Annotated in this window: 59 protein-coding genes and 1 pseudogene (1 of these 60 cut by a window edge); 41 read left to right on the top strand and 19 right to left on the bottom strand. The window is 68.4% G+C overall.

Annotation, left to right across the window (positions count from 1 at the left end; translation table 11 throughout):
* The first annotated feature begins 359 nt into the window (after window positions 1–359).
* The 15 genes from rpsL (at window position 360) to rpsQ (ending at window position 10003) form a co-directional block, all read left to right on the top strand.
* Entirely contained in the window at window positions 360–731 is a 372-nt protein-coding gene (gene rpsL / locus FVA80_RS04420) for a 30S ribosomal protein S12 (RefSeq protein ID WP_007557568.1), read from the top strand.
* A 133-nt stretch (window positions 732–864) separates the two neighbouring features.
* Window positions 865–1335, top strand: a complete 471-nt coding sequence (gene rpsG / locus FVA80_RS04415) for a 30S ribosomal protein S7 (RefSeq protein WP_007557567.1) — start codon at window positions 865–867, stop codon at window positions 1333–1335.
* 30 nt (window positions 1336–1365) lie between these two features.
* Window positions 1366–3441 carry an elongation factor G gene (gene fusA / locus FVA80_RS04410; protein WP_147909525.1) on the top strand — a complete coding sequence of 692 codons (2076 nt, stop codon included), beginning with the start codon at window positions 1366–1368 and terminating at the stop codon, window positions 3439–3441.
* Window positions 3442–3498: 57 nt separating this feature from the next.
* Complete coding sequence (gene tuf / locus FVA80_RS04405) at window positions 3499–4689, top strand: elongation factor Tu (RefSeq protein ID WP_147853161.1); 1191 nt, start codon at window positions 3499–3501, stop codon at window positions 4687–4689.
* 79 nt (window positions 4690–4768) lie between these two features.
* A complete protein-coding gene (gene rpsJ / locus FVA80_RS04400) occupies window positions 4769–5077 on the top strand; it encodes a 30S ribosomal protein S10 (protein ID WP_007569268.1) in 309 nt (102 codons plus the stop codon).
* A 50-nt stretch (window positions 5078–5127) separates the two neighbouring features.
* On the top strand, window positions 5128–5865 hold the full coding sequence (gene rplC, locus FVA80_RS04395) for a 50S ribosomal protein L3 (protein WP_058194332.1): 738 nt from the start codon (window positions 5128–5130) through the stop codon (window positions 5863–5865).
* On the top strand, window positions 5865–6485 hold the full coding sequence (rplD, locus tag FVA80_RS04390) for a 50S ribosomal protein L4 (RefSeq protein ID WP_147853162.1): 621 nt from the start codon (window positions 5865–5867) through the stop codon (window positions 6483–6485). Before rplC ends, rplD begins: the two co-directional genes overlap by 1 nt.
* Entirely contained in the window at window positions 6482–6778 is a 297-nt protein-coding gene (locus FVA80_RS04385; protein ID WP_007569272.1) for a 50S ribosomal protein L23, read from the top strand. The genes rplD and FVA80_RS04385 overlap by 4 nt, the downstream gene beginning before the upstream one ends.
* Window positions 6779–6803: 25 nt before the next feature.
* A complete protein-coding gene (rplB, locus tag FVA80_RS04380) occupies window positions 6804–7640 on the top strand; it encodes a 50S ribosomal protein L2 (RefSeq protein ID WP_147853163.1) in 837 nt (278 codons plus the stop codon).
* Window positions 7641–7645: 5 nt separating this feature from the next.
* Complete coding sequence (gene rpsS, locus FVA80_RS04375; RefSeq protein ID WP_007569276.1) at window positions 7646–7924, top strand: 30S ribosomal protein S19; 279 nt, start codon at window positions 7646–7648, stop codon at window positions 7922–7924.
* 1 nt (window position 7925) lies between these two features.
* Complete coding sequence (gene rplV / locus FVA80_RS04370) at window positions 7926–8312, top strand: 50S ribosomal protein L22 (RefSeq protein WP_147853164.1); 387 nt, start codon at window positions 7926–7928, stop codon at window positions 8310–8312.
* Between the two features lie 10 nt (window positions 8313–8322).
* Window positions 8323–9063, top strand: a complete 741-nt coding sequence (gene rpsC / locus FVA80_RS04365) for a 30S ribosomal protein S3 (protein ID WP_147853165.1) — start codon at window positions 8323–8325, stop codon at window positions 9061–9063.
* 11 nt (window positions 9064–9074) lie between these two features.
* Window positions 9075–9488 carry a 50S ribosomal protein L16 gene (rplP, locus tag FVA80_RS04360; protein WP_007569280.1) on the top strand — a complete coding sequence of 138 codons (414 nt, stop codon included), beginning with the start codon at window positions 9075–9077 and terminating at the stop codon, window positions 9486–9488.
* Between the two features lie 12 nt (window positions 9489–9500).
* Window positions 9501–9716 (top strand): 50S ribosomal protein L29, encoded by a 216-nt coding sequence (rpmC, locus tag FVA80_RS04355; protein WP_058194328.1) that lies wholly within the window; start codon window positions 9501–9503, stop codon window positions 9714–9716.
* A 20-nt stretch (window positions 9717–9736) separates the two neighbouring features.
* Entirely contained in the window at window positions 9737–10003 is a 267-nt protein-coding gene (gene rpsQ / locus FVA80_RS04350) for a 30S ribosomal protein S17 (RefSeq protein ID WP_147907559.1), read from the top strand.
* Window positions 10004–10363: 360 nt separating this feature from the next.
* Here the strand turns inward: rpsQ and recA are convergent, their stop codons facing one another.
* From recA to flgB, 8 genes are all read right to left on the bottom strand, one after another.
* Window positions 10364–11455, bottom strand: coding sequence for a recombinase RecA (recA, locus tag FVA80_RS04345; RefSeq protein WP_147907560.1), 1092 nt, complete (start codon window positions 11453–11455; stop codon window positions 10364–10366).
* A 165-nt stretch (window positions 11456–11620) separates the two neighbouring features.
* Window positions 11621–14326, bottom strand: coding sequence for a PAS domain-containing sensor histidine kinase (locus FVA80_RS04340; RefSeq protein ID WP_147907561.1), 2706 nt, complete (start codon window positions 14324–14326; stop codon window positions 11621–11623).
* 198 nt (window positions 14327–14524) lie between these two features.
* Window positions 14525–15592 carry a flagellar biosynthesis protein FlhB gene (flhB, locus tag FVA80_RS04335; RefSeq protein WP_147907562.1) on the bottom strand — a complete coding sequence of 356 codons (1068 nt, stop codon included), beginning with the start codon at window positions 15590–15592 and terminating at the stop codon, window positions 14525–14527.
* Between the two features lie 32 nt (window positions 15593–15624).
* The gene (gene fliR, locus FVA80_RS04330; RefSeq protein ID WP_147907563.1) at window positions 15625–16386 is read right to left on the bottom strand and encodes a flagellar biosynthetic protein FliR; all 762 of its coding nucleotides are present in this window, start codon (window positions 16384–16386) and stop codon (window positions 15625–15627) included.
* 51 nt (window positions 16387–16437) lie between these two features.
* Window positions 16438–16704 (bottom strand): flagellar biosynthesis protein FliQ, encoded by a 267-nt coding sequence (fliQ, locus tag FVA80_RS04325; protein WP_147907564.1) that lies wholly within the window; start codon window positions 16702–16704, stop codon window positions 16438–16440.
* Window positions 16705–16759: 55 nt separating this feature from the next.
* Complete coding sequence (gene fliE / locus FVA80_RS04320) at window positions 16760–17074, bottom strand: flagellar hook-basal body complex protein FliE (RefSeq protein ID WP_147907565.1); 315 nt, start codon at window positions 17072–17074, stop codon at window positions 16760–16762.
* Between the two features lie 35 nt (window positions 17075–17109).
* Entirely contained in the window at window positions 17110–17517 is a 408-nt protein-coding gene (gene flgC, locus FVA80_RS04315; protein ID WP_147907566.1) for a flagellar basal body rod protein FlgC, read from the bottom strand.
* A 65-nt stretch (window positions 17518–17582) separates the two neighbouring features.
* Window positions 17583–17987, bottom strand: coding sequence for a flagellar basal body rod protein FlgB (gene flgB, locus FVA80_RS04310; RefSeq protein WP_147907567.1), 405 nt, complete (start codon window positions 17985–17987; stop codon window positions 17583–17585).
* 343 nt (window positions 17988–18330) lie between these two features.
* Here flgB and FVA80_RS04305 point away from each other — a divergent pair, with 343 nt between their 5' ends.
* Together FVA80_RS04305 and FVA80_RS04300 are read left to right on the top strand one after the other, a co-directional pair.
* Window positions 18331–19674: a hypothetical protein gene (locus tag FVA80_RS04305; protein ID WP_246692256.1), complete on the top strand. Its 1344-nt coding sequence runs from the start codon at window positions 18331–18333 to the stop codon at window positions 19672–19674.
* A 61-nt stretch (window positions 19675–19735) separates the two neighbouring features.
* Window positions 19736–19957 carry a hypothetical protein gene (locus FVA80_RS04300; RefSeq protein WP_147907569.1) on the top strand — a complete coding sequence of 74 codons (222 nt, stop codon included), beginning with the start codon at window positions 19736–19738 and terminating at the stop codon, window positions 19955–19957.
* A gap of 15 nt (window positions 19958–19972) precedes the next feature.
* Here FVA80_RS04300 and FVA80_RS04295 read toward each other — a convergent pair whose 3' ends face one another.
* Window positions 19973–21283: an MFS transporter gene (locus tag FVA80_RS04295; protein WP_147907570.1), complete on the bottom strand. Its 1311-nt coding sequence runs from the start codon at window positions 21281–21283 to the stop codon at window positions 19973–19975.
* A gap of 221 nt (window positions 21284–21504) precedes the next feature.
* Here FVA80_RS04295 and dnaN point away from each other — a divergent pair, with 221 nt between their 5' ends.
* From dnaN to recF, 3 genes are all read left to right on the top strand, one after another.
* Window positions 21505–22626: a DNA polymerase III subunit beta gene (dnaN, locus tag FVA80_RS04290; protein WP_147907571.1), complete on the top strand. Its 1122-nt coding sequence runs from the start codon at window positions 21505–21507 to the stop codon at window positions 22624–22626.
* Window positions 22627–22638: 12 nt separating this feature from the next.
* Entirely contained in the window at window positions 22639–22890 is a 252-nt protein-coding gene (locus FVA80_RS04285; RefSeq protein ID WP_147907572.1) for a type II toxin-antitoxin system ParD family antitoxin, read from the top strand.
* A 290-nt stretch (window positions 22891–23180) separates the two neighbouring features.
* Entirely contained in the window at window positions 23181–24317 is a 1137-nt protein-coding gene (gene recF, locus FVA80_RS04280) for a DNA replication/repair protein RecF (RefSeq protein ID WP_147907573.1), read from the top strand.
* A 51-nt stretch (window positions 24318–24368) separates the two neighbouring features.
* On the opposite strand, the gene FVA80_RS04275 is transcribed toward recF, so the two are convergent.
* Window positions 24369–25043 carry a Crp/Fnr family transcriptional regulator gene (locus FVA80_RS04275; RefSeq protein ID WP_147907574.1) on the bottom strand — a complete coding sequence of 225 codons (675 nt, stop codon included), beginning with the start codon at window positions 25041–25043 and terminating at the stop codon, window positions 24369–24371.
* A gap of 183 nt (window positions 25044–25226) precedes the next feature.
* On the opposite strand from FVA80_RS04275, the gene FVA80_RS04270 reads away from it, so the two are divergent.
* Entirely contained in the window at window positions 25227–26030 is an 804-nt protein-coding gene (locus tag FVA80_RS04270) for a pentapeptide repeat-containing protein (RefSeq protein ID WP_147907575.1), read from the top strand.
* 601 nt (window positions 26031–26631) lie between these two features.
* On the top strand, window positions 26632–26985 hold the full coding sequence (locus FVA80_RS04265) for a hypothetical protein (protein WP_147907576.1): 354 nt from the start codon (window positions 26632–26634) through the stop codon (window positions 26983–26985).
* A gap of 323 nt (window positions 26986–27308) precedes the next feature.
* Here the strand turns inward: FVA80_RS04265 and FVA80_RS04260 are convergent, their stop codons facing one another.
* Entirely contained in the window at window positions 27309–29000 is a 1692-nt protein-coding gene (locus FVA80_RS04260) for a methyl-accepting chemotaxis protein (RefSeq protein WP_147907577.1), read from the bottom strand.
* Between the two features lie 410 nt (window positions 29001–29410).
* On the opposite strand from FVA80_RS04260, the gene FVA80_RS04255 reads away from it, so the two are divergent.
* A complete protein-coding gene (locus FVA80_RS04255) occupies window positions 29411–29806 on the top strand; it encodes a VOC family protein (RefSeq protein WP_147907578.1) in 396 nt (131 codons plus the stop codon).
* Window positions 29807–29946: 140 nt separating this feature from the next.
* Window positions 29947–30534 carry a histidine phosphatase family protein gene (locus tag FVA80_RS04250; protein ID WP_147907579.1) on the top strand — a complete coding sequence of 196 codons (588 nt, stop codon included), beginning with the start codon at window positions 29947–29949 and terminating at the stop codon, window positions 30532–30534.
* Here the strand turns inward: FVA80_RS04250 and FVA80_RS04245 are convergent, their stop codons facing one another.
* From FVA80_RS04245 to FVA80_RS04225, 5 genes are all read right to left on the bottom strand, one after another.
* Complete coding sequence (locus FVA80_RS04245; protein ID WP_147907580.1) at window positions 30535–31251, bottom strand: hypothetical protein; 717 nt, start codon at window positions 31249–31251, stop codon at window positions 30535–30537.
* A 146-nt stretch (window positions 31252–31397) separates the two neighbouring features.
* On the bottom strand, window positions 31398–32390 hold the full coding sequence (locus FVA80_RS04240; protein WP_147907581.1) for a nickel transporter: 993 nt from the start codon (window positions 32388–32390) through the stop codon (window positions 31398–31400).
* A complete protein-coding gene (locus FVA80_RS04235) occupies window positions 32381–33091 on the bottom strand; it encodes a DUF1007 family protein (RefSeq protein WP_147907582.1) in 711 nt (236 codons plus the stop codon). Before FVA80_RS04235 ends, FVA80_RS04240 begins: the two co-directional genes overlap by 10 nt.
* Window positions 33092–33194: 103 nt before the next feature.
* Window positions 33195–34112: an amino acid ABC transporter substrate-binding protein gene (locus FVA80_RS04230; protein WP_187193591.1), complete on the bottom strand. Its 918-nt coding sequence runs from the start codon at window positions 34110–34112 to the stop codon at window positions 33195–33197.
* Between the two features lie 39 nt (window positions 34113–34151).
* Complete coding sequence (locus FVA80_RS04225; protein ID WP_147907583.1) at window positions 34152–35432, bottom strand: dicarboxylate/amino acid:cation symporter; 1281 nt, start codon at window positions 35430–35432, stop codon at window positions 34152–34154.
* Between the two features lie 244 nt (window positions 35433–35676).
* Between FVA80_RS04225 and FVA80_RS04220 the strand changes: the two genes are divergently transcribed.
* From FVA80_RS04220 to FVA80_RS04175, 10 genes are all read left to right on the top strand, one after another.
* A complete protein-coding gene (locus FVA80_RS04220) occupies window positions 35677–36594 on the top strand; it encodes a branched-chain amino acid ABC transporter permease LivH (RefSeq protein ID WP_147907584.1) in 918 nt (305 codons plus the stop codon).
* Complete coding sequence (gene livM / locus FVA80_RS04215) at window positions 36594–38003, top strand: high-affinity branched-chain amino acid ABC transporter permease LivM (RefSeq protein ID WP_147907585.1); 1410 nt, start codon at window positions 36594–36596, stop codon at window positions 38001–38003. The genes FVA80_RS04220 and livM overlap by 1 nt, the downstream gene beginning before the upstream one ends.
* On the top strand, window positions 38003–38932 hold the full coding sequence (locus tag FVA80_RS04210; RefSeq protein ID WP_147907586.1) for an ABC transporter ATP-binding protein: 930 nt from the start codon (window positions 38003–38005) through the stop codon (window positions 38930–38932). The genes livM and FVA80_RS04210 overlap by 1 nt, the downstream gene beginning before the upstream one ends.
* Window positions 38929–39726 (top strand): ABC transporter ATP-binding protein, encoded by a 798-nt coding sequence (locus FVA80_RS04205; RefSeq protein ID WP_147907587.1) that lies wholly within the window; start codon window positions 38929–38931, stop codon window positions 39724–39726. The genes FVA80_RS04210 and FVA80_RS04205 overlap by 4 nt, the downstream gene beginning before the upstream one ends.
* A 5-nt stretch (window positions 39727–39731) precedes the next feature.
* On the top strand, window positions 39732–40100 hold the full coding sequence (locus FVA80_RS04200) for a DUF6867 family protein (protein WP_147907625.1): 369 nt from the start codon (window positions 39732–39734) through the stop codon (window positions 40098–40100).
* 49 nt (window positions 40101–40149) lie between these two features.
* The gene (locus FVA80_RS04195; RefSeq protein WP_147907588.1) at window positions 40150–41271 is read left to right on the top strand and encodes a branched-chain amino acid ABC transporter substrate-binding protein; all 1122 of its coding nucleotides are present in this window, start codon (window positions 40150–40152) and stop codon (window positions 41269–41271) included.
* 384 nt (window positions 41272–41655) lie between these two features.
* Window positions 41656–42579 carry an amino acid ABC transporter substrate-binding protein gene (locus FVA80_RS04190; RefSeq protein ID WP_147907589.1) on the top strand — a complete coding sequence of 308 codons (924 nt, stop codon included), beginning with the start codon at window positions 41656–41658 and terminating at the stop codon, window positions 42577–42579.
* Between the two features lie 77 nt (window positions 42580–42656).
* Window positions 42657–43379 (top strand): amino acid ABC transporter permease, encoded by a 723-nt coding sequence (locus FVA80_RS04185; RefSeq protein ID WP_147907590.1) that lies wholly within the window; start codon window positions 42657–42659, stop codon window positions 43377–43379.
* Window positions 43380–43442: 63 nt separating this feature from the next.
* The gene (locus tag FVA80_RS04180; protein WP_147907591.1) at window positions 43443–44135 is read left to right on the top strand and encodes an ABC transporter permease subunit; all 693 of its coding nucleotides are present in this window, start codon (window positions 43443–43445) and stop codon (window positions 44133–44135) included.
* A gap of 152 nt (window positions 44136–44287) precedes the next feature.
* Window positions 44288–45016 (top strand): amino acid ABC transporter ATP-binding protein, encoded by a 729-nt coding sequence (locus FVA80_RS04175; RefSeq protein ID WP_147907626.1) that lies wholly within the window; start codon window positions 44288–44290, stop codon window positions 45014–45016.
* A gap of 27 nt (window positions 45017–45043) precedes the next feature.
* Here the strand turns inward: FVA80_RS04175 and FVA80_RS04170 are convergent, their stop codons facing one another.
* Entirely contained in the window at window positions 45044–46063 is a 1020-nt protein-coding gene (locus tag FVA80_RS04170) for a gamma carbonic anhydrase family protein (RefSeq protein WP_147907592.1), read from the bottom strand.
* Window positions 46064–46206: 143 nt separating this feature from the next.
* On the opposite strand from FVA80_RS04170, the gene FVA80_RS04165 reads away from it, so the two are divergent.
* Complete coding sequence (locus tag FVA80_RS04165) at window positions 46207–46677, top strand: molybdenum cofactor biosynthesis protein MoaE (RefSeq protein ID WP_147907593.1); 471 nt, start codon at window positions 46207–46209, stop codon at window positions 46675–46677.
* 124 nt (window positions 46678–46801) lie between these two features.
* On the opposite strand, the gene FVA80_RS30310 is transcribed toward FVA80_RS04165, so the two are convergent.
* Window positions 46802–46942 carry a hypothetical protein gene (locus FVA80_RS30310; RefSeq protein WP_187193590.1) on the bottom strand — a complete coding sequence of 47 codons (141 nt, stop codon included), beginning with the start codon at window positions 46940–46942 and terminating at the stop codon, window positions 46802–46804.
* A 165-nt stretch (window positions 46943–47107) separates the two neighbouring features.
* On the opposite strand from FVA80_RS30310, the gene FVA80_RS04160 reads away from it, so the two are divergent.
* Together FVA80_RS04160 and FVA80_RS04155 are read left to right on the top strand one after the other, a co-directional pair.
* Window positions 47108–48241 (top strand): AI-2E family transporter, encoded by a 1134-nt coding sequence (locus FVA80_RS04160; RefSeq protein WP_187193589.1) that lies wholly within the window; start codon window positions 47108–47110, stop codon window positions 48239–48241.
* Window positions 48242–48514: 273 nt separating this feature from the next.
* A complete protein-coding gene (locus tag FVA80_RS04155) occupies window positions 48515–49270 on the top strand; it encodes an SDR family oxidoreductase (RefSeq protein WP_147907594.1) in 756 nt (251 codons plus the stop codon).
* Between the two features lie 244 nt (window positions 49271–49514).
* Here the strand turns inward: FVA80_RS04155 and FVA80_RS04150 are convergent, their stop codons facing one another.
* Complete coding sequence (locus FVA80_RS04150; protein WP_147907595.1) at window positions 49515–50747, bottom strand: amidase; 1233 nt, start codon at window positions 50745–50747, stop codon at window positions 49515–49517.
* Between the two features lie 213 nt (window positions 50748–50960).
* Here FVA80_RS04150 and FVA80_RS04145 point away from each other — a divergent pair.
* From FVA80_RS04145 to rlmJ, 4 genes and pseudogenes are all read left to right on the top strand, one after another.
* Window positions 50961–51963, top strand: a pseudogene (locus FVA80_RS04145) (extensin family protein).
* Window positions 51964–52124: 161 nt separating this feature from the next.
* Window positions 52125–52586: a hypothetical protein gene (locus tag FVA80_RS04140; RefSeq protein WP_007562510.1), complete on the top strand. Its 462-nt coding sequence runs from the start codon at window positions 52125–52127 to the stop codon at window positions 52584–52586.
* A gap of 2 nt (window positions 52587–52588) precedes the next feature.
* Window positions 52589–53251 (top strand): ribonuclease T2, encoded by a 663-nt coding sequence (locus tag FVA80_RS04135; protein WP_147907596.1) that lies wholly within the window; start codon window positions 52589–52591, stop codon window positions 53249–53251.
* A gap of 66 nt (window positions 53252–53317) precedes the next feature.
* On the top strand, window positions 53318–53827 hold the 5' portion of the coding sequence (rlmJ, locus tag FVA80_RS04130) for a 23S rRNA (adenine(2030)-N(6))-methyltransferase RlmJ (RefSeq protein ID WP_147907597.1). Its footprint extends 339 nt past the window's final position; 510 of the gene's 849 nt are visible here — the first part of the coding sequence; its start codon is at window positions 53318–53320; its stop codon lies beyond the right edge, outside the window.

The raw sequence follows: 53827 nt of genomic DNA, 5'->3' as shown, positions 1-53827 counted from the left end.
TGCGGGAGCACATGCGTTTGTCGGCCGGGCTGATCACTCGATCGGCGCGGTGCCCAGAATATCGCGATCGACGCATTGACCTGCGGGTTAACCGAGGCTAAAAGCGCGCCACTTCGGACGGCCATTGGCTGCCGACGGCCCTAGGGTTTGACCCTTGGGCGCCGCGATCGCCTCGAGCGATCCGAAGGCTCAAATCGCCTGACGCTCTAAGTCAGATCCGTAGGTACGAGCGCGTTCGTTATGAGCGTGCTCCTCTGCCCACACCGCGCCGAGGGTCTGTGACAGGACCTCCGGCGCATATTCGTTTTGCGGACTGCCCTAGGCGGTCCGGCCAAGGTGACCGAGGAAGAGGGCACAGGATGCCGACGATCAACCAGCTGATCGCCCAGCCGCGGAAGATCCAGCGGAGCCGCAACAAGGTTCCGGCGCTTGACGCTTGCCCGCAGAAGCGCGGCGTCTGCACCCGGGTCTACACGACGACCCCGAAGAAGCCGAACTCGGCCCTTCGTAAGGTCGCCAAGGTCCGTTTGACCAACGGCTTCGAGGTGATTGGTTATATTCCTGGCGAGGGCCACAACCTCCAGGAGCACTCGGTCGTCATGATCCGCGGCGGCCGCGTGAAGGATCTTCCGGGTGTGCGCTACCACATCCTGCGCGGCGTGCTCGACACGCAGGGCGTGAAGAACCGGAAGCAGCGCCGTTCCAAGTACGGCGCTAAGCGTCCGAAGTAAGACCGGCGACCGGAGTTTATCCGGTCGCAGAGATGCGTTTCCACGGCCTCGTAAGGATGTCGCCGGCTTCATCAAGAAAGCCCAGGCGGCCTGCGCGAGGTGCTTAAGTCAGACTCGTTTGAGAGTTTAAGAGATGTCCCGTCGTCACTCTGCCGAGAAGCGTGAGATCATCCCGGACCCGAAGTACGGGGATGTGGTGCTGACGAAGTTCATGAACTCGATCATGTACGAGGGCAAGAAGTCGACCGCCGAGCGGATCGTCTACGGTGCCTTCGACATCGTCGAGAACCGCGCCCGCGCCAACCCGATCGAGGTGTTCCGCGCTGCGCTCGACAATGTCGCCCCGATGATCGAAGTGCGCTCCCGGCGCGTCGGCGGCGCGACCTACCAGGTCCCCGTCGAGGTCCGGACCGAGCGCCGCCAGGCCCTCGCCATCCGTTGGCTGATCCAGGCCGCCCGGTCGCGCAACGACCGCACCATGATCGAGCGGCTCTCCGCCGAGCTGCTCGACGCCGCGAACAACCGCGGCAACGCCGTCAAGAAGCGGGAAGATACGCACCGGATGGCTGAAGCCAACCGCGCCTTCTCGCACTACCGCTGGTAAGCGGTTCCGCCGTCTCTCAGGAGCAATCCAATGCCCCGCACGCACGCGATCGAGGACTACCGCAACTTCGGCATCATGGCCCACATTGATGCCGGGAAGACCACGACCACGGAGCGGATCCTCTACTACACCGGAAAGTCGCATAAGATCGGCGAAGTCCATGACGGCGCCGCCACCATGGACTGGATGGAGCAGGAGCAGGAGCGCGGCATCACGATCACGTCCGCCGCGACGACGTGCTTCTGGCGCGAGAAGCGCCTGAACATCATCGACACCCCTGGGCACGTCGACTTCACCATCGAGGTCGAGCGTTCCTTGCGCGTGCTCGACGGCGCCGTCTGCGTGCTCGACGGCAACCAGGGCGTGGAGCCCCAGACCGAGACCGTCTGGCGCCAGGCCGACAAGTACGACGTCCCGCGCGTCGTGTTCGTCAACAAGATGGACAAGATCGGCGCCGACTTCTTCAAGTGCGTCGCCGACATCATCGATCGCGTCGCCGGCAAGCCGGTCTGCCTGCAGCTGCCGATCGGCGCCGAGTCCAGCTTCAAGGGCGTCATCGACCTGATCAAGATGAAGGCGATCGTCTGGTCCGGTGAGACCCTGGGCGCCGACTTCTCCGAGGTCGAGATCCCCGAGGAGCTCAAGGACCAGGCCGTCGAGTACCGCAGCAAGCTGGTCGAAGCCTGCGTCGAACTCGATGACGAAGCCATGGTGGCTTATCTCGACGGTACCGAGCCGGATGCCGCGACGATGCACAAGCTCGTGCGTCGCGCCGTGCAGCTGCGCGCCTTCCATCCGGTGCTGTGCGGCTCGGCCTTCAAGAACAAGGGCGTGCAGCCCCTGCTCGACGCCGTGGTGGATTATCTCCCCTCCCCGGCCGATCGTGGCGACGTCGACGGCCTCGACTTCAAGACCGAGGAGCCGGTCGTCCGTCACCCGACGGATGCCGATCCCTTCTCCATGCTCGCCTTCAAGATCATGGACGATCCCCACGTCGGCACCATCACGTTCTGCCGCGTGTACTCGGGCAAGATCGAGTCGGGCGCCAACGTCATCAACTCGACGCGCGACAAGAAGGAGCGCGTCGGCCGCATGCTCCTGATGCACGCCAACAACCGTGAGGACGTCAAGGAAGCCTTCGCGGGCGATATCGTCGCCCTCGCCGGCCTCAAGGACACCCGCACCGGTGACACCCTGTGCGATCCGCAGAAGGCCGTGATCCTGGAGCGCATGGAGTTCCCGGAGCCGGTAATCGAAATCGCCGTCGAGCCCAAGTCGAAGGCCGATCAGGAGAAGCTCGGCATCGCGCTCGCCAAGCTCGCCGCCGAGGATCCGTCCTTCCGGGTCTCGACGGACCAGGAATCCGGCCAGACCATCCTCAAGGGGATGGGCGAACTTCACCTGGACATCAAGGTCGATATCCTGCGCCGGACCTACAAGGTCGACGCGAATATCGGCCAGCCGCAGGTGGCCTACCGCGAGAAGCTGACCCGACGTCAGGAGATCGACTACACCCACAAGAAGCAGACCGGCGGTACGGGCCAGTTCGCCCGCGTCAAGTTCGTCGTGGAGCCGAACGAGCCGGGTGCTGGCTTCCAGTTCGAGTCGAAGATCGTCGGCGGCGCGGTGCCCAAGGAGTACATCCCGGGCGTCGAGAAGGGCCTCAACTCGGTCCTGGGCGCCGGCGTGCTGGCGGGCTTCCCGGTGGTCGACGTCAAGGTCGAGCTGATCGACGGTGCCTACCACGACGTCGATTCATCGGCGTTGGCCTTCGAGATCGCGTCCCGGGCCGCACTGCGCGAGGCGCTTCAGAAGGGCGGCTCGGTCCTGCTCGAGCCGGTGATGAAGGTCGAGGTCGTCTCGCCGGAAGAGTATACCGGCTCGGTCATCGGCGACTTGAACTCCCGCCGCGGCCAGATCCAGGGCCAGGACATGCGTGGCAACGCCAACGTCATCAACGCGATGGTGCCGCTGGCCAACATGTTCGGTTACGTGAACAACCTGCGCTCCATGTCGCAGGGCCGGGCGAACTTCACCATGCAGTTCGACCACTACGAAGAGGTGCCGCGCGGCGAGGCCGACAAGGTCATCGCCAAGTACGCCTGAGGCTACGCCGGTACCACCTCTTCATCCGCAACACGATTTCGAATCTAGGAGGCTCTGATGGGCAAGGAAAAGTTCGCTCGCACCAAGCCGCACTGCAACATCGGCACGATCGGTCACGTCGATCACGGCAAGACGTCGCTGACGGCGGCGATCACGAAGGTGCTGGCTGAGACGGGCGGTGCGACGTTCACGGCCTACGACCAGATCGACAAGGCCCCGGAGGAGAAGGCGCGCGGGATCACGATCTCGACCGCGCACGTGGAGTACGAGACGGCCAACCGGCACTACGCGCACGTCGACTGCCCCGGCCACGCCGACTACGTGAAGAACATGATCACGGGCGCCGCCCAGATGGACGGCGCGATCCTGGTGGTGTCGGCGGCCGACGGCCCGATGCCGCAGACCCGCGAGCACATCCTGCTCGCCCGCCAGGTCGGCGTGCCGGCGCTGGTGGTGTTCCTGAACAAGGTCGACATGGTCGACGACGAGGAGCTCCTGGAGCTGGTCGAGCTGGAGGTGCGCGAGCTTCTGTCGAAGTACGACTTCCCGGGCGACGACATCCCGATCACCAAGGGCTCGGCGCTGATGGCGCTGGAGGACAAGGAGCCCAAGATCGGCAAGGAGGCGGTGCTGGCGCTGATGGCGACGGTGGATGCCTACATCCCGCAGCCGGAGCGTCCGATCGACCTGCCGTTCCTGATGCCGATCGAGGACGTGTTCTCGATCTCGGGCCGCGGCACGGTGGTGACGGGTCGCGTCGAGCGCGGGATCGTCAAGGTCGGCGAGACGGTGGAGATCGTCGGCATCCGGGCGACCACGACCACGACGGTGACCGGCGTGGAGATGTTCCGCAAGCTGCTCGACCAGGGCCAGGCGGGCGACAACGTCGGCGTGCTGCTGCGCGGCACCAAGCGCGAGGACGTGGAGCGCGGCCAGGTCGTGTGCAAGCCGGGTTCGGTGAAGCCGCACACCAAGTTCAAGGCCGAGGCGTACATCCTGACCAAGGAGGAGGGCGGCCGCCACACGCCGTTCTTCACCAACTACCGGCCGCAATTCTACTTCCGGACCACGGACGTGACCGGGGTGTGCGAGCTGCCGGAGGGCACCGAGATGGTGATGCCGGGCGACAACGTGACCATGGACGTCACGCTGATCGTGCCGGTGGCCATGGAGGAGAAGCTTCGCTTCGCCATCCGCGAGGGCGGCCGCACCGTCGGTGCCGGCGTCGTCGCCGCCATCAACGACTAAGCCAGGATAGCATCCTTAGCAGGGCGCGGCGGGGACACGCCCTCGCACCCCCCGCCGTCCCTCTCAAGGTTTCAGGATTATGAACGGTCAGAACATCCGCATCCGCCTCAAGGCGTTCGATCACCGCATCCTCGATGCGTCGACCAAGGAGATCGTCTCCACGGCCAAACGCACCGGCGCGACCATCCGGGGTCCGATCCCGCTTCCGACGCATATCGCGAAGTTCACCGTGAACCGCTCGCCGCACATCGACAAGAAGTCGCGCGAGCAGTTCGAGATGCGCACGCATAAGCGAGTGCTCGATATCGTCGATCCGACGCCGCAGACCGTGGACGCGCTGATGAAGCTCGACCTCGCCGCCGGCGTGGACGTGGAGATCAAGCTCTAAGTCCCGCCGGGATTTAGAGCTTACCGTTTCATCGCGCGAGGGAGAGACCTATGCGCTCAGGCGTCATCGCACAGAAGGTCGGCATGACCCGCGTCTTTACGGACGCGGGGGAGCATGTCCCCGTCACAGTGCTTAAGATCGATCAGTGCCAGGTGGTGGCCCACCGCACCGTCGAAAAGAACGGCTACGTCGCCCTCCAGGTCGGCGTGGGCAAGGCCAAGGTTAAGAACGTGTCGGCGGCCGAGCGCGGTCGCTTCGCGGTCGCCAAGGTCGAGCCGAAGAAGAAGCTCGCCGAGTTCCGCGTGTCCGAGGACGCGCTGATCCCGGTCGGCGCGGAGATCACCGCGGACCACTTCATTCCGGGTCAGTTCGTCGACGTGACGGGCACGACCACGGGTAAGGGCTTCGCCGGCGGTATCAAGCGCTGGAACTTCGGCGGCCTGCGCGCCACCCATGGCGTGTCCATCTCGCACCGTTCGATCGGTTCGACCGGCGGCCGTCAGGACCCGGGCAAGACCTTCAAGAACAAGAAGATGCCGGGTCACCTCGGTGTCGAGCGGGTCACCACCCAGAACCTGCGCGTCGTGCGCACCGATCCCGAGCGCGGCCTGATCCTGGTCGAGGGCGCGGTTCCCGGTGTCGCCGGTGGCTGGATCCAGATCCGCGACGCGGTGAAGCGCAAGCTCCCCGCCGACGTTCCGCTGCCGGGCAAGTTCCGTGAGAACGGCGCGTCTACCGAGTCCGCCCAGACCGCCCCCGAGGCCCCTGCGGCTGAGGAGACCGCCTGATGAAGCTCGATATCACCACTCTCGACGGCGCCGGCGCCGGCTCAGTCGATCTGAACGAGGAAATCTTCGGCCTTGAGCCGCGGGCCGACCTCCTCCAGCGCATGGTTCGCTGGCAGCTCGCCAAGCGGCGCGCTGGAACCCACGCGGTGAAGAACCGTTCGGACGTGAACCGCACCCGCAAGAAGCTGTACAAGCAGAAGGGCACCGGCAACGCCCGTCACGGCGCTGCCTCGGCGCCGCAGTTCCGCGGTGGCGGACGCGCCTTCGGGCCGGTCGTTCGCGACCACAGCCACGATCTTCCCAAGAAGGTCCGTGCCCTGGCGCTGCGCCACGCACTGTCGGCCAAGGCCAAGTCCTCGACCCTGATCGTCGTCGACGACATCAAGATCGAGGATCACAAGACCAAGGGTCTCATCGAGCGTTTCGGCAAGATGGGCCTTTCGAACGCGCTGATCATCGGCGGTGCCGAGGTCGACGTGAATTTCGGCCGCGCCGCGCGTGCCATCCCGCAGATCGACGTCCTTCCCGTGCAGGGGATCAACGTCTACGACATCCTGCGCCGCAACACGCTCGTCCTGACGAAGGCCGCTGTCGACGCGCTGGAGGAGCGTTTCAAATGAGTGCCGATCCGCGCCACTACGATATCATCGTCTCCCCGGTCATCACCGAGAAGGCGACGAACCTGACCGAACAGAACAAGGTCGTCTTCCGGGTCGGCCCGAAGGCGACCAAGCCTCAGATCAAGGAGGCGGTCGAGAAGCTGTTCGACGTCAAGGTCACGGCGGTGAACACCCTCGTGACCAAGGGCAAGAAGAAGATTTTCCGCGGTCTCCGCGGGCAGCGCTCCGACGTGAAAAAGGCGATCGTCACCCTGGCCGAGGGCCACACGATCGACGTCACGACCGGGCTCTGAGGACGGGTTTTAGGGATCCAAGCCGATGGCCTTGAAGACATTCAAACCGGTCACGCCGAGCCTGCGCCAGCTCGTGCTCGTCGACCGCCGTGAGCTCTACAAGGGCAAGCCGGTGAAGGCGCTGACGGAGGGCAAGAGCTCCTCCGGCGGCCGTAACAACCTCGGCCGCATCACCGTCCGCTTCCGCGGCGGTGGCCACAAGCGTGTGCTGCGCAACGTCGATTTCAAGCGTCGCGAGCAGCTCGGCGTGACGGCGACGGTCGAGCGGATCGAGTACGATCCGAACCGCACCGCGTTCATCGCCCTGATCAACTTCCCCGACGGGAAGCAGAGCTACATCCTGGCTCCGCAGCGCCTGCAGCCGGGCGACAAGGTGGTGACGGGCGAGAACGTCGACATCAAGCCGGGCAATGCCGGTCCGGTCGGCTCGATGCCGGTGGGTACGATCATCCACAACGTCGAGCTGAAGATCGGCAAGGGCGGCGCGATCGCCCGCTCGGCCGGGAACTACGCCCAGATCGTCGGACGCGACCAGGGCTACGTGACGCTGCGGCTTAACTCGGGCGAGCAGCGCCTCGTCCATGGCCAGTGCTTCGCGACCGTCGGTGCGGTCTCGAACCCGGACCACATGAACATCTCGCTCGGCAAGGCCGGGCGCAACCGGTGGCTCGGCAAGCGCCCGCATAACCGCGGCGTCTCCATGAACCCGGTGGATCACCCGCACGGCGGCGGCGAGGGCCGTACCTCGGGCGGCCGCAACCCGGTCACGCCGTGGGGCGTGCCGACCAAGGGGAAGAAGACCCGGTCCAACAAGCGGACCGACGTGTTCATCCTGTCCAGCCGCCACAACCGCAAGAAGTAATCGCTATGGCACGCTCTCTCTGGAAGGGGCCGTTCGTCGACGGCTACCTCTTCAAGAAGGCCGAAGCGGCGCGGGGCTCCTCGCGCTCAGAGGTCATCAAGATCTGGAGCCGCCGCTCCACGATCCTCCCGCAGTTCGTCGGGCTCACCTTCGGTGTGCACAACGGACAGAAGCATATCCCGGTCTACGTCTCCGAGGAGATGGTGGGGCATAAGTTCGGCGAGTTCTCGCCGACCCGCACCTTCCACGGGCACGCGGCCGACAAGAAGGCGAAGAGGCGCTGAGATGGGCAAGCAAGCCACCCCCCGCGCGCTCCCCGAGAACGAGGCGAAGGCAGTTGCGCGCATGCTGCGTGTCAGCCCGCAGAAGCTGAACCTCGTGGCGCAGATGATCCGCGGCAAGAAGGTCGACACTGCGTTGGCCGAGCTGCAGTTCTCGCGCAAGCGCATCTCGACCGAGGTCAAGAAGTGCCTCGAGAGCGCGATCGCGAATGCCGAGAACAACCACGATCTGGATGTCGATGATCTCGTCGTCACCCAGGCCTTCGTGGGCAAGGCCCTCGTGCTCAAGCGCTTCCACGCTCGTGCCCGCGGCCGCGGTGCGCGTATCCTGAAGCCCTTCTCGAACCTCACCATCGTGGTTCGCGAAGTCCGCCAGGCCGAAGCGGCTTAAGGAGGATCTCATGGGCCAGAAAGTCAATCCGATCGGTCTCCGTCTCGGTATCAACCGGACCTGGGACTCCCGCTGGTTCGCCGGCAAGGGCGAGTACGCCAAGCTGATGCACGAGGACGTCGCCATTCGCGCCGCCCTGATGAAGCAGCTGAAGCAGGCCGCCGTCTCGAAGATCGTCATCGAGCGTCCGCACCGGAAGTGCCGCGTCACCATCCACTCGGGTCGTCCGGGCGTGGTGATCGGCAAGAAGGGCGCGGATATTGAGAAGCTGCGCAAGCTGGTCGGCACGATGACCAAGGCTGACGTGACGATCAACATCGTCGAGGTGCGCAAGCCCGAGATCGACGCTACCCTGGTGGCCGACTCGATTGCTCAGCAGCTCGAGCGCCGCGTCGCCTTCCGTCGCGCCATGAAGCGCGCCGTGCAGTCGGCGATGCGTCTCGGTGCTGAGGGCATCCGGATCAACTGCTCGGGCCGTCTCGGCGGCGCCGAGATCGCCCGCCAGGAATGGTACCGCGAGGGCCGGGTCCCGCTGCACACGCTGCGCGCGGACGTGGATTACGGCACCGCTACGGCGTTCACGACCTACGGCACCTGCGGCATCAAGGTCTGGGTGTTCAAGGGCGAGATCCTTGAGCACGACCCGATGGCCCAGGACAAGAAGGCCCAGGAAGAGGGTGGCCGCTCCGGCGGACGCCGTGAGCGCGATGGCGAGGGCGGCCGCGAGCGCGGACGCCGCGAGCACGCGTAAGGTAGGAAGCCATGCTGCAACCCAAAAAGACTCGCTTCCGTAAGCAGTTCAAGGGCCGCATCCACGGTGCGGCCAAGGGCGGCTTCGAGCTGAACTTCGGTCAGTTCGGCCTGAAGGCTGTCGAGCCCGAGCGTGTTACCGCACGGCAGATCGAGGCGGCCCGCCGCGCGATCACCCGTGAGATGAAGCGCCAGGGCCGCGTCTGGATCCGGGTGTTCCCGGACGTCCCGGTCTCCTCGAAGCCGACCGAAGTCCGCATGGGCTCGGGCAAGGGCGCTCCGGATTACTGGGCCGCCCGTGTCCATCCGGGCCGGATCATGTTCGAGGTCGACGGTGTCGCCGAGGACATTGCCAAGGAGGCCCTGCGCCTCGGTGCCGCCAAGCTCCCGATCCGTACGCGGGTCGTCCAACGCATCGCCGACTGAACGGAGGATATCGTGAAGTCGACCCAGAGAGTGTCTGATCTGAAGGCGTTGTCGCCGGATCAGCTGAACGACGAGTTGCTGAACCTCAAGAAGGAGCAGTTCAACCTGCGCTTCCAGGGGGCTACCGGCCAGCTCGAGAACGTCGCCCGCGTCCGTGAGGTCCGCCGCGACATCGCCCGCGTCCGCACCCTGCAGCGTTCGAAGACGCTGCAGGCGTCCAAGAGCTGACAGGGGCTTAGGAGAACACCATGCCGAAGCGCGTCCTGCAGGGCACCGTCGTCAGCGACAAGGGCGAGAAGACCATCGTGGTGAAGGTGGAGCGTCGCTTCACTCACCCGGTGATGAAGAAGACCGTGCGCCGCTCGAAGAACTACCATGCCCACGACGAGGCGAATGTCGCCAAGGTCGGGCAGACGGTGTTCATCGAGGAGTGCCGCCCCTTCTCGAAGACCAAGACCTGGAAGCTGGTCGAGGACCAGGCCTCCGCGGTCGCCGAGGCCGGCGAAGCCGCCTGATCAAGGGAAGCGGCGGCTGCGGGTTTCCGCGTCCGCCTCGACGTAGCTGGAAGTTGGACGGTCGGGACGTTGCACCGGATGCGGTGCTTTCTTCCCTACCCGGCGTTCAGTACGACAAACGCCCGGACGAAGCTCGACCCTCATAGGGCCGGATTCGCGCCGGGCGTTGTCGTTTCTGGGGCGTGGCCTGGATCGGGCGAGAGCGGTCGATCCAGGCCTGGGACGATCAAGGCTTTAGGGGGTCATCGACCTTTCTCGGGTGCAAGGCGGAGCCCTGCGAGGCTCGCGAGACTGGCTCGAACCCCGCTGAACCCTGCCAAAGGGCTCCAGCCCTTTGGCATTCCGCTTGTCTGCCGTTCGTCAGGCCTCGCCTTCGTCGAGGTCGTCCTCGGTCGGCTTAACATTTTCCAGGATCTTCTCGGCGACGAGGCCGGAATTCTGGCGGATCGAGGCTTCGATCTTGCCGGCGATCTCAGGGTTGTCGCGCAGGAACCCCTTCGAGTTCTCGCGGCCCTGGCCGAGGCGCTGGCTGTTGTACGAGAACCAGGCGCCGGACTTCTCGACGATGCCGGCCTTCACGCCGAGGTCGATGAGCTCGCCGACCTTCGACACGCCCTCGCCGAACATGATGTCGAACTCGACCTGCTTGAACGGCGGCGCGACCTTGTTCTTGACGACCTTGACGCGAACCTGGTTGCCGATCGCCTCGTCGCGGTCCTTGAGGGTCGAGATCCGGCGGATGTCGAGGCGCACCGAGGCGTAGAACTTCAGCGCGTTGCCGCCCGTGGTGGTCTCCGGGCTGCCGTACATCACGCCGATCTTCATCCGGATCTGGTTGATGAAGATCACCATGCAGTTCGAGCGCGAGATCGAACCGGTGAGCTTGCGCAGGGCCTGGCTCATCAGGCGGGCCTGGAGGCCGGGCTGGCTCTCGCCCATCTCGCCCTCGATCTCGGCCCGCGGGGTCAGCGCGGCGACCGAATCGACCACCAGCACGTCGATGGCGCCGGAGCGCACCAACGTGTCGGTGATCTCGAGCGCCTGCTCCCCGGTGTCCGGCTGCGAGATCAGCAGGTCGTCGAGATTGACGCCGAGCTTACGGGCGTAGATCGGGTCGAGGGCATGCTCGGCGTCCACGAAGGCGCAGACGCCGCCCTTCTTCTGGGCCTCGGCGATGGTGTGCAAGGCCAGCGTCGTCTTGCCGGACGATTCGGGGCCGTAGATCTCCACGACCCGGCCGCGGGGCAGGCCTCCGACGCCGAGCGCGATGTCCAGGCCGATCGAACCGGTTGAGACGGTCTCGACCTCCTGCACCTTGTCGTTCTTGCCGAGGCGCATGATCGAGCCCTTGCCGAATGCACGCTCGATCTGGGACAGGGCGGCGTCGATCGCCTTGGACTTGTCCTTGTCCACCGGGGGCATGTCGACCACTTTCAATGCAGGCTGGGCCATCTGGCGGGCTCCTTATGAAGGGGTTGCGCGCCATTCACAACGCGCGTCAACACGGCGTTTGTGTACCCTTTTTGTTCTCATTCTGCAAGGCCGCCGGACATGGGAACGCCGCCCGGATGGGGCGGCGCTCAGGTTCTCGGTCGGGCTCTTTTTGCCGGAGCGCCGTCAGTCGGCCGCCATGGTCTTCTTCACGGTCTCGACCAGCTGCTTGAGGCTGAACGGCTTGGGCAGGAAGTTGAAGGCTTCGCCCTCGGGCAGGTTCTTGCGGAACGCGTCCTCGGCGTAGCCCGAGACGAAGATCACCTTCAGGTCCGGCTGGCTCTTGCGCACCTCGCGCAGCAGGGTCGGGCCGTCCATCTCGGGCATCACCACGTCCGAGACGACGAGGTCGATGGGCTGGCTGCCCTCGCGCACGATCGCCAGGGCCTCCAGGCCGGAGGCGGCCTCCAGGACGGTGTAGCCCCGAGCCGACAGCGCCCGGCTGTTGACCGCCCGGACGGGATCCTCGTCCTCCACCAGCAGGATCGTCCCCTGCCCGGTATGGTCGGCAGCGGGCTTGCGCGGGGCCGGCTTCTCCGGTGCCTTCTGGGTGCCGGTGCGATCGACGGAGCCGGGCGGCTTGGCCGTCGCCGGCATGTCGGCCCGGGGCAGGGCCGGAACCGCGGGGGCGGCCTCCTCGGGCTCCGCGACGGGCACGTGCCGCGGCAGGTAGATCCGGAAGGCGGTCCCCTCTCCGATGGTCGATTGCACGTCGATGGTGCCGCCGGATTGCTTGACGATGCCGAACACCGTCGAGAGCCCGAGGCCGGTGCCCTTGCCGATCTCCTTGGTGGTGAAGAAGGGCTCGAAGATCTTTTCCATCAGCTCGGCCGGAATGCCCTGGCCGGTATCGCGCACCTCGATCAGGACGTGGTCGCCCGCGGGTGCGCCGCCGCGTCCCTCCACGGCCGCAATCGGCCCCGGATCGGTCACGTTCTCGGTGCGGATCATCAGCTTGCCGCCGTCCGGCATCGCATCGCGGGCATTGACCGCCAGGTTCACGATCACCTGCTCGAACTGGTTGACGTCGGCCTTCACCGGCCAGACGTCGCGGCCGTGCTTCAGCTCCAGGGCGACGCGCTCGCCGAGCAGCCGCTTGAGCAGCAGGGTCAGCTCCGAGAGCCCCTCCCCGACATTCATCACCTCCGGACGCAGGGTCTGTCGGCGCGAGAACGCCAGGAGCTGGCGGACGAGGCCCGCCGCCCGGTTGGCGTTCTGCTTGATCTGCATGATGTCCTGGAAGGCCGGGTCGGTCGGCCGGTGGCTCGCCAGGAGCAGATCCGAGTAGCCGATGATCGCCTGGAGGACGTTGTTGAAGTCGTGTGCGATGCCGCCGGCGAGCTGGCCTACGGCGTTCATCTTCTGAGCCTGGGCGACCTGCTGCTCCAGCTGCCGCTGCGCCGTGGTGTCGAGGGCGTACAGGATCACGCGCTCGGCCTCGTCGGCCTTGTGGGTGGCGTCACTGCTGTCGGCCGGGCTGAGCCAGAGCCGGGCCGAGCGGCCCCCCGGGCCGCTGAGCTGGACCTCGATCGGCTCCGGGTCGGACAGGCCGCTGGCGGCCCGGGCGAGGCCGGCCTCCAGGGAGGCGCGGTCGACCACCGAATCGGCCACGTTGGGCTCGGCGCCCTGGGTGCCCTCCCCCTCCGGACCGCCCTCGTCGACCTGGCGCGGCACCGTGCCGAACAGACGCGTGAACGAGGTGTTGGCCCGGGCGATCCGGCCGGAGCGGTCCAGGGTCGCGATGGCGATCGGGGAGTTGTTGAGGAAGCGGGCGAGCCGGACTTCGGCGGCGCGCTGCGGCTCGTCGGTCTCGGCCCCGGCCGAGCGGTTGATCACGAAGGTCCGCGACGAGCCGGGCTTGCCATCCTTGCCGAAGGCGACGCGGTGGTACAGCCGCACCGGCAGGGTGTGGCCGTTGCGGCGGCGCAGGTCGAGGTCGAACCGGTCGGTGCGGACCTCCCCGGGCAGGCCGGCGGTGCGCACCAGCACGTCGGCCTCCGGGGCGATCTCGGTGAGGTGCGGGCCGCCCGGGCCGACGCTCGCCAGGTCGTAGCCGAGCCAAGCTGCGAGCGTCGCGTTCATGTAGACGATCGCGCCGGCCGGATCGATCGACAGGAATCCCGCCGGGGCGTGGTCGAGATAATCGATCGCGTGCTGAAGCTCCTGGAAGACGTTCTCCTGGCGCTCGCGCTCGGCGGTGATGTCCGCCACCGTCCAGAGCGAGGCGGCCCGGCGCGGGCGCGCCAGGGGCCGCACCGACACCCGGTACCAGCCGAAGCCGCGCTCGTTCGCCTGGGGGCCGAGCGGCGGCGACATCCGGATTTCCTCGGTATGGGCCCGGCCGTCCCGCGAAGCCTGCGACAGGCGGTAGACCGCCTCCGAGACCTCCGGCGAGCCGACCAGGATGCGCTCCACGGGCACGAGGTTCGAGAACGCGTCGCCGCCGGCGACCCGCAGGTAGGCCTCGTTGGCGTAGATCAGGCGGCCGCCATCCTCGACCACCAGCGCCCCGTCCGGGGAGGCGTCGACGATGCCCTTGGTGATGTCGTCCCGGGTCGCGGTACCGCTGAGCTGAAGCGCCCCGATCGCCAGCGCGAACAGGAAGAACACGCCGGCCATCGCCAGCAGGGCCAGCAGCCAGACGATCAGCGACTGCGCCTGCTCGTTAGCCACGAAGGACAGGCCGATGGCGGCCCCGACCAGCAGGCCGGCGAGCACGAGCAGCAGCCCGACCCGGCCCGGCTGCTCCGAGCGGTCGATCGAGCCGGTCCCCTGCGGGTTCGCGATCTGCGTGCCCGTCGCGGGCGCCGGAGGTCCAGTGACGTCGGCCATCGGCATCATTCCAGAACAATCACCCGGTTAGGCCCGCCGGCCATAGCAGGGCACGGGCGGTACGGCATCACCCGCGTCGCGCCGTTCGCGTCGCGCCAAGCCTTGCTGCAGCCTTGCAAAAAAAGGTGGAGGAAGCGTGGCTTTTCGGGCCCACGGGATGCGATCGTCGTGCCGACGCCCACATCCTGCCAATCGCTCCTACGCCGCCCGCCGGCGCAGGCGCAGGACGAAGCCGATGACTTCCGCCACCGCGCGGTAGTGTTCGGCCGGGATCTCGCGGTCGATCTCCACCGTGGCGTGCAGCGCCCGGGCGAGCGGCGGGTTCTCGATCACCGCGACGCCATGCTCCGCCGCCACCGTGCGGATGCGCAGGGCCAGGGCATCGACGCCCTTGGCGACACAGATCGGGGCGGCCATGCCGGCCTCGTAGCGCAGGGCCACCGCGTAGTGGGTCGGGTTGGTCACCACCACGGTGGCGGTCGGCACCGCCGTCATCATCCGCTTCCGCGCCCGCGCCATGCGGATCTGCTTCATGCGGCCCTTGATCTCCGGGTTGCCGTCCGACTCCTTCATCTCCTGCTTCATCTCCTCCTTCGACATGCGGTGGCGCTTGCGCCAGCGGAAGCGCGCGTAGAGCGCGTCGCCCAGCGTGATCGCCAAGTGCATGCACAGCATGCCGGCGAGCAGCCGCAGGCTGAGGGAGAGGATCGCGGGCAGGCTGCCGGCCGGATCCAGCCGGGCGAACACCTCCAGCCGGTCGCGGTCGTTCCAGAGCAGCACTGCGCCGACGATGCCGACCGCGCCGATTTTGGCGAGGCCCTTGCCGAACTGGAACAGGGCCTCGACCCCCATCAGCCGCTTGATCCCAGCCATCGGCGAGATCCGGTCGAATTTCGGCGCCAGGGTCTGGGCGGTGAGGACCAGCGGGTGCTGCAGCAGGCCGGCGGCGAGGCCGGCCGCAGCCGCCATCCCGACCGGCACCGCCACCGCCTCCAGCCACAGCCACAGGCCCCGGGTCGCCGCCTGCTTCATGGCGGTGGCGTCGTCCGGCAGGGTGTGGGCGTTGGCGAGGTAGGCCTTGAGGCCCTGGGTCAGGTTCTGGGCGATGGTCGGGGCCGCGATCACCAGGGCAAGCGTGAACGCCCCGAGGATCGCGAAGGTGTTGATTTCCGCGCTTGTTGCGACGTCGCCGCGCTCGATCGCCTGATCGAGCCGCCGCTGGGTCGGCTCCTCGGTCTTGTCTTCCTGCTCCGCGCCCTCGGCCATCGTCCCTGCTCGACCTCAGTGCGCGTGGACGATCAGCGCCCGACGAATTCGCCGAGATACCGGCCGAGATCGTCCAGAAAGACGCCCATCATGACGCCGAGCGAGCCCATCAGGATCAGCATGCCGACGAGCACCGAGGCCGGGACCGCCAGGAAGAACACCTGCAATTGCGGCATCAGCCGCGACAGCACCCCGAGCCCGAGGTTGAACAGCAGCCCGAAGGCGATGAACGGCCCGGAGATCTGCACCGCCAGGGTGAAGCCCCGGGTGAGCGCCTTCACCGCCAGCATCAGCGCGTCGGAGAAGGCCGGGACCCCGTCCGGAGGCAGCACCACGTAGCTCTGCGCCAGGCCCTCGATGGCGAGGTGGTGCAGGTCGGCGGCGAAGATCAGCGTGACGCCGAGCAGGGACAGGAAGTTGCCGAGCGCCGCCTGCTGGCCGCCGTAGCTCGGGTCCACCGTCATGGCGTAGGCCAGGCCGAGCTGCTGCGAGATGATCAGCCCGGCGGTCTGCAGCGCGGCCAGCACCATCCGGACCGACAGGCCGAGGACCAGGCCGACGATCGTCTCGGCGAACAGGAGCCCGATCAGCCGGGGCCCCGCCAGCCCGTCGGTGCCGCCGAGCAGCGGGCGCACGGTCGGGAACAGCACCAGCGTGGTCAGCAGCGCGAAGGCCAGCCGGATCCGCGGCGACACCATCTGCTCGCCGACCCCGGGCATCAGCATGATCAGCGTGCCGACCCGGGCGAAGGCGATCAGGTAGGCCGAGGCGATGCCGGGCAGGAGCAGGTTCATCGCCGCCCCTATGGCACGTGCGCGCCGCCCCTGTCCCGCCGGAGGGCGCCATCAGCCGCCGGCCGCGATGCGGGCGGCGATGCGGATCATGTAGCCCGCCATGGCGTCGCCGATGAACGGCAGCATCAGCAGGAGCGCGGCGAACACCGCGACGATCTTGGGCACGTAGATCAGGGTCTGCTCCTGGACCTGCGTCAGCGCCTGGAGCAGCGAGACGATCAGCCCGACCGCCAGCGCGACCAGCATCAGGGGGCCGGCCACCTTGAGGAAGACGAAGATGCCGTCGCGGGCGACGTCGAGGATGGCCAGGCCGGTCATGGGGCGTCGTGCTCAAAAAGAAGGCAGCGGAAATCCGGTGGTCCGGGAGGTCTGCTCAAATCTGCATCCGCATGATCTCTTCGTAGGCGGAGATCATGCGGTCGCGCACCGCAACCATGGTCTGCAGGGCGGTCTCGCTCTCGGCTACCGCGGTCACCACGTCGACCACGTTGGCCTTGCCGGACGCCGCCGAGATCGCCTGGCCGTCGGCCCGCCGTCCGGCATCCCCGACGTTGTCCAGGGCGCTGCCCAGCATCTGCATGAAGTTGCCGCCGGCCTCATTGGCCGACTGGATTTTCGGGGCCGGGCGGCCGTTCGCCATGCCCTGGACGGCGGCGTAGGCGCCGGCCGCGAAATTGCTCGTCGCCATCGGCTAGACTTCCTTCGGGATCACGTCAGGCGGGCTCACTTCAGGATCGACAGCGTCTGCGAGAGCATCTTGCGCGTGGACGTCACCATGTTGAGGTTCGCCTCGTAGGAGCGCTGGGCCTCGCGCAGGTCCATGTTCTCGATCAGGGCGTTGACGTTGGGCATCTGCACCTCGCCCCGGGCGTTAGCCGCGGGGTTGCCGGGCTCGTACTTGGTCCGGAACGCGGACGTGTCGCGCCGGACCCGGCCCGCTTCCACCAGCTTGGCCCCGGTCTCCGGGTCCATGTGGCTGGTGAAGGACGGGATCTTGCGGCGGTAGGGTTCGGTCCCGGCCGAGGCCGGCGCGGAATCGGCGTTGGCGATGTTCTCGGCGATGATCCGCATCCGGCCCGACTGCGCCTTGAGGCCGGCGGCGGCCACGGTGAGGGACTTGCTGAATTCCATGGCTCAGGGCCCCTTTTCCGCCGCGCGTTTCGACGGCGCGTCCGATCGATCGGTGTCCGAAACGTTCAGCTCTTGCCGATGGCGATCTTCAGGGTCGTCAGACTGTGCTGGTAGAGCGAGGCGGCGAGCTGGTAGTCGGACTGGTTGTCGCCGGCTTTCATCATCTCGTCCTCGAGGTTGACCGCATTGCCGTTCGGCCGGATCTCGAAGCGCTTGGCGCCCTTGGCGTCGGCCCCGGCCTCGGATTGCCCGGGAGGCGCGAGGTGGGCGGGGCTGGTCAGCGCCAGGCTCGGAGAGGTGTTAACCGCAGTGCCGGTGGCCCGGTCGAAGCGCAGCTCGGCCAGGTCGCGCGGCTTGAAGCCCGGCATGTCGGCGTTGGCGACGTTCTCGGCGATCAGCCCCTGGCGCGCCTGCGCCCACTGCATCCGGGTGCGCAGCATCCCCAGGACGGGCAGGTCGGTCAGGGCCATGGTCGCCTCCGGGTGCGCGATGCCCCGTCGGTTCGAGCGGGCTCGGCAAAATCTGCCGCCTCCATGGTTAACGCGCCGTTAAGCGCGCGAAGCCGGTCGGGGGATCGCCAACCGCCGCGTCGGGCGCTCGCGGACGGGGCCGCGGCGACGGTCCCCGGGATGGCGGCGCCCGGTCCTTCACAACCTCTTGTCTCGATGGCGCTAAACTTAAGAGCCTGTTAACGAAGTCTTAACGTCGTTTGCCTTGGGGGGCGGCCGGCGTGGTATGAGCGAGGCTCGTGCCGGGCGCGGCCCTGCGGCGGCCGAAACGTGCGAGTGCGTAATCTTGCAATGGCTGCAATCCGTGTTCGGTTCTGAGGGCTCTCCCATCGTCCAGTATGTCGTGATCTTCGCCGTCATCTTCACGGCGTTGGCCGCGATCGTGTTCACGGTGCGCCGCCTGACCGGACGCAGCCTGGCGCTGCCCGGACGCACCCCTGCCCGCGGGCGCCAGCCGCGGCTCGGCATCGTCGATGTCTACGAACTCGACCGGGCCCGGCAGCTGATCCTGCTGCGCCGGGACAACGTCGAGCACCTGCTGCTGGTCGGCGGCCCCAACGACGTCGTGGTCGAGCGCAACATCCAGCGCTCGCAGCGCCCCCTGCCCGAGGCGACGCTGCGCGCCGATGGCGGGTCGGAGCCCCTGGCCGAGCCGTTGCCCGATCCGATGGCCCAGGGTGGCCGCCTCGCCGAGCCGCCCCGGGCGCTCGCCGAGATCGCCGGCCGCCGCTCCGAGCCGTTGTTCGATCCCGGTTTCGAGATGCCGGTCGTGGTGCCGCCGCCGGTGCCGCGCTCCGCCGCCGCCCCGGCGGTCACCTTCCCGCTCGATGTCGGCTTGCTGGGCGGTGACGAGCCGGGCCAGGAGGTCTCGGCCCCGGCCGTCCCGCAGCCCCGCGCAGCCGAACCCTCTGCCCCGTCGCCGCCGCTCCGTGAGACGTTCTCGCCCCGGCGGATCCTGAGCCGCACCGCGCCGCCGCTGGCCGAGCCGCGCGCCAATCCCGCCTCCGAGCGCATGCCGGAGGCCGCCCCCGAGCGCGACGAGCCCGTCCGGTCCGCTCCGACTCCTCCGAGCCTTGCCGCTTCGAGCCTTGCCGCTCCAAGTCTGGCCGCTCCAACTCTGGCCGCCCCAGGTCTGGCCGCTCCAAATCTTGCCGCTCCAAGTCTGGCCGTCCCGACCGAGCGGCGCTCCGTCGATCCGGCGGTGCTCAACGATATGGCGCGGCAGCTCCAGGCCGCGCTGGCGCGCCCCGCCTCGGCGGTGACGCCCGCACCGTCCGCGCTGGCGCCTGAGCCGGTGGATCCCATGGCCGCTCTGATGGCGGCCGCGCCTCCTCCTCCGGCCCCTGCACCTGTTCCGCCCGCACCACCTGTTTCTCCGGTCCCGCCGGCCGCTCAGCAGCTCCAGCCGCCGACCTCCGCGCCCGAGCCGCCGCCGGCCGCGGTTTCGACGCCCGAGCCCCCGGCCTCGAGCCCACCATCACCCGTGGAGCCGACGCCACCTCCGGCGCCTGTCGCGCCGCCGCCGCGGGCTGCACCCGCCGCGCCGCCACGGCCCGAGCCGAAGGCCGCCGGCAACCCGTTCTCCGTGGAGGAGATCGAGGCCGAGTTCGCGCGCCTGCTGGGCCGGCCCCTCGACAAGCGCAACTGAGATCACGCGTTGACGGACGGTTAACCAGTTTTGGGAAGGGTCGGGCTCCGAGGAGGATCCGATGCTCAACCTGGACGCCCAGACCGCTCAGCGAAACCGCGCCTACCGGGCGTTCAAGCTCGACCGGGCCGGCCGCGTGTTCTCGGCCGAGATCGTGCCGGCCGCCGACGACACGCAGGCCCGCCGCCGCGCCCGGGCCATGGCCACGGACGAGGCGATCGAGCTGTGGGACCGGACGCGGTTCATCGGCCGCTACGAGCCGGCCGCCCAAGCCCGCATGTGAGGGGCGGGCCGCCCCTCAATCGTACGCGCTCTCCCGCATGGCCAGGACGGCGACGAAGCTGAGCACGGCGGCAGCCGCGAGATAGAATCCGACGAAACCGATCCCGCCATAGGCCGCCAGCTCCTGGGCGATGTAGGGCGCCCCCGAGGCGCCCAGGATCCCGGCGAGGTTGTAGGTGACCGAGGCTCCCGTGTAGCGCACCCGGGTCGGGAACAGTTCCGGCAGAACCGCGCCCATGGGGCCGAACACCCAGCCCATCGCCAGCAGGCTGAGGCACAGGAAGCCCAGCACCGGCGGCCAGGTCCCGGCCGAGGCGGCGTTCCCGAGCATCGGACCCATCAGGAAGCCGAGGGCGAACACCGCGGCCATTCCGGAGAGCAGCACCGGCTTACGGCCGAACCGGTCGGCGGCAGCCCCCGAGATCACGGTCCCGAGTGCCATGAAGCAGACCGCGATGCACTCGAACATCAGGAAGGTCGGGCGGCTGTAGCCCAGCGTGCCGGTGCCGTAGCCCAGGGCGAACACCGTCGAGAGATAGAACACGGCGTAGACCGCCACCATGGCGAAGGTCCCGATCAGCACCGCGCCGCCGTGTTGGGTCAGCATCGTGGCGAACGGCACGCGCTCGGGCTTCGCGTCGGTCAGCGCGGCCTTGAAGGCCGGCGTCTCGGTGAGCTTCAGGCGCACGTAGAGGCCGACCCCGACCAGGGCGGCGGAGGCCAGGAACGGCAGGCGCCAGCCCCAGGTCTGGAAACTCTCCGGCGACAGGCCGAAGCTGAGGCAGAGGAAGCCGAGATTGGCCAGGATGAAGCCGACCGGCGCGCCGAGCTGCGGGAAGATGCCGTACCAGGCGCGCTTGCCCGGCGGTGCGTTCTCCACGGCCAGCAGGGCCGCCCCGCCCCATTCGCCGCCGAACCCGATCCCCTGGCCGCAGCGCAGGATGCACAGCGCGGCCGGCGCCCACCAGCCCGCGGTGGCATAGGTCGGCAGGCAGCCGATCAGGACGGTGGACAGGCCCATGATCAGCAGCGAGGCGACCAGCGTCGCCTTGCGGCCGACCCGGTCGCCGAAATGCCCGAACAAAGCCGCCCCGAACGGCCGCGCGATGAACGCGATCGCGAAGGTCGCGAACGCGCTGAGCTGCTGCACCCCGGGCGCCCCCGCCGGGAAGAAGACCGGGCCGATCACCAGGGCGGTCGCGGTCGCGTAGATGTAGAAGTCGAAGAACTCGATCGCGGTGCCGACGAAGCTCGCGGCCAGGATGCGGCCGGGGCTGGCGCTCGGTGCAGCGGCATGCGGGCTCGCGGTCTCGACATTGTGCGGCATGGTCTGACGGAACTCGGGCGGCCGGTGCTGCTTCAGGTTGAGCGCGGCGCTTTCGCACGGGGCGGCTCCGGCGGGAACCCTGAATCCCACCAGCCGGCGGTGTAGCTGTGTGATGCCGCTGCGGCGGCCTTGCGTTCGACCGTCCCCTTCGCCAAGCTGATCGGCCTGTTTTCGAGAGGGATGCCGGCCGCGGCGCCCTCCCCCATCACTTGAGTATCGCGATGAGAGTCACCGTCGAGCGCGCGGCCCTGCTCAGGTCGCTCGGCCACGTGCACCGGGTCGTCGAGCGCCGCAATACGATCCCGATCCTGTCGAACGTGCTGCTGCGTTCGGAGGGATCGAGCCTCCAGCTCCGGGCGACCGACCTCGACATCGAGGTCACCGAGAGCGTGCCGGCCGACGTGGCCGATCCCGGCGCCACCACGGTCCCGGCGCACGTGATCTACGACATCGTGCGCAAGCTGCCCGACGGCGCCCAGGTCTCGCTGGAGACCGGCGGTGAATCCGGCCAGATGACGATCCGCTCGGGCCGGTCGCGGTTCGCGCTCGGCGCCCTGCCGGAGGGCGACTTCCCGGATCTGGCCGCCGGCGAGATGCCACACGGGTTCGAGATCGCGAGCGCCGACCTGAAGCGCCTGATCGACAAGACGCAGTTCGCGATCTCCACCGAGGAGACGCGCTACTACCTCAACGGCATCTACCTGCACACGCTGGAGTCCGAGGCCGGCCCGGTGATGCGCGCGGTCGCCACCGACGGCCACCGCCTCGCCCGGGTCGAGATCCCGGCCCCACAAGGCAGCGTCGGGATGCCGGGGGTGATCGTGCCCCGCAAGGCGGTCGCCGAGATTCAGAAGCTCCTGGACGATGGCGGCGAGACCGTGGCGGTCGACCTGTCTCCCGCCAAGATCCGCCTGCGCTTCGCCGGCGGCCTGACCCTGATCTCGAAGCTGATCGACGGCACCTTCCCGGACTATCAGCGGGTGATCCCGGCCAACAACGACAAGCGGCTGACCGTGGAGCGCGACGCCTTCGCCAAGGCGGTGGACCGGGTCTCGACGATCTCGTCGGAGCGCGGCCGCGCCGTGAAGCTCGGGCTCACCGAGGGGCGCCTGGCGCTCTCGGTCAACAACCCGGATTCGGGCAGCGCCACGGAAGAGCTGGACGTCGATTACGAGGCCGCCGGCCTCGATATCGGGTTCAATGCCCGCTACCTGCTCGACATCACCGCGCAGCTTGAGGGCGACACCGCCCTGTTCAAGCTCGCCGACCCGGGCTCGCCGACCCTGATCCAGGATCGCGAGGGCGCGCCGGCCCTGTACGTGCTGATGCCGATGCGGGTGTAGTCGCAGGCTGTCATGCCGAACGCCGTGATCCTCGATCCAACTCGGGAAGCCTTGCGCGATCGTCTGATCACGGCGGGTCGCTTCGGTTCGCCGCAGGAAGGGATCGCGGCTGGCGTCGCGCTGCGGCTCCAGCACGAGGATCGCCTCGCGACGATGCCTGAGGCCTGGCGGAAGGGCATCGAGAGCGGAGATGATGAGCCGCTCGACGTCAGGCCGGATGCCTTGGGCGCGCGCTATGCCGCCATGGAAAAGGCCGGCCCTTGAAGCCGGTCGTTTTGTCACGACGAGCCCGAACCGATCTGCGCGCAATCGGTGCCGTCATCGTGGCTGACAATCAGACGCGCGCCGGCAGCTGCGTCTCGGAGCTGCGCGATTCGACCGAAGTCCGTCGCTCGGTCGTTAGCCGATGACGGACAGGCCCGCGCCGAAGATTGCTCTCACTGTACGGATCCTCATATTCCGATCTTGCCTGATCCTTCATCGCACTCCCGGCGACCGCATTTCGATCGGGCGCGTGCTGCATTCAGAGCGCGATCGCTCCACCTTGCCGCCTTATGAGTGAACTCGACGCCGCTGGATCCACGCGCCTGACCCGGCTGATCGCCCGCGACTTCCGCAACCACGCCGACCTCGAACTCAACCCCGGCGCCCGCTTCGTCGCGCTGGTCGGCGAGAACGGTGCCGGCAAGACCAACCTGCTCGAGGCGATCTCGCTGTTCGTGCCGGGCCGGGGCCTGCGCCGGGCGGAGTTCGCCGCCATGGCGCGCGTCGACGGCCCGGGGGGCTTCGCGGTCTCGCTCACCCTGGATCGCGACGGCGCGGAGCATCGCCTCGGCACCGGTCTCGAGCCGCCGGGGCCGGACGGGCGCACGAGCCGGCTCTGCCGCATCGACGGCGCCCCCGCTGCCTCGCCGGTGGCGTTCAGCGAGTTCGTCCGGGTGGTCTGGCTGACGCCGGATCTCGACGGCCTGTTCCGTGGCGCCGCCGGCGACCGCAGGCGCTTCCTCGACCGCCTCGTACTCGCGGTGGATTCCGGCCACGGTGCCCGGGTCTCCGCCATGGAGCGGGCGTTGCGCTCGCGCAACCGGCTGCTGGAGGACCGGCCCGACGACGGCCGCTGGCTCGACGCCGTGGAGCGGGAGGTGGCCGAGCTCGGGGTGGCGGTCGCGCTTGCCCGCCGCGAGACCGCCGAGCGCCTGGACCGGCTGATCGCCGAGACGCGCGACGATTCCCAGCCCTTTCCCTGGGCGTCGATCCGCCTGGAGGGCGACCTCGACGACCTGGTGGCGGTCTGGCCGGCGATCGAGGCGGAGGATCGCTTCCGGCTCGCCCTGCGCAACGGCCGCAACCGCGACCGCGCCGCCGGCCGCACCCTCACGGGGCCACAGACCACCGATCTCGTGGTCCGCCACGGCCCAAAGGACGTCCCGGCCGGTACCGCCTCCACGGGCGAGCAGAAGGCCCTGCTGATCGGCTTGGTCCTGGCCCATGCCCGCCTGGTGCGCGCGATGAGCGGCATCGCTCCGATGATTCTCCTCGACGAGGTCGCTGCGCATCTCGATCCGCGCCGCCGGGCCGGCCTGTTCGAGGCCCTCGACGCCCTCCCCGGGCAGGTTTGGATGACCGGTGCCGACCCGGCTGCCTTCGCGCAGGCGGGCGACCGGACGGAGGTGCTGCGGATCGGGGGGTGATCGGGATCGCGGCCGACCGCTCCAGTTAGAGCGGAGGGAGCGCGCCGCGCGTCACCGCCGGGCCGCGGCGGCCAGGCTGGCGCGGTCGACGACCTCGATCGCGCCGCGCCGGAGCTCGATCAGGCCGGCCTCGGCCCATTGCGCGAGAATGCGGCTCACCACCTCGCGCACGCTGCCGACGTCGTCGGCGAGCGTCTGGTGGGTGACCATGGCGACGCCCCGGGGATCGGCTTCGGCCAGGATCCGCTGGGCCAGGCGCTGCTTGAGCGGGGCGAACGCGACCGCGTCGATCAGCGTGAACAGGCCGGACATCAGCCGCGTGTAGTCGTCCATGACGAAGCTGCGGAAGGCCGCGCTGTCGTCCATCAGGTGCTGGAACGTGCCCACCGGCAGGGCTGCCAGCTGGGTCCGTTCCTCGGCCACGCTCTCCGCCGGAAAGGTGCCGCCGGACAGGAGGCATTGCGTGGTCAGGGCGCAGGTGCCGCCCGGGCCGACCTTGTAGATCAGCACCTCGCGCCCGGCCTCCGACATTCGGAAGACGCGCGTGCGCCCGTCCAGGCACATCAGGTAGTTGGCGCATTCGCCATCGAGCTCGTACGCGGTGGCACCCGTCTCCAGCACAGGGAACTGCACGGTGCCCCGGGCGAGTTGCAGGTGCGCGGGGCTGAGGGCGCGCATCAGCGGAAACCGGTCGATCCAGCGCTCGACCATCTGCGCGTCCGTCATGGCTGGCGTCACCCTCCGGCCGCGACGATGGCGGATCGTCCGGCGCGCGTTGCGTTTTTCTCCCACCGTGCCGGACTTGTGTGACCTGGGTCACCGACCGGGTTCGGCGGCCCGGCATAGCATCGCGGCCCAACCAACACGATACGGGGCCGGCTCCGCCCGGCCCCCGATGGGAGTGAAAAGATGCGCCGCCTCGCCCTGAGCGTCATGCTGGCTACACTCGCCGCCAGTCCGGCCACGGCCGAGCAGGATCTGCTGCTCGGGGCCGACATGGCCTCGCCCGCGATGACACAGGCCGAGATGAGCCGCGCCGACGTCGAGGCGATGATCGCGGCCGCCGATGGCAAGCCGATCGATCTGCACGACAAAGCTTTGTCCGGCCTCGACCTGTCCGGGCTGAACCTGCATGGGGCCAACCTGCGGACCGCGCGCCTGAACAAGACCAATTTGCGCGGCACCGACCTCAGCGATGCCAACCTCGAACAGGCGTGGTTCCTGAAGGCCGACCTGTCCGGCGCCAAGCTGGCGGACGCCAGGATGTTCGGCATCACCGCACGGAATGCCGATCTCACCGGCGCCGACCTCAGCCGGTCCAGGCCGATCGGCGACTTCAAGGGCGCCAATATGAGCGGCGCGACGCTCGTGGACCTCAAGGGCGGCGCCGACATCAAGAACCAGTCCATGGGGCTGATGCGGGCGGTGTTCACCTCGGTGAATCTCACGGGGGCGAACCTCAAGGGGGCCAACCTCGGGCGATCGCGCCTGGAATACGCCGACTTGAAGGATGCCGACCTGACCGACGTCGTGCTGATGGGCTCGGACTTGTCCGGGGCAAACCTGACCGGGGCCACGGTGGCGGGCACGGACTTCAAGAACGTCGATGTCAGCGGCGCCCGGCTGATCGACCTCAAGGGTCAGGACCGCGCCAAGGACTGGGCCGGACGCGTGAACGCCGACCGGGCCGTCGTCACCCGCGCGGCACCCTGACCGGAGCGCTCACCAGAGCTCTCACCGCCGAGACGGCCTTTCGCGCATCGTACCGGATCTCAGAACCGGCACGACGCGCGCGGTCCTCAATCCGCATCGTCGTTTTCTGAGAGTGGGCGGCCACCGTTCGGAACGATGCTTGAATGCGCATCATCACCGGGCTTCGCGACGCGGCCTCGGGATGATCCGGGTGGTGTCAGCACCGACGCGGCACAGCCCGAGCACCACCAGCCAATTCCTGGGTCCCGAGGGCCGCAGACATCTTGGAAGCGCCGGCGCTCTTGGTCCGAACCGCCGCTACCGCGTGGGCCGGGAGAATACATTATCCGAACCCGGTCCAAGGCGGGAAATTTCTACCACAATCAACCGGCGGTTGTCTTATTGCGCAGCAACGTTGTCGGTTATAAGGAACCTATGTTTGTCAAGCTTCCGTTACGATAAATATCGGCCGAAAAATTCCTCGTGTTAAAGCCAGCGTCAAATTTTTATAAGCTCAAAATCAGATGGATTGGCGACAGCTCACATGGTTAATGCTTAGCTTCTGTCGTATTATAATAATATGTGCACAGCCATCGACGCCGCTATCCGCCCGAGCCCTGTTGTGCTCTGGCGCGATTCGATCGCGGCGATGCCGACGCAGCGCTCACCCTGTCGCTTTTTGGCGGTGGAGCGCTGGGTGCGGCTCCGGCACAGCGCCCTCGACTTCATCGAACGGTTTGGCGACGAGGCGCACGGGCTCGGTTGGACGACGGCCGATCTGTTCGGCGTCGACCCCCACTTCGGCACACGTCGGACCAAGCGGTGCGGCGCGCTGATGGTGGACGGCCGAGCGGTGTATCGGCTCGAGCTGCACAGGGTCAGGTTCACCATCAGCTCGGGGTCGGGAAACAGGTTCGACCAGCAGGCTGGCGTCCCGGTCTGGGAGTTCGCCGGGAACGGCGCCGCGCTCGGCTGAGGGAGCGGACGTGGAGCGGGTGGATAGGGCCTGAACGCGCAGTTTGCCCGCGCCGGCCCTATGATCTGCGCCGCGTTCGACGATTCATCGAGAGCGGCGAGTGGCTCTGCCGTCTACTCGTGCGGGCTACGCTGTTCACGGAGCGCGCTGCTGCACCCGGGCCAAGGCCGGCCCCGAGTGCGTCTCCCCCACCGCTGGGACCGGCGGATTCACGCAGCGGTGGCGGACGAGGCGCGAGGCCCCGCTCCCGTTCGGGAGCGGGGCCTGTCAGCCCAATGAGAGCCGATCTCTGAAGGTCGTAGCCCGCAGAGGGGATGGGTGCGTTACGCCGCCCGCACGGTGGAGAGGAAGCGGGACACTTCGGCGCCCAGGTGCTCGGACTGACGCGACAGCTCTCCGGCGGCGTTGAGCACCTGGCTTGCGGCGGCGCCGGTATCCTCGGAGGCCTGGGCCACGCCGGCGATGTTGCTGGTCACCTCGTTGGTGCCGGTGGCGGCCTGGGCGACGTTGCGGACGATCTCCTGCGTGGCGGCGCCCTGCTCCTCGACGGCCGCGGCGATCGAGGTCGCCACCGAGTCGATCTCCCGGATGCGCGCCGTGATGCCCCCGATCGCCGTGACGGCCTGGCCGGTCACGCCCTGGATCTGGCCGATCTGCTGGCTGATCTCCTCGGTGGCCTTGGCGGTCTGCGCAGCCAACTCCTTCACCTCGGAGGCCACCACGGCGAAGCCGCGGCCGGCTTCGCCGGCGCGGGCGGCCTCGATGGTGGCGTTCAGGGCCAGCAGGTTGGTCTGCCCGGCGATGTTGGAGATCAGGCCGACCATATCGCCGATGCGGGTCGCCGCCTGGCTGAGCGCCTGCACGAGATGATGGGTCTGGTCCGCCTCGCCGACCGCCGACTGGGCGAGTCCGGCCGATCCGAGTACCTGCCGGCCGATCTCCTGGACCGACGAGCCAAGCTCCTCGGCGGCGGCGGCCACGGTCTGGACGTTGGCGGCGGCTTCCTCGGCGGCGGCGGCCACCGTGGTGGATTGGGTGGCGGTCTGGGTGGCGCTCGCCGTCATCGACTGGGCGGTCGCCTGCAAATCCGTCGCCGAGGACGAAACCAGGCCGACGATGCCGCCGACGGCGCGCTCGAACCCGTCGGCGAGCTCCAGCATGGTCTGCTTGCGCGCAGCCGCTGCCGCCTCCTCGGCAACCCGCCGGACCTCGGCCTCCTCGGCGGCCTTGCGGGCGACCATCGCCTTGATGCCCTCCACGGCTTTGCCGACGGCGCCGATCTCGTCCTTGCGGGCTGCCTCTTTGATCTCCGCCTCGATCTCGCCCTTCGCCATCCGCTGCAGCACGGCGACCAGGCGGTCGAGCGGCCGGGTGATGCCGACCATCGCGATGAACGCGGCCAGGACAGCGCCGGCGAGCATCCCGAGGGCGCTGACGATCATCAGGCTGAGGCGCGTGGCATCGGTCTTGGCCGACAGGTCGTTGGACCCCCTCTGCATGAAGTCGTTGATGTCGTTGGACAGCGCGTTGCCGTCGACCATGAGGGTCGAGAAGGTCGGATCGATCGCGGAATGGACCAGGGCGATCGCCTGGTCGTTCTGGTTGCTGGTGCCGAGGCGGCGCACCTCGGTGACGTCGGTGAGGAACTTGTTGATTCGCATCGCCAGCGCGTCGATGCGCGGCGCGAAACTGGGCGCGTGGTCGCGCAGCGACTTGAGCGTTTCCTTCAGGTTCGGCACTGCGGCCTCGAACCCCGCGTTGGCGGTCCGGATCTGGTCCGCGTCGGTCTCGGCGATGATCCGATAGACGAAATAGTTGAGTTCGAAGACGAATCGGTTGAGGCGTCGGCCTTCGGCTACCGCGACGGCCTCGTCGTTGATGAACGCGCTGTAGGCGTCGTCGATCTGGCTCATGCGTGACTGAGCGTACCAGACGCAGCCGCCGACGATGACGCCGATCAGAGAGACGACCGTGATCAGCTTGGTCAAGATCTTGAGGTTCGACAGGCGCAGCATGTCTGTTCGGGTCCGTCGGTCTGGGGTCGGGCTGGAGCCCAGGTGAATGCTCCGTGTATCATGATTCTATTAATCTGGCCCTAAGGTCTGCTATTTTTCTGTCACAGGACAAAATTTGAGGTATTATTCGCATAATACAGTTTGAATACACATGTATTCGCAATTTTAGAACCAGAATTTCGCACAATATATTTGAAAGTTTCTCATAATTGCGCCGATGAGCGCATCATCAATGTGTCAAAAAACTTGAATTTACTTTCAGGTATCAGGAACCAATGTACAGGCTCGGCGCGGCGGTTGTCCGGAGACCGCGTGGGGTTGCAGCGGACGGTCGGCCCTTTCCCCCGGGCCGAGGCGGCGCCACATAGACCGCGTCCCGAATGCTTCGACGATCCCGGAACCGCTGCCGCATGTCCAAGCCCATCCACGCCATGATCCGCGTTCGCGACGAAGAGCGCGCGCGGAGTTACTACGCGCGCGCCTTCGGCTTCGAGGCTGCGGACCGCTACGACTTCGACGATTTCACACTGGTCTACCTGCGCGATCCGGCCTCTCCGTTCGAGCTGGAGCTCACGGTGAACAAGGGCCGCGACACGCCTTACGACCTCGGCGACGGCTACGGCCACATCGCCGTCGTGGTCGACGACGTCGAGGCCGAACACGCCCGCCATCTCCGCGAGGGCTTCCCGGCCACCGACGTGAAGACCCTCAAGCACGGCGATACCGTGCTGGCCCGGTTCTTCTTCGCCACGGACCCGGACGGCTACAAGATCGAGGTCATCCAGCGCGGCGGACGCTTCGCCTAGAGTTGTTCCCGACCGCGTTGCCATCAGGACCGGCGCTAAGTCCCTGATCCAACGCGCTCGCTGACGCCGAACCGGCATCCGCTTTCCGCGGCGCACGCTTGCAACGTCCCGCCTTCCCCCACGCGACACATCCGAGCCACATGCCCGAGACCACCCGCATCGTCTGCATCCGCCACGGCGAATCCACCTTCAACGCCGCCCACCGGCACGGGGGCGGCGATCCCGGCCTGCTCGACGCCCGCCTGACCCCGCGAGGTCAGGCCCAGGCCCGGGACGCGCGGGAGCGACTGAAGGATATCCCGTTCGAGCTGGTGGTGATCTCGCCGCTGACCCGGGCGATCGAGACCGCCGCGATCCTGTTCGGCGAGCACCCGAACCAGCCGCGGGTGCTGGTCGAGGTGCTGCACCGGGAGTGCCAGGAGAGCAGCTGCGACGTCGGCCGGGCCGCCTCCGAGATCGCCGCCGAGTTCCCGCATCTCGATGTCGGCCACCTGCCCGAGGTGTGGTGGCATGCCGAGCCCGGCTGCGAGGTCGGCGGATACCCGGTAGAGCCGCGCCACCTGTTCGACGCCCGCGTGGCCGGATTCCGGGAGTGGCTGCGGGGGCGGCCCGAGACGACGATCGCGGTGGTCGGTCACGGGACGTTCTTCTATCACCTCACCGGCACATTCCTGGAGAACTGCGCCTCCATCGAACTGGACCTCGCCGCCGAGCCCGTCCTGGCCTGATCAGGCCGGGATTCGCGCCCGGGCCGCGTCGAGGCGCGCACGGGCGCCGATGAGGTCGATCTCCGGCGCCTGCCGGCCGATCGCCAGGGCAGCGTCGAGGATCGTGCAGGCCCGCGCCCAGGTGTCCGGCACGAACGGGGCCGCGCCCTCGGCGACCTCGGCGGCACAGCGGGCATCCTCGGCCGCGCGCTGGGCCGCCGTCGCCGTGCGGGCGACCGCGGATTGCAGTGCGCCGTCCCGCCAGCGCCGCATGCGGGCGGCTTCCTGCGCCAGCGCGCCGCCCTGCCATTCGGCCGACCGTGCCGCCGCCAGGCCCAGGCTCAGGTCCGGCGCGCCGGCACAGGCCTCGGCATGCTCGGCCATGCCGGCCCGAGCGCAGAGGGGCGCCAGGATCTGCCGGATGCTGTCCAGAGCGAGGCGCCGGGTCCGGGCAGCCTCGACGTCCGGCCGGTCGGCGCTGCCGGACAGCCGCAGCACGAAGGCGATCAATTGGGACCGCGCGTCGTCCGGCATCGCGTCGTTGAGGCCCAGCGCGTAGGCCGCGATCGGCCTGGAGAAGCAGGGTGGGCAATCGGCGCTGGAACGGATCGCCTTGTAAGGCAGCCCGGCGGCCACGATCGCCGCCTCGTTGATGCAGGTTCCGCCATCGGGACCCGGGAAGGGATGCGATCCGGCCAGCAGGCGCCAGTTCAGGATCGTCAGGAAGTCGGCGTGCATCCGCGCTCCTCCGCCTCGAGACGGCAGCGTGACACGCTAAAGCCCTGTTGGCGAGACGATTTCGCTCGCCGGTAAGGGGCTGATCCTGCGACAGCCCGCGCGCTGCCCGGCATCCGCAAACGGGTTTCGACCGTTCGATTGCGGACTCACCCGCCGAGGTTCAGTGCCAGGCCGGACAGCATCGCGACGCCCAGCACCAGCACGAAGGCGGCGGCCACGAGCTCCAGGCCGCCGATGGCCAGCAGACCCGCTTGGCCGCGACCGCCCGCGAGGCGCAGGGCCGCACGCTTGGCGAAGACTGCGAGGCAGGCCAGGGCCGTGGTGGTCAGCGCGGTGCCCACCGCCATCGCCAGGACAGCCAGGATCCCCGCCCCCGGCACCCCCTGCGAGACCGCGAAGACCAGGATCAGCACCGCTCCGGCGCAGGGCCGCGAGCCCGCCGCCAGGACCACGCCGGCGCGGGCGCGCCAGCTATCCAGGCTGTCGAGCGTCCGGGCGTCGGGCAGGTGGGCGCAGCCAGGTCCGCAGGGCGTCCCGAGTTGGACGAGCCGGCCGGCCTTACGCCAGGTCAGCGACAGCCCGACCACGGCGACGAGGGCGAAGCTGGCGGTCTCGATCACGGTTCCGGCCCGGGTCACTCCGGCTGCGGTGGCGTTCAGCACCACGGTGCCGATCCCGACGATCGCCCCCGCGACCAGCGCCTGGAGCAGGGCCGCGCAGGCGCTCAGGGCGCAGCCCCGACGCAGGGCCCGCTCGCCTGCCAGGATGTAGCCGGCGATCACCGCCTTGCCGTGGCCGGGGCCGGCGGCGTGGAACACGCCGTACGCGAAGGCCAGGCCGATCAGCGGCGCCCAGTCGCCGCCGCCCTTCAGCGCCAATACGGCGGCGTTGAGGCTGCGGGAGAAGCTCGCCTGCAGGGCCAGGATCACGCCGCCGAGACCCGAGGCGGCCGGGGCCGCCTCGCGGAAGCCGATGCCGAACGGCGAGCGTGCCGGCGGCGCGGCGATCCCGGGGGCGATGAGCCAGGCCAGCCCGGCTGCCACGAGGGCGGCCAGCACCACGGCGGCGGCCATCAGACCCAACCGCAACCCGAGCCGTCCGTACCGGGGCTGCGCGGCAACGCCGATCCCTACGGACATGCGACCAGGATCCGGCTGGCGAACTGGACTCCGTAGGACGAGGCGGCGGTGAGCGCCTCGAAGAAGGCCTCGGTCATGCCGGGCGAACCGGCTTCGGCGGTCTTGGGCTGCTCCGTCTTCGGACGAGTGACCGTGGCGGCGCAGCCCTGCGGCGCACCCGCGAGGGTGGCCGCGTCCGAGCCCTCCGCGAAGGAGAAGGCGACGAAATACGTTGGGTCGTAGACTTCCAGGGCCGCGACGCCCCTGCCCTGCTGGACCGGCGCCTTGAGCGGCAGCAGAAAGCTCAGCTCCAGCGCCTTGCCCTCAAGGCGCATCGCCGACTCCTTCGGTTCGGCGAAGGCCTGGTCCTTGCCGCCGACCTTCAGTTTCGTGAAGTAGCCGAACTCGGCGAGGTTCTTGGTGTTCTCGGCCGCGAGCCCAGCCAATTCGTCGGGCGAGAGCGTGCCGTCCTTGTCGGTGTCGAGCCCCTGCGTGACGAAGGCGGTGTATTCGGGATCGAAGCTCCAGGTATCGCGCACGCCCACGAGCTTGCCGTCCTGATAGACGAGCTGCGCCTTCGCGGTGACCCAGACATGGGGATGGGCGGACGCGGGCGTGGCGGCGCAGGCGAGGCCGGCGGCCAGGAGCAGGGCGACGGTCTTCAGGGCCGGCTTCGGCACCGGTTTGGGGACGGGCTTGGGGAAAGGCGCGGCGATCGGCATGGGGCGGCGGCACGCTCGCTGCAGAGAGGGGGGACCACGAGAAACGCGGCCCCTTCCTCATCCGCTGGTTGGGCGAAAGCGAGGCGCAGCAGGTCCCGAGACGTCACTCCTGCGCGTCCAGGCCCATCAGCTGAAAACTCGTCCGCAGGTCGTTCGACATCGGGATGTCGAGGCGCTCGCCGTTGGGCAGGCGCTTCAGGAACCAGCGCTCGTAGATCCAGCGCAGCGCGCGCGATTCGGCGAGCCTCGTGAAGGTCTGGGCCACGATCCCAGCCAACTCGGGATCGTCCTTGCGGAACATGATGCCGTACGGCTCGTAGGAGAGCTTGTCGGGCAGGACGGTGTAGTGGGCCCCGTCCTGGCTGTCGGTGGCGATCAGGCCGTAGAGCAGCACGTCGTCGGTGGCGAAGGCGTCCGCCTGACCGGCCTTCACCATGGCGTAGGACGCCGCATGGTCGGGGGCCGTCACGATCTGCGCCTGGATCCTGAGCTTGGCCAGGAGGTCGCGCACCGCCTTCTCGTTGGTGGTGCCGGCCGTGACCACCACGGTCTTGCCGCCGAGGTCCCGGTAGGAGGCCACGCCGGAGCCCTTCTTCACCAATAGCTGCGTCGCGCTGATGTAGTCGACCGGGGAGAAGGCGACGCTCCGGCGCCGCTCGGCGTTGGCGGTGGTCGAGCCGCATTCGAGGTCGATCTTGCCCGAGGTCAGGGCTGGGATGCGCGTATCCGCGGTGACCGGCTCGTACCGGACCGTCACGGTTCGTCCGATCGCCGCCTGGATGTCGTCGGCAATCTCGCCGCACAGGTCGATGGCGTAGCCGATCGCCCTTGGGCTGCCGTCCCGGTGCTTGCCCTCCACGAAAGAGAACGGCACCGAGCTCTCACGATAGCCGAGCACGATCTCGCCGCGCTCGGCCACCCGCCTCAGGGTGCCGGTGAGCACCTCGACGGCATCGGCGGGGCGCGGGGCGCCCACCAGCGTCAAGGCGAGCACGCCTGCCATGACCAAGCCGAACCGCATCGCCGACATCCCGTGTCCTCCGCGTGACCCCGAGCCGTCCTATTCAGCCGGCGATGGGACCGTGCCGACATGGTCGAGGCGCTGATCGGTGCTGGTGAGCTGGCCCTCCCACTTGGCCACCGCGACGGTGGCGATGCTGTTGCCCAGCACGTTGGTGGCCGAGCGGCCCATATCCAGGAACTGATCGATGCCGATGATCAGCAGCAGGCCGGCTTCGGGGATGTTGAACTGCGCCAGCGTCGCCGAGATCACCACCAGCGAGGCGCGCGGCACGCCGGCCATGCCCTTCGAGGTTACCATCAGCAGGAACAGCATCGTGAGCTGCTGGCCCCAGGTGAGAGGAATGTTGTAGGCCTGGGCGATGAACATCACCGCGAAGGTGCAGTACATCATCGAGCCGTCCAGGTTGAACGAGTAACCCATCGGCAGCACGAACGAGGTGATGCGATTGGGCACGCCGAACTGCTCGAGGTTGGTCAGCATCTTCGGGTAGGCCGCCTCGCTCGACGCGGTCGAGAAGGCGAGCACGAACGGCTCCTTGATCAGGTTGAACAGCCGCATGATGCCGCTGCCGCCGAGCATCAGGAAGCCGACGCCCATCAGCAGCGCCCAGAGCACCGCGAGGCCGGCGTAGAACTCGACCAGGAACTTGCCGTAGGTCACGAGGACGCCGATCCCTTGCGTGGTAATCGTGGCCGCAATGGCCGCGAACACCGCCACGGGGGCGAACAGCATCACGTAGCCGGTCACCTTGAGCATGACGTCGGCCAGGCCCTCGATGCCCTGGGCCAGGAAGTGCCCCTTCTCGCCGAGCGCCGCGAGCGCCACGCCGAAGAAGATCGAGAACACCACGATCTGCAGGATCTCGTTGTTGGCCATCGCCTCCACGGCGCTCTTGGGCACCAGGTGGGTGACGAATTCCTTGAGCGACAGCGAAGCCGCCTTGAGCCCGGTGCCGGCGCCGACATCGGGCAGGGGCAGGTTCAGGTTGTGGCCCGGCTGCATCAGGTTGACCAGGATCAAGCCCAGCATCAGCGAGCAGAACGAGGCCCCGACGAACCAGAGCAACGCTTTTCCACCGACCCGGCCGACCGCGGCGGTATCCCCGAGATGGGCGATGCCGACGACAAGTGTCGAGAACACCAGCGGCGCAATGATCATCTTGATCAGGCGGAGGAAGATGTCCGAGACCAGTGCGATATAGCCGGCGATTTCCTTGGCCGTCTGCGGATCCGGCCAGGTGATGCTGCAGGCGTAGCCCACCGCTATCCCGAGCAGCATGCCGATGAAAATCAACGTCGTGAGCCGTGAACCCGACATCGGTACTGCTCCTCGTCGCCGCCCGGGATGGACCAGCATTGATTTTCGTTAACGTGAAGCACGAACTACGCCAGATGCAAGCCCATTCGCGGGGTGTTACTGACTTGGCCGACTGTTTTCCCGGGACGTTCGCCCGGGGTTGAAACCTGTGGCCGACCGGTCGCAGCTGCGGTACGAGACTTGCTCTCCCGGCTTGCCTGCCGTTTCTGCAGGCTGGACCAAAAACCTGCGCCCGCGAGAATACATGGACGTCTTCGTACAACAGCTGATAAACGGGCTTACGCTCGGTTCGATCTACGGTCTGATCGCGATCGGTTACACGATGGTGTTCGGAATTATTGGAATGGTAAACTTCGCCCATGGCGATGTGTTTATGGTCTCTTGCTTCATTGCGCTGATCACCTTCCTTCTCTTGACGACCTGGCTGGGCATTAGTTCGATCGCCCTGGCATTCCTGATCGTCCTCGTGGTCGCCATGGTGCTCACCGCCCTGTGGGGCTGGGCGATCGAGCGGATCGCGTACCGGCCCTTGCGCGGCTCGTTCCGGCTGGCGCCCCTGATCTCGGCGATCGGCGTCTCGATCTTCCTGTCGAACTTCGTCCAGGTGGTGCAGGGCGCACGCAACAAGCCGACGCCGCCGATGCTCTCGGGCGGCATCACGCTGTTCGAGCGCGACGGCTACGCGGTGTTCCTGGCCTACAAGCAGATCCTGATCATGGCGGTCACGGCCGTGCTGCTCACCGGCTTCTGGTATCTCGTGCAGCGGACCCCGTTCGGCCGGGCGCAGCGCGCCTGCGAGCAGGACCGCAAGATGGCCGCCCTGCTGGGCATCGACGTCGACCGGACGATCTCGCTGACCTTCGTGCTCGGCGCCGCGCTCGCGGCCGTCGCCGGGGTCCTCTACCTGATGTACTACGGCGTCGTGTCGTTCTCGGACGGGTTCGTGCCCGGCGTGAAGGCGTTCACCGCGGCGGTGCTCGGCGGGATCGGCTCGCTCCCCGGCGCCGTGCTCGGCGGCCTGATCATCGGGCTGATCGAGACCTTCTGGTCGGCCTACTTCTCCATCGAGTACAAGGACGTCGCCGCGTTCTCGATCCTGGCGATCGTGCTGATCTTCATGCCGTCTGGCATCCTGGGCCGGCCGGAGGTCGAGAAGGTCTGATGGCGAACCCCAACTCCGCGACCACCGCCACCGCGATTCCCGGATCCGCGATGGCCGGCATCCTGCGCGATGCCGCGATCTACGCGCTCGTCGCCTTCGGCCTCTGCGTGCCGATCATCAGCTACCGCACGGAGGCCGGACCCGGCAGCGACCTCCTGCTCCTGCCCCGCTGGGGCCTCGTGGCATCGCTGTGCGCGGCGATCTTCGTCGTCCGCGTCCTCCAGCGCCTCGTTCTCCTGCGCCGGGACGCCCGCCGCGCCCTGACCCCCTCCCCGGCCCAGGCCACCGAGGCGGTCCAGGGCGAGCCCGCGGCCGGACAGAAGACCTCAAAGGTCGGCCTGTACCTGTTCGTCGGCATCGCCCTGACCCTGCCGGCGATCGCTGCTGCGGCCACCGGCGGCCTGTCGTCGGCGCGCTACTGGATCGATCTCGGCATCCTGATCCTGACCTACGTGATGCTCGGCTGGGGCCTCAACATCGTGGTCGGCCTCGCCGGCCTGCTCGATCTCGGCTACGTCGCCTTCTACGCCGTCGGCGCCTATTCCTACGCGCTGCTGTCGACCACCTTCGGCCTGTCGTTCTGGATCTGCCTGCCGCTGGCGGGCGTGTTCGCCGGCCTGTGGGGGATGCTGCTCGGCTTCCCCGTGTTGCGCCTGCGCGGCGACTACCTCGCGATCGTGACGCTGGCTTTCGGCGAGATCATCCGCCTCGTCCTGATCAACTGGACGGACGTGACCGGGGGCGGGGCCGGCATCTCGTCGATCCCGCGGGCGACCTTCTTCGGCATCCCGTTCAGCGCCGGCGAGGACGGCTTCGCCGCCCGGTTCGGCATCCCGTACGATTCGATGCACCGGCTGGTGTTCCTCTACTACCTCATCCTTGCGCTGGCCCTGTTCACGAACTTCGTCACCCTGCGCCTGCGCAGGCTGCCGATCGGGCGGGCCTGGGAGGCGCTGCGCGAGGACGAGATCGCGTGCCGCTCACTCGGCATCGACACCACGGCGACCAAGCTCACGGCCTTCGCCCTCGGGGCGGCGTTCGGCGGCATCGCGGGCTCGTTCTTCGCGGTGCGCCAGGGCTTCATCAGCCCTGAGAGCTTCAACTTCCTGGAGAGCGCGATCATCCTGGCAATCGTGGTGCTGGGAGGCATGGGCAGCCAGGTCGGCGTCGCCATCGCGGCGGTGGCCATGGTCGGCGGCCCCGAGATGCTGCGCAACCTCGGCTTCCTCAAAGCCGTCTTCGGTGACGGCTTCGATCCTAACGAGTACCGCCTGCTGCTGTTCGGGCTCGCCATGGTGGCGATGATGGTCTGGCGACCGCGGGGCCTGATCTCGGTGCGCCTGCCCTCCGTGTCATTGGGCGAGCGCCGCGCCGTCTCGGGTGCGCATGTGAGCGAGGGGCACGGCTGATGGCGCTTCATCCGGATCCCCGGGCGCAGGCGCAGGTCTCCGCCCCGCCGGTGCTCGCCGTCGAGCACCTGACCATGCGGTTCGGCGGGCTCACCGCCGTCTCCGGCCTGTCCTTCGAGGCCAGGCGCGGCGACATCACCGCCCTGATCGGCCCGAACGGGGCCGGCAAAACCACGGTGTTCAACTGCATCACCGGCTTCTACAAGCCGACCGAGGGCATGCTCCGGCTCGCCCATGACGACGGCACCACGCACCTACTGGAGCGGCTGCCGAACCACGCGGTCAACCGCACCGCCCGGGTGGCCCGGACCTTCCAGAACATCCGCCTGTTCCAGGGCATGACGGTGCTGGAGAACCTGCTGGTCGCCCAGCACAAGCCGCTGATGCGCGCCTCCGGCTACACCCTGTTCGGTCTGCTCGGCCTCAAGGGCTACCGGGACGCGCAGGCCGAGGCGATCGAGCGGGCCAAGGCCTGGCTCGACCGGATCGACCTGATGGCGCGGGCCGACGATCCGGCCGGCGCCCTCCCGTACGGCGCCCAGCGCCGGCTGGAGATCGCCCGGGCGATGTGCACCGATCCGGTGCTGCTCTGCCTCGACGAGCCGGCCGCGGGCCTCAACCCGCGTGAGTCCGCCGAGCTCAACGCGCTGCTGCGCCACATCCGGGACGCGCACGACACCTCCGTGCTGCTGATCGAGCACGACATGTCGGTGGTGATGGAGATCTCGGATCACGTGGTCGTGCTGGATTACGGCCAGAAGATCGCCGACGGCACCCCGGCCGAGGTGCGGGCGGATCCGAAGGTGATCGCCGCCTATCTGGGCGTCGAGGACGACGAGGTGGAAGCCGTGGAGGCCGAGGTCGGCATCACGGTGCCGCACGGGGACCCGACGCGTCCGGACGTGAACCGCTCGGAGGCTTCGGTATGAGCGTGGCCGGTATCAACGTCCTGGTCGAGGAAACCCGGGCGATCCAGGCGGGGGGCAAGCCCCCGCTCCTCGCGGTGCGCGACGTCTCGACCTATTACGGCAGCGTCGCAGCCCTACGGGGCGTCGATATCGACGTCGCCGACGGCGAGATCGTCACGCTGATCGGCGCCAACGGCGCCGGCAAGTCGACCCTGATGATGACGATCTTCGGCAGCCCCCAGGCGCGCACCGGGACGATCACGTACGACGGGCGCGACATCACCCGGCTGCCGACCCACGAGATCGCCCGGCTCGGCGTCGCACAATCGCCGGAGGGCCGCCGGGTCTTCCCGCGGATGAGCGTGTTCGAGAACCTCCAGATGGGCGCCTCGCTCCACGGCGAGCGCTACTTCCAGGAGGATCTCGAGAAGGTCTGCACCCTGTTCCCGCGGGTGAAGGAGCGCCTGAACCAGCGCGCCGGCACGATGTCGGGGGGCGAGCAGCAGATGCTGGCCATCGCCCGGGCGCTGATGAGCCGTCCGCGCCTGCTGCTCCTGGACGAGCCGTCGCTCGGCCTGGCGCCGCTGGTGGTCAAGGGCATCTTCGACGCGATCCGGGAGCTGAACCGCACGGACGGCATGACGATCTTTCTGGTCGAGCAGAACGCCTACCACGCCCTGAAGCTCGCCCATCGCGGCTACGTGCTGGTCAACGGTCGCGTCACGTTGAGCGGAACCGGCAGGGCGCTGCTCGACGATCCGAACGTCAAGGCCGCCTATCTGGAAGGGGGCCATACCGGCCCGGTCGGGGCATGAGCATGCTGCAGGGGATCCTGTACGAGGAGGAATCGGCTTGGCTGTTCCTGCTCGTCACCGTGGTGATGGGCGGCTGGGCCGGCTGGATGGCCGCCCGCGCGGTCGCCCGGGGCTGGCGGCCATTCTGGCAATGCGCGCTCGCGCTGCTCCTCGTGGCGGCGGCCGTGCGCTTCATCCACTTCGCATTGTTCTCGGGGACGCTCGTCTCGCTCCATTACTACGCGATCGACGCGACCGTCGTCATGATCATCGGTGCGGCCGGCTTCCGGTTCACGCGGACGCGCCAGATGACGAGCCAGTACCGCTGGCTCTACGAAAGAACCTCACCGCTGACGTGGCGTACACGGGATTCCGTGGCGGACGGGGGACGGTGAGTTCGGCCGGATCCGCACAGGCGGACCTGTAATCTAGGGGATGTTAGCGATGAGATCGTTTCTGCTCGCCGGGCTCGCTCTCGGTGCAATGATCGCCGCGGCGCAGGCGGCCGAGGTCAAGCTCGGCATCGCGGCGCCGATTACCGGCAACAGCGCCGCCATCGGCGTCCAGTTCAAGAACGGCGCCAGCCAAGCCGTCGACGACATCAACAAGGCCGGCGGGATCAAGGGCACGACCCTGACGGTCCTGATCGGCGACGATGCCTCCGACCCCAAGCAGGGTGTCTCGGTGGCCAACAAGTTCGCCAGCGACGGCGTCAAGATGGTGGTCGGGGACTACAATTCCGGCGTGTCGATCCCGGCCTCCGACGTCTACCTCGACGCCGGAATCATCCAGATCACCCCGGCCTCGACCAACGTGAAGTTCACCGAGCGCGGGATGTGGAACACCTTCCGCACCTGTGGCCGCGACGACCAGCAGGCTGCGGTGGCGGGCGCCTATCTGGTGGCCAACTACAAGGACAAGAAGATCGCCTTCGTCCACGACAAGACCCCCTACGGCAAGGGCCTCGTCGACGAGACCCAGATGGTGCTCAAGGCCAAGGGCGTGAAGCCGGTGATCTTCGAGGGCATCAACCCCGGTGAGAAGGACTACTCGGCCCTCGTCTCGAAACTGAAGTCGGCCAACGTCGACATCGTCTATTTCGGCGGCTACTACACCGAGGCCGGTCTGATCCTGCGCCAGATGCGCGACCAGGGCCTCAAGGCCACGTTGATGGGCGGCGACGGCATGGTCGACCGCGAGCTGGTGGCGATCGCCGGTCCGGCCGCCGAGGGCACGCTGACCACCTTCCCGCCGGATGCCCGCAAGAACCCGAACGCCAAGGCCGCCCTGGCCGCGTTCAAGGCCAAGAACATCGATCCCGAGGGCTACACGCTCTATTCCTATGCCTCCGTCCAGGTGCTCGCCAAGGCGATGGCCGAGACCGGATCCACCGACGGCAAGAAGCTCGCCGAGTGGTTGCACCAGGGCAAGCCGGTCGACACGGTTGTCGGCCCGATCGCGTACGACAAGAAGGGCGACATCACCCGGCCGGACTACGTCCTGTACGAGTGGAAGAAGGGCGCCGATGGCAAGATCGACTACACCGGCAACGAACTGACCAAGTAATCTGCATCCAATCCGGGCAGACGCCGCCTCGCACGCGTGCGGGGCGGCGTCTGCGTTTCCGGAACGGTGGATTCGTCAGCCTTAATTGTTCTTCCCGCCGCGCTACCCGGTGCGTACGCTCAAGAATTGTGCATGATGCCGGCGGCACGCGGGCCGGCAAGCTGCCGCGACCTGCCGGGGGAGGCCGAATGACGGCGGCGGGACACGCAACCGGGGACGCTCGCGCGACGGTGGCGGCCGGTCGTACGTCGTCCGCCACAGACCTGCGCGGCGCTGCAGCCCAGCTTCCGGCACCATCATTGCAGAGGCGTCGCCCGAGCGGGCGGGGCCGAGCGCCGAGCCGCCAGCCGATCCCGTTCGACACGATCCAGGAGTTCCGTACCGATGCAGTCTGATATCGCTCGCCGTGGCCTTGCCGCGGCGCTCGGCCTGAGCCTCGCCCTGGCCCCCCTCAGCCTGCGGGCCGAGGATCTGACCGGTACCCTCAAGAAGGTGAAGGACAACGGCGCCATCGTCATCGGCTACCGCGACGCCTCCGTGCCGTTCTCCTATCTCGGCGGCGACCAGAAGCCGGTCGGCTACGCGATGGAGATCTGCTTCAAGATCGCCGACGCCGTGAAGGCCAATCTGGGCCTCCCGAACCTCGAGGTTAAGCTCAACCCGGTCACCTCCGCCACCCGCATCCCGCTGATGGCGAACGGAACGATCGACCTCGAGTGCGGCTCGACGACGAACAACGCCGAGCGCGAGAAGCAGGTGTGGTTCACCAACTCGCACTTCCTGACCGCGACCCGCTACGTCTCGAAGAAGTCGGCCAACCTGCACACGATCGAGGACCTGAAGGGCAAGACCGTTGTGTCGACCTCCGGCACCACGAACATCAAGCAGATCAACGAGGCCAACACCGAGCGGAAGCTCGGCCTGACGATCCTGCCGGCCAAGGACCATGCCGAGGCGTTCCTGATGGTCGAGACCGGCCGCGCCGTGGCGTTCGTGATGGACGACGTGCTGCTCGCCTCGCTGGCCGCCTCCTCCAAGGACCCGTCGGCCTACGAGATCTCCACCGAAGCCCTGTCCAAGCCCGAGCCCTACGGGATCATGGTGCGCAAGGACGACACGGCGTTCAAGAAGGTCGCCGACGAGGCCACCGCCAAGCTCTATACGAGCCCCGAGGGCAAGGCGCTCTACGACAAGTGGTTCACCCAGCCGATCCCGCCGCGCAACATCAACCTCAACCTGCCGATGAGCGCGGAGATGAAGAAGCAGTTCACGACGCCGATCGCCAGCCCCGATCCGGCGGCCTACTGAGAGCCGTCCAGCGTGACGCGGACCGCGGGGCCCTGCCCTGCGGTGCGCCTTCGTAAGATCAGGGCAGAACCAGCGCGATGAACTACAATTGGAACTGGCGCATCTTCTTCGATGCCTCGCCCGAGGGCACGGGCACCTATCTCGACATGCTGCTCTCCGGGCTCATGTGGACGATCGCCACCGCCCTGTGCTCCTGGGTCATCGCGTTCTTCCTCGGCTCCCTGATCGGTGTGCTGCGCACGTTGCCGTCGAAGACCGCCAACGCGATCGGCACGACCTATGTCGAGCTGTTCCGGAACGTGCCGCTGCTGGTGCAGATGTTCCTCTGGTACTTCGTGCTGCCCGAGGTGGTGCCGACGCAGTTCGGCGACGCGATCAAGCAGATGCCTGACGCGCCGTTCTACACCGCGGTGGTGTGCCTGGGCTTCTTCACCGCCTCGCGGGTGGCCGAACAGGTCCGGGCCGGCATCCAGTCGCTGCCGCGTGGCCAGAACATGGCCGGCACCGCGATGGGCTTCACGGTCTACCAGACCTACCGGTACGTCCTGCTGCCGAACGCCTACCGGATCATCCTGCCGCCGATGACCTCGGAATTCCTGAACAACCTCAAGAATACCTCCGTGGCCCTGACGATCGGCCTCCTGGAGCTGACCGCTCGCGCCCGCTCGATGCAGGAATTCTCGTTCCAGGTGTTCGAGGCGTTCACGGCGGCGACGCTGCTGTACGTGATCGTCAACCTCGTGGTCGTCACCGCGGCGACCTACCTGGAGCGCGCCGTCGCGATCCCCGGCCAGCGCTGAGGCGCCGGCCCCGCCCCCGATTTCCCCGATCCGCCGGCGCTCGGCCACCGCGAACAGGTCCCGATGCTCTCGAATTTCGATTTCAACGTCATCCTCTCGTCCCTGCCCTACCTGTTCGGGCAGGGCATGGTCTTCACGGTGACGCTCACCGCCATGGCGGCGGTCGGTGGCGTGATCATCGGCACGCTGCTGGCGATGGCCCGGCTCTCGAGCGTGCCGGGCCTCAGCCACCTCGCCAAGGGCTATGTCGAGCTGTGCCGCTCGCTGCCGCTGGTGCTGGTGATCTTCTGGTTCTACTTCCTGGTACCGTATATCGGCGCCTACGTGACCGGCGCCTCGACCCCGATCCAGGTCGGCGCCTTCCCGTCGGCGCTGATCACCTTCATGGCCTTCGAGGCGGCCTACTTCTCCGAGATCATGCGGGCCGGCATCCAGTCGATCCCGAAGGGACAGACCGGGGCGGCCCTGGCGCTCGGGATGAACTACTGGCAGACCATGGCCAACGTCGTCCTGCCGCAGGCCTTCCGCAACATGCTGCCGCTTCTGCTGACGCAGACCGTGGTGCTGTTCCAGGATACTTCCCTGGTCTACGTGCTCTCGCTCACCGACTTCATGGGCGCCGCCTCGAAGGTGGCGCAGCGCGACGGCCGCCTCGTCGAGATGTATATCTTCGCCGCCATCGTCTACTTCGTGATCTGCTTCACGGCCTCGTTCCTGGTGCGTCGCCTGCAGCGCCGCGTCGCCATCATCCGCTGACCGACACTGGAGTCCGCGCCATGACCTCGACCCCGATGCCGGCCCCGTCCGTCAAGGAACCCGTCGCCGACGCCGCCCACGCGCCTCGCGATGCCGGGCTGCAGCCGGGCGCCCTCGTCTCCGGCGTACCGGACGCGGCCCCCGGCGGGACGATGATCTCGATCGACGCCATCAGCAAATGGTACGGCGACTTCCAGGTGCTGACCAACTGCTCCACCAAGGTCGCCAAGGGTGAGGTCGTGGTGGTCTGCGGCCCCTCGGGTTCGGGCAAGTCGACACTGATCAAGTGCGTCAACGCCCTCGAGCCGTTCCAGAAGGGCCAGATCACCGTCGCCGGCACCAAGGTGATCGACAAGTCGACCAACCTGCCCAAGTTGCGCTCCCGGGTCGGCATGGTGTTCCAGCATTTCGAGCTGTTCCCGCACCTGTCGATCACCGAGAACCTCACCATCGCCCAGCGCAAGGTCTTGGGGCGCGGCGCCGAGGACGCGAAGAAGCGCGGCCTCGACCTGCTGGCCCGGGTGGGCCTGAGCGCCCAGGCGGACAAGTTCCCGGGCCAGCTCTCGGGCGGTCAGCAGCAGCGCGTGGCGATCGCCCGGGCGCTCGCCATGAACCCGGTGGTGATGCTGTTCGACGAGCCGACCTCGGCGCTGGATCCCGAGATGGTCGGCGAAGTGCTCGACGTGATGGTCGAGCTCGCCAAGGAGGGCATGACCATGATGGTCGTGACCCACGAGATGGGCTTCGCCCGCAAGGTCGCCGACCGGGTGATCTTCATGGACCGCGGCGAGATCGTCGAGGATGCCAGGAAGGAGGACTTCTTCGGCAGCCCCCGCTCCGAGCGCGCCCAGACCTTCTTGTCGAAGATCCTGCAGCACTGAGCGTTCCGGCCGTATTGGGCCGCACCGTCAGGCCAGGTCCGCCTGCGCGGCCCGATACTCCCGCCCGTGCTGGCAGTAGCCCTCGACGATGCGGATCATCATCGCGCGCTTCTCGGCGTCGAGCGGCGCGAGGATCCGGGCCGGGCGGCCGCCCCAGAGATAGCCGGCCTCCAGGATCTGGCCAGGATCGGTGGTGGCGCCGGCCGCCAGCATGACGTCGTCGGCGATCAGTGTGCCGGGGGCGACCGTGGCGCCGATGCCGATCAGGGCCCGCGCGCCGATCCGGCAATCGGCGATCCGAACGTTGTGGGCGATGGTCGTGTCGCGCCCGATCACGACACCCTCGGCTCGGCTTCGGATCGTCGTGTTGTCCTGGATGTTGGTGTCGGCCCCGACCACGATCGGCCCGGCCTCGGCGTTGAGATCGCAAGAGAACAGGACGCTGACGCCGGCCCCCAGGCTCACCCGTCCACGCAAGCGCGCCGTCCGAGCCACGAACACGCTGTCCTCCACCTCCGGGGGGAGCCCAGGTTCGACGGATGCCCCGTCGCCCATCCGCTCGCGCAGGCGCTCGGCGCGCTCGGCGACCTCGTCCGGGCCGACCGGCCGGCTCGGCCGCGCCGGGCTGCCGGCATAGGCGTATCCACCCGCGAGCCTCATGCGCGGGAACACGGTTGCACCCGCCTCGATCACCGCGGTGTCGCCGATCTCGGCGCCGTCGAGGATCACGACGTCGTCCTCGATCACGACGTCGGAGCCGATCGTGCAGGCATGCACGACGCTGTTGCGCCCGACCGTGACCCGGTCGCCGACCTGCGTCGCGTGGGTGAGCGTGGCGATGTGCACCGTCGAGCGGTGGCCGAGCCAGAATCTGTCCCCGAGGGTGATGGCCTGCCCGTCGGCGCGGATCACCGCCTCGTCTCCGATCCAGGCCTGCGCGCCGATCCGGGCGGCGCCGATCACCGTGCTGCCGCGCCCGCACCAGACCGGGTGGCTCGTGAAATCCGGCAGGACGCCCGCGTAGGGCAGGATCAGGTCGGGGGTCACACGGTCATCCTTCTCCGCCGATCACGCCCGCGACCGGGGCGAATGCGACTTCACGTGCCATATAGAGGCGCGGCCGGGTGTGACAGGCGTGGGACCGGCACGCGCCGCCTGAGGATCGTCGGACGAGGATGTTGGACCGCAGCATGAGCGCCCCCGCACCGAGCGTCGCCATCCAGGCCGAACCGTTCGACACCGCCGCCGAGATCGCCCGGGTGAGCGCCGAACTCGGCGGCCGGGCCGGGGCGGTCGTCACCTTCACGGGCCTGTGCCGGGACGAGGCCGGCCGGCTCGCGGCGCTCGAACTCGAACATTATCCGGGCATGGCGGAGGCGGAGATCCTCCGGGTCGCCGAGGACGCCGTCGCCCGCTGGCCGCTTCAGGCGCTGCGGGTGATCCATCGCCACGGACGCGTGTGTCCGGGCGACGGCATCGTACTGGTGGTGACCGCCTCCAGCCACCGGGTCGCGGCTTTCGAGGCGGCGAATTTCCTGATGGACTACCTGAAGACCCGTGCGCCGTTCTGGAAGCGCGAGCATCTGGCCGACGGCACCGTCGGCGGCTGGGTCGAGGCCGCCGCCCACGACGACGCGGCGGCCGAGCGCTGGGGACAATAGACCCCGCGCCGTCCAGTCATTCCCCAGACAGTCTTTCCCGGGCACATGCAGCGTCAGCGGAATGCGGCCCGTGACCCAGCGCGGGACGACTCGGAGCGCTCGCCGTTTCGCGCCAGAACACGCCCTACAGGATCGCGTTGAGCAGCACCGCCGCCAGGGCGCCCGCGACGGCGAGGCCGAGGATGACCACGCTGCTGACCTGGTCGCCCGTATCCACGGTCCGGCCGGGGCCGAGGGAATGGGTGTGGGGCTCGTTGCTGCTCACGCGGTCTCTCCTGGATGCGTCCGGCTCCCGGCGGGAGCGCTTGCGTGGGCGGACAACGCGCGAAAGGCCGTCCGGTCTCGTCCGGCCGCACACAAGCTTGGTACGGCGCCACCCTTGACCCCGGCCGGTCAGGGGCGTTCGTGAGCCCGCCACGCAGGAGCAATGATGACGGACGGTCAATCTCGGGAGTTGGACGGCCCGGTCGGGCCCTGGCGCGGAGCCTTGCCGCTGGCGGCTTCGGGGATCGCCGTCGTCTGCTTCGTCGCGGCGCTGGCGCTGGCCTGGATGTCGGTGGGCACGCTCCTGCTGATCTTCGCAGGCGTGCTGCTCGGCGTGTTCCTCGACGGCCTGACCCGGGGGCTCGGCCACGTCCTGCCCCTGCCCCGGGGCCTGCGCCTGACGATCGCCAGCCTCGCGGTCGCCGTCGGGGTGATCGGCTTCGCATCCTACGGCGGAGCCACCATCGTGCAGCAGGGCCGCGATCTCGGAACCACGATCAAGAATCAGGCCGGCACGGTGTCGAGCTGGCTGTCCGAGCGCGGTATCGACGTGCCGAGCCTGGCGCCGAAGGACGGCTCGGCCGAGCCCGGCCAGAAGGAGGGCGGCCTCGGCGGACTCGCCAACGGCCTGCTCAAGAGCAGCAGCTCGATCGTCTCCGACGCGGGCAGCGTCCTTGGGCCGGCGGCGGCCGTGATCCTCGGCTTGTTCGATGCCCTGGGCAACCTGCTGGTGATCGCGTTCCTGGGGCTCGCCTTCGCGGCCGACCCGGAGGCCTACCGGGACGGGGTGCTGCGGTTCGTGCCGCCGAAGAAGCGGCGGCGCGCCGCCAAGGTGCTGGACGGTGCGGGCGAAACCCTGCGGCACTGGCTGTTCGGCCAGCTGATCATCATGGCGGTGATCTTCGTCTGCACCTGGGCCGGGCTGGCCTTCCTGGGGATCGGCGGCGCGCTGATCCTCGGCCTCCAAGCCGGGCTGCTGGCCTTCGTGCCGACCGTGGGACCTTTGGTGGCGGGCATCGTGATCATCCTGGCGGCCCTCGCCTCGGGCCTCAAAGCGGTGATCGGCGCCGTCGGCGTCTATCTGGCGGTGCAGTGCCTGGAGAGCTACGGCCTGACGCCGTTCATCCAGAAGCGCGCTCTGGACATACCCCCGGCAACGATCTTCGCCGGCCAGCTCATCCTCGGCGTGATCTTCGGCCTCTGGGGCATCGCCCTCGCTCTGCCGCTGATGGCGGTGATCAAGGTGCTGCTGGAGCAGCTCTACGTGGAGGACACGCTGCACGAGGATCCGAGCAGTTGAGGCGCATGGCCTGAGGCGCGGGGCCGCGAGCCCGAACTTGCCCGGTTTGGCCGTGACGTTGTCTCGGAGGGTGGTTTGTGGACGGTCCGCTTGCGAAGCGAACACTGCCATCACGCCCGCTCACGACCGAAGCAGCTGCCCCGAATGTCCGCTCCTGGATGCGGCAACTCCGGTATCCGAAGCCGACGACAACGCCGCGCCTTGGGCCATTGCGGCGATCACGTGGTCGTAACTGGGCCCGAGACCGCTTGGCCGTAGGATGGAGGATAATCCTTGAGCCAGCGCCCTGAGGATGAGCCGCCCGTCGCCCTCGTGACCGGGTCCACGTCCGGCATCGGGGCGGCGATAGCGCGTCGGCTGTCCAGCGATGGCTACGCGGTCGTGTTGCACTCGCGCAAGTCTGCGGAGACGGGACACGCGCTAGCCGCCGAACTCGGGAGGGCCGCATACGTCCAGGCCGATCTGGCCGATGACGCCGACAGGGTCAAGCTGGTGCGGCAGGCCATCGCCTTCTGGGGGCGTCTCGATGTCTTGGTCAACAACGCAGGCATCAGCCGGGTCATCCCTCACGCCGATCTCAAGGCCGCCTCGCCAGCCGTCTGGCACGAGTTGCACGAGGTCAACGTAGTGGCGCCGTTTCGCCTCGTGGCAGAAGCCGAAACCGCTTTGCGGGACGCCGCGCGGCGAGGTCGTTCAGCGTGTGTTGTCAACATCAGCTCGCACGCGGGGATCAGACCCAAGGGGGCATCGATCCCCTATGCCGCATCGAAGGCGGCGTTGAATCACATGACCCGCCTGCTCGCCGTATCGTTGGCGCCGGACATTCGTGTGAATGCCGTTGCTCCCGGGTTAGTGGATACACCCCTGACAGCCGATTGGACTGCTGCCCAGGCGCTCTGGCGGGAGCGGTCGCCCATGCGCCGCGCTGCCAAGCCGGAGGATATCGCCCAGGCCGTCGCACTGCTGGCGGCCTCGGACTATCTTACCGGGGAAATCTTGCTGTCGGATGGAGGTTTGAACCTCACGTAGCGGGCGTGGAGCCAAGGTCCGCCTTCGAGGCCTGGGGTGGAGACCGCTCACCACCCTGAGCCGAAGTTGCCTGACGACCGGCGAATGTCCGCTCTTGGGAAGCGCCTATGGTCGACCATGCGGCTAGGTCGGGTCGATATCAGCCAATGCGTAGGCGAGACCGGCATCCGGACCCACGGACGAGTCCGGCCGCGTTCGCCCGTAGGTCCAAATTCCTGGCCCTGCCATCCGCGCTGCCGACGCGTCACCCGCGCAGCGCGTCCTCGATCATCCGCGCCACCGCCAGGGCCCGGGCATCGTCGCCGAAGCGGCCGATCACCTGCACGCCCACCGGCAGGCGGTCGCCCGGCACCGGTACGTTCACGCAGGGCACGCCCATCAGGGTCCAGAGCTGGTTGAAGCGCGGGTCGCCCGTCGAGGCCAGGGTCGCGGGGGCCGGGCCCGGCGCCGAGAAGGTGAGGATCGCGTCGTACTCGGCGAACAGGCCCTTGAGCACCCGGCGGGCCCGGTGGCCGTGGCGGCGGGCCTCGTCGTACTCCGCGGCGCCGATCGCCGCGCCGGCGTCGAGATGCTCACGGACCCGCGGCGGCAGCGCGTCGCGCTGGCCGTCGTACTCCCAGGCCAGCGCCAGCCGGCCCTCGTAGTTCTGGATGATCCGGTGGCGCTCCCAGGCGAGCGCCAGCTCCGCCGGCAGCGTCAGGTCGGTGACCTGTGCACCGGACCGCTCGGCCGCCCGCCGGGCGCGGTCCAGCGCCGCCTCGGCGGCGGGCTCCGGCGCCTCGGCGAAATCCTGCCGCACGAGGCCGATCCGTGGCGCCGAGCCGGTCTCGGCCCGGTCGATCTCCGGTCGCCCGGTGACCAGCGCCAGCGCGTGGGCGACGTCCGCGACGCCGGCTGCGAACAGCCCGACCGTATCGAGCGCCCAGGAATACGTCTTGACCCCGACCGTCGGGATCAGCCGGAACGACGGCTTCACCGCCGCGCAGCCGCAATAGCTCGCCGGCCGGATCACCGAGCCCGCCGTCTGCGTGCCGAGCGCCAAGGGCAGCATCCCGGCGCCCACCGCGGCGGCCGAGCCCGCCGAGGATCCGCCCGGGGTGTGGCCGGGATCGTGCGGGTTGACGGTCGCGGTCGGGTCGCTGCTGGCGAAGGCCGTGGTGGTGGTCTTGGCGAGCGCCACGGCGCCAAGGCTCTTCAGACGCGCCACCACCGAGGCATCGCCCCGGGGCTGCCAGCCGGCGTACAGCGACGAACCCATCTGCGTCGGCAGGCCGGCGCTGTCGATGATGTCTTTCACGCCCACCGCGATGCCGGCGAGCGGTCCGGACTCCGGGATGGCCGGGTTGTCGTCCAGGGTGACCAGCGCCCGCAGCTCCGGCTCCCGCGCGGCGATGGCCGCGCGGCACAGATCGATCGCGCCCGAAGGCGTCAGGGTGCCGGCTTCGATGCGGGCGCGGAGGTCGAGGATTGAAAGCATCTTGTATTCAGTCCGCGGTCGACGGGCTCTGTCAACTCGATCCCTCACCGCCGGTGTGAATACGGGTTCGGCGCATGGGTGCCCGTCCCACCGACGATTTGGCACCGCTCCCGATCAGACGCCGACGGGCGCAATCCGCAAAAACCACAGGCCGCGCCAATCCCGAATCGCCGTTGACGAACGCTTTACGCGACCGTGCGCATCGTCCGGGTCATGTGGCGTGGCGTATCCCTGTTCTCCGCCCTGGCGCTGTTCGGCGCGGGGCTCACCGCTTGCTCGATCAACCGGTTCGAGCGGCGCGACCCGTGGCGCGACCAGGCGGAGCAAGTCTGCCTGGCGAAGAAGTTGGTCGAGCCGACCGAGTTCATCACGCCGATCGCGGCGATGGATGGGCCCGGCCCGTGCGGCATGCAGCAGCCCTTCCGGGTGACGCGGCTCGCCGGCGGCACGGTTGTGATGAAGCAGCGTATGACGCTGGGTTGCCCGGCGCTCGCCGAGGCCGAGGCCTGGCTCGCCGACACGATCCAACCCGCCGCGAACCTGTATTTCGGCGTGCCCGTGGCCGAGATCAACGCCGGCTCGTATTCCTGCCGGGGGCGCAACAACCAGCCCGGTGCGAAGCTCTCCGAGCACGGTTTCGGCAACGCGATCGACGTGATGTCGATCAAGCTCGCCGACGGCCACGTCATCACCGTCAAGGGCGGCTGGCGCGGTACCGAGGCCGAGCAGAGCTTCCTGCGCGAGATCTTTCTGGGCGCCTGCCAGCGCTTCACCACGGTGCTGGCGCCGGGCTCGAACGTGTTCCACTACGACCACATCCACGTCGACCTCGCCCGGCACGACCCGCGCGGCCTGAAGCGGATCTGCCAGCCGTTCATCAAGTTCACGCCCCAGCTCGGGAGCGGGGCCGAGCGGCCCCTGTCGCGCCCGTTGCCGCCGCCGCGCCAGCCGGCCGCGCCGCAGGCCCCGGTGGATATCGAGGAGGACGATCCCTACGGCGTCTCGCCGATGTCGAAGGCTGCGAGTCCGACGCAGGTCGCCCGCGCCCCGGCGCGCCTGCCCGCGGCCTCGGCCTACACCTCCGCGCCGCCGGTCCGCCCCGCACCCCGGATCGCAGCTGCCCCGGGTCGCCGCCGCCCCGGAGGAGTCGGTGCAGGATTACGACGAGCCACTGCAGCTCGGTGCGCCGCCGCCGAGCACGGGGCCGATCTACTGAGTCGACCGGTCTCCGCCGTGCCTCGGTAGGCCCCGACCTGTAGCGGCTGCGCCGCACAGATCGGTTAAAGCGTCCCGGATCGTGCGCAAGAGCTTGACTGGCGGCGCAGCCGAGCCATCGTCTCGCGCATGCAGGACAGCACCCCCGTCGAGGCACGCGCCATGCGCCCGATCCTTCACAGCCTCGCCCTCGGGCTGGCACTCCTCTCCGTCGCGCAGCCGGCGCTGGCCCGCTCGGCCCGGGAGGATATCGAGCCCGCCGAGGAGCGGATCTTCCCGTTCGACGCGCAGATTCCCGGCTGCCAGGACCCGAGCGTGCTGGAGCGGGTCTCGACCAACTTCGCCGAGAAGGAGGCGAAGTACTGGAATTCGTCGATGACGATCCGGTCGTTCGATACGATCGAGCGCACCGCCTGGCGACCCTGGGGCCTCGACACCTATCCGCGCCGGTTCTGCTCGGCCACCGTCACCACGTCGGACGGGGTGCGCCGCAAGGTCGATTATTCGGTGCGTGAGAGCCTCGGCATCATCGGGGCGACCTGGGGCGTCGAGTTCTGCGTCCACGGCCTCGACCGCGACCTCGCCTACGCTTACGCGACGGCCTGCCGGATGGCGCGGCCCTAAGGATGCGCGCTCGCGCCGCCTGCCTCGCCGGCCTGCTGCTCGCCGGGCCGGCCTCCGCCCAGGATTTCGGCGGCTTCAGCCGGCGGGGCGAGCCCGGCGCGTTCGATTTCTACGTGCTGGCACTCTCCTGGTCGCCCACCTACTGCGCGGGCGTCGGCGAGCGCCGGAACGACGTGCAATGCACCCCCGGCCGGGGCCTCGGCTTCGTCGTGCACGGGCTCTGGCCGCAATACGCCCGGGGCTACCCGCAGAACTGCTCCGCGGTGGAGCGGGCGCCGACCCGGCAGGCGCTTGAGGTGGCTGGCCAGGTCTATCCGAGCGAGGGGCTCGCCCGACACGAGTGGCGCACCCACGGCACCTGCTCCGGTCTCGACCCGGCCCGCTACTTCCAGGCCGCCCGCGACGCGCGCCTCGCCGTCACGATCCCCGAGGGGCTCAAGGGCGGCGGCGCCCCGCAGACCCTGGCGCCGATCGAGATCGCCCGGCAGTTCGTGGCGGCCAACCGCGGCCTGCGCCCCGACATGATGGCGGTGACCTGCACGCGCGGGCAGTTGCAGGAGGTGCGGATCTGCTTCTCCAAGGACCTGCGCGGCTTCACCCCATGCCCCGAGGTCGCCCGGAGCAATTGCCGCGCGCCGGATATCACCCTCGACGCCGCCCGCTGACTTTTTTGACCGTTTTTACGGTCCGAGGCTGGACCTGGAGCGCAGGATCCGCTTGAGGGCGATGCCATGAACTATCGGCATGCCTTCCACGCCGGCAACCATGCCGACGTGCTCAAGCACCTCGTTCTCGCGCGGGTGCTCGCCCACCTGAGCCTCAAGGACAAGCCGTTCCGGGCGCTCGATGCCTTCGCGGGCCTGGGCGTCTACGACCTGACCGCCGACGAGGCCTCCCGCACTGGCGAGTGGCGGGACGGCTGGGGCCGGATGGACACGCCCTTCGCTCCCGAGGTCGAGGCGCTGCTGGCGCCCTACCGGGAGACCGTCGCGGCAGTGCAGGCCCGCTACGGCGCCATGGCCTATCCCGGCTCGCCCGCGGTGATCCGCGAAGCCTTGCGGCCCGGCGACAAGGGCGTGTTCGTGGAACTCCACCCGGAGGATGCCGCGACCCTGGGGGAGCGCTACGCCCGCGACCCGCGCACCAGGGTCCTGAGCCTCGACGGCTGGACTGCGGTCAACGCGCAGATCCCGCCGCCCGAGCGGCGGGGCCTCGTGCTCATCGACCCGCCCTACGAAGTG

This window comes from Methylobacterium sp. WL1 (genome assembly GCF_008000895.1).
GTDB lineage: Bacteria > Pseudomonadota > Alphaproteobacteria > Rhizobiales > Beijerinckiaceae > Methylobacterium.
This window is presented reverse-complemented; position numbering and strand designations above follow the sequence as displayed.

What these genes read in the sequence shown, in the direction of transcription:
- recF (WP_147907573.1), top strand. Translation starts at nt 23,181, where the DNA reads ATGAGTGAACTCGACGCCGCTGGATCCACGCGCCTGACCCGGCTGATC.
- FVA80_RS04240 (WP_147907581.1), bottom strand. Translation starts at nt 32,390, where the DNA reads ATGTCCGTAGGGATCGGCGTTGCCGCGCAGCCCCGGTACGGACGGCTC.
- FVA80_RS04210 (WP_147907586.1), top strand. Translation starts at nt 38,003, where the DNA reads ATGGCGCTTCATCCGGATCCCCGGGCGCAGGCGCAGGTCTCCGCCCCG.
- rplP (WP_007569280.1), top strand. Translation starts at nt 9,075, where the DNA reads ATGCTGCAACCCAAAAAGACTCGCTTCCGTAAGCAGTTCAAGGGCCGC.
- FVA80_RS04300 (WP_147907569.1), top strand. Translation starts at nt 19,736, where the DNA reads ATGCTCAACCTGGACGCCCAGACCGCTCAGCGAAACCGCGCCTACCGG.
- FVA80_RS04180 (WP_147907591.1), top strand. Translation starts at nt 43,443, where the DNA reads ATGCTCTCGAATTTCGATTTCAACGTCATCCTCTCGTCCCTGCCCTAC.
- FVA80_RS04165 (WP_147907593.1), top strand. Translation starts at nt 46,207, where the DNA reads ATGAGCGCCCCCGCACCGAGCGTCGCCATCCAGGCCGAACCGTTCGAC.
- tuf (WP_147853161.1), top strand. Translation starts at nt 3,499, where the DNA reads ATGGGCAAGGAAAAGTTCGCTCGCACCAAGCCGCACTGCAACATCGGC.
- FVA80_RS04220 (WP_147907584.1), top strand. Translation starts at nt 35,677, where the DNA reads ATGGACGTCTTCGTACAACAGCTGATAAACGGGCTTACGCTCGGTTCG.
- FVA80_RS04340 (WP_147907561.1), bottom strand. Translation starts at nt 14,326, where the DNA reads ATGGCCGACGTCACTGGACCTCCGGCGCCCGCGACGGGCACGCAGATC.
- rpsG (WP_007557567.1), top strand. Translation starts at nt 865, where the DNA reads ATGTCCCGTCGTCACTCTGCCGAGAAGCGTGAGATCATCCCGGACCCG.
- rpsL (WP_007557568.1), top strand. Translation starts at nt 360, where the DNA reads ATGCCGACGATCAACCAGCTGATCGCCCAGCCGCGGAAGATCCAGCGG.
- FVA80_RS04235 (WP_147907582.1), bottom strand. Translation starts at nt 33,091, where the DNA reads ATGCCGATCGCCGCGCCTTTCCCCAAGCCCGTCCCCAAACCGGTGCCG.
- FVA80_RS04245 (WP_147907580.1), bottom strand. Translation starts at nt 31,251, where the DNA reads ATGCACGCCGACTTCCTGACGATCCTGAACTGGCGCCTGCTGGCCGGA.
- fliR (WP_147907563.1), bottom strand. Translation starts at nt 16,386, where the DNA reads ATGAACCTGCTCCTGCCCGGCATCGCCTCGGCCTACCTGATCGCCTTC.
- FVA80_RS04160 (WP_187193589.1), top strand. Translation starts at nt 47,108, where the DNA reads ATGACGGACGGTCAATCTCGGGAGTTGGACGGCCCGGTCGGGCCCTGG.
- FVA80_RS04275 (WP_147907574.1), bottom strand. Translation starts at nt 25,043, where the DNA reads ATGACGGACGCGCAGATGGTCGAGCGCTGGATCGACCGGTTTCCGCTG.
- flhB (WP_147907562.1), bottom strand. Translation starts at nt 15,592, where the DNA reads ATGGCCGAGGGCGCGGAGCAGGAAGACAAGACCGAGGAGCCGACCCAG.
- fliQ (WP_147907564.1), bottom strand. Translation starts at nt 16,704, where the DNA reads ATGACCGGCCTGGCCATCCTCGACGTCGCCCGCGACGGCATCTTCGTC.
- rplC (WP_058194332.1), top strand. Translation starts at nt 5,128, where the DNA reads ATGCGCTCAGGCGTCATCGCACAGAAGGTCGGCATGACCCGCGTCTTT.
- rplD (WP_147853162.1), top strand. Translation starts at nt 5,865, where the DNA reads ATGAAGCTCGATATCACCACTCTCGACGGCGCCGGCGCCGGCTCAGTC.
- FVA80_RS04225 (WP_147907583.1), bottom strand. Translation starts at nt 35,432, where the DNA reads ATGTCGGGTTCACGGCTCACGACGTTGATTTTCATCGGCATGCTGCTC.
- FVA80_RS04185 (WP_147907590.1), top strand. Translation starts at nt 42,657, where the DNA reads ATGAACTACAATTGGAACTGGCGCATCTTCTTCGATGCCTCGCCCGAG.
- FVA80_RS04285 (WP_147907572.1), top strand. Translation starts at nt 22,639, where the DNA reads ATGCCGAACGCCGTGATCCTCGATCCAACTCGGGAAGCCTTGCGCGAT.
- rpsC (WP_147853165.1), top strand. Translation starts at nt 8,323, where the DNA reads ATGGGCCAGAAAGTCAATCCGATCGGTCTCCGTCTCGGTATCAACCGG.
- FVA80_RS04135 (WP_147907596.1), top strand. Translation starts at nt 52,589, where the DNA reads ATGCGCGCTCGCGCCGCCTGCCTCGCCGGCCTGCTGCTCGCCGGGCCG.
- recA (WP_147907560.1), bottom strand. Translation starts at nt 11,455, where the DNA reads ATGGCCCAGCCTGCATTGAAAGTGGTCGACATGCCCCCGGTGGACAAG.
- FVA80_RS04250 (WP_147907579.1), top strand. Translation starts at nt 29,947, where the DNA reads ATGCCCGAGACCACCCGCATCGTCTGCATCCGCCACGGCGAATCCACC.
- FVA80_RS04205 (WP_147907587.1), top strand. Translation starts at nt 38,929, where the DNA reads ATGAGCGTGGCCGGTATCAACGTCCTGGTCGAGGAAACCCGGGCGATC.
- dnaN (WP_147907571.1), top strand. Translation starts at nt 21,505, where the DNA reads ATGAGAGTCACCGTCGAGCGCGCGGCCCTGCTCAGGTCGCTCGGCCAC.
- FVA80_RS04230 (WP_187193591.1), bottom strand. Translation starts at nt 34,112, where the DNA reads ATGCGGTTCGGCTTGGTCATGGCAGGCGTGCTCGCCTTGACGCTGGTG.
- FVA80_RS04385 (WP_007569272.1), top strand. Translation starts at nt 6,482, where the DNA reads ATGAGTGCCGATCCGCGCCACTACGATATCATCGTCTCCCCGGTCATC.
- rpsJ (WP_007569268.1), top strand. Translation starts at nt 4,769, where the DNA reads ATGAACGGTCAGAACATCCGCATCCGCCTCAAGGCGTTCGATCACCGC.
- FVA80_RS04150 (WP_147907595.1), bottom strand. Translation starts at nt 50,747, where the DNA reads ATGCTTTCAATCCTCGACCTCCGCGCCCGCATCGAAGCCGGCACCCTG.
- FVA80_RS04260 (WP_147907577.1), bottom strand. Translation starts at nt 29,000, where the DNA reads ATGCTGCGCCTGTCGAACCTCAAGATCTTGACCAAGCTGATCACGGTC.
- rpsQ (WP_147907559.1), top strand. Translation starts at nt 9,737, where the DNA reads ATGCCGAAGCGCGTCCTGCAGGGCACCGTCGTCAGCGACAAGGGCGAG.
- FVA80_RS04195 (WP_147907588.1), top strand. Translation starts at nt 40,150, where the DNA reads ATGAGATCGTTTCTGCTCGCCGGGCTCGCTCTCGGTGCAATGATCGCC.
- FVA80_RS04295 (WP_147907570.1), bottom strand. Translation starts at nt 21,283, where the DNA reads ATGCCGCACAATGTCGAGACCGCGAGCCCGCATGCCGCTGCACCGAGC.
- rplV (WP_147853164.1), top strand. Translation starts at nt 7,926, where the DNA reads ATGGGCAAGCAAGCCACCCCCCGCGCGCTCCCCGAGAACGAGGCGAAG.
- FVA80_RS04140 (WP_007562510.1), top strand. Translation starts at nt 52,125, where the DNA reads ATGCGCCCGATCCTTCACAGCCTCGCCCTCGGGCTGGCACTCCTCTCC.
- rplB (WP_147853163.1), top strand. Translation starts at nt 6,804, where the DNA reads ATGGCCTTGAAGACATTCAAACCGGTCACGCCGAGCCTGCGCCAGCTC.
- flgB (WP_147907567.1), bottom strand. Translation starts at nt 17,987, where the DNA reads ATGGCCCTGACCGACCTGCCCGTCCTGGGGATGCTGCGCACCCGGATG.
- rpsS (WP_007569276.1), top strand. Translation starts at nt 7,646, where the DNA reads ATGGCACGCTCTCTCTGGAAGGGGCCGTTCGTCGACGGCTACCTCTTC.
- FVA80_RS04270 (WP_147907575.1), top strand. Translation starts at nt 25,227, where the DNA reads ATGCGCCGCCTCGCCCTGAGCGTCATGCTGGCTACACTCGCCGCCAGT.
- fliE (WP_147907565.1), bottom strand. Translation starts at nt 17,074, where the DNA reads ATGGCGACGAGCAATTTCGCGGCCGGCGCCTACGCCGCCGTCCAGGGC.
- FVA80_RS04255 (WP_147907578.1), top strand. Translation starts at nt 29,411, where the DNA reads ATGTCCAAGCCCATCCACGCCATGATCCGCGTTCGCGACGAAGAGCGC.
- livM (WP_147907585.1), top strand. Translation starts at nt 36,594, where the DNA reads ATGGCGAACCCCAACTCCGCGACCACCGCCACCGCGATTCCCGGATCC.
- FVA80_RS04190 (WP_147907589.1), top strand. Translation starts at nt 41,656, where the DNA reads ATGCAGTCTGATATCGCTCGCCGTGGCCTTGCCGCGGCGCTCGGCCTG.
- fusA (WP_147909525.1), top strand. Translation starts at nt 1,366, where the DNA reads ATGCCCCGCACGCACGCGATCGAGGACTACCGCAACTTCGGCATCATG.
- flgC (WP_147907566.1), bottom strand. Translation starts at nt 17,517, where the DNA reads ATGGAATTCAGCAAGTCCCTCACCGTGGCCGCCGCCGGCCTCAAGGCG.
- FVA80_RS04175 (WP_147907626.1), top strand. Translation starts at nt 44,288, where the DNA reads ATGATCTCGATCGACGCCATCAGCAAATGGTACGGCGACTTCCAGGTG.